Genomic DNA, 53,304 nt, shown 5'->3' with positions numbered 1-53,304 from the left:
ATTGTAAGTTCGATTTTTACTTTTGTGCCTTCTACACTTATTAACTTTGCCGACATTTTCTTTCTTGATCTCCTTCGTTATTCTTTCATTGTTCTACAATCTTCGTATTATGTCAAGGTCGCACCCTCGCAATTTGACGTTTGATGTCTTTTGCCTGTTGTCGCGCTAATGTTGCGGTTGTGGTACGAGGACCGACTTCAAGTAAAACCCTTGCAGGCTGCTCCCATAGCTTTTTAGCACCCTCTGCAAACCGAACGGTAGCGCGTAAATGGCTAGCCCAATACATGGGGTCAGTAGCTTGAGCATCGGTGATCCATTCTGTTGTTACCGTTGACACAAAAGGAATTTTGGGTGGCGATAACTGAACAGTTTTGACCATTTCAGCAAATGGCTCAATAATTGGGTCCATCATTGGCGAGTGGAAAGCGTGGGAGGTATGTAATGTGCGACAAACAATCTCCTCGGCTTCCAGTTGTTGCTGCAAGTTATTAACTACCTCAGTTGGTCCCGCCACAACACAAAGCGAAGCCCCATTTACCGCCGCGATCGCTAGGTCATCACTCAGACGCTTTTGCAACACCTCTGCGGGTAAGCGCACTGAGAGCATGGAGCCACTGGGCAATGCGCCCATCATCCTTGCGCGAGTCGCAACGAGTTTTAGCCCATCCTCTAGAGAAAACACACCCGATAAACAGGCGGCAACAAATTCGCCAATGCTATGTCCAATCATCGCTGCGGGGCGAACACCCCAACTTTGCCAGAGAATCGCCAAAGCATATTCAATCGTGAATAATGCTGGTTGAGTGTATTGAGTCTGCCGCAATAAAGCTGTGGCGGCTTCATCATTACCATCGTTGCTTTGGGGTGGATAGATGACTTGCTGGAGATCTCGATCTAGCAAAGGACGGAGAATCTCCGCACAGCGATTAACAGCATCCCGAAATACGATTTCATGCTCATAGAAATACTTGCCCATGTTGAGGTACTGTGAACCCTGTCCAGGAAACATAAACACCACATCTGGGTTACGAATTTCACTTAGTCTTGTGGCACTGCGATTCACATCAAGAGATTCTAATATCGCGATCGCATCTAAGCGATCGCGACAAACGACGAAGCGACGATGATTGTAAGCTTTTCTGCCATGATCTAGGGTATAAGCTACATCGGCTAAGTTCGCTTCAAGATTGTGAGTGAAGTATTCCTTGAGGTTTGTCGTGGTCTGCTCCAGAGCAGTACTAGTTTTTGCCGACAACCGCAATAATTGAAAGGGACGAGAAGGACTAGAGACTTCCACTGATGGGGCTTCTTCTAACACGACATGGGCATTTGTGCCGCCCACGCCAAAGGAACTTACACCAGCCCTGCGAGGTGTCTCACCAGCCGCCCAATCAACGAGTTTGTTATTGACATAGAAAGGACTATTCGCGAAGTCAATTTCTGGATTAGGGGATTCAAAGTTGAGGCTAGGTGGAATTTTTTTGTAATAGAGAGCTAGGGCAGTTTTGATCAGTCCTGTCACTCCCGCCGCAGCAACTAAATGCCCAAAGTTACTTTTAACTGAACCGATCGCACAGAATTGGGTCGCATCGGTCTGAGTACGAAAAGCCTGAGTTAGAGCTTCAACTTCGATGGGATCACCCAATGGAGTTGCCGTCCCATGAGTCTCGATATAAGAGATGGTTTCAGGGTGGATACCAGCCGAAGCTTGCGCCATAGTAATTGCTCCCGCCTGTCCGTTGACACTTGGTGCAGTGAAGCTCACCTTATCCGTACCATCATTGTTCATACCTACGCCTTTAATTACAGCGTAGATGCGATCGCCATCATCTAAGGCTTCTTCCAATCTCTTCAGTATGACAATACCCGCACCACTGTTAAACATGGTTCCTTGAGCATTGGCATCAAAGGGACGGCAACGCCCATCAGGGGAGAGCATACTACCTTCTTGGTAGAGATAGCCTCGATTTTGGGGTGTGGTAATGGAAATACCCCCCGCTAGGGCAATATCACATTGATTACTCATTAATCCCTGAAATGCTTGGATTATCGCAACTAGAGAGGTTGAGCAGGCGGTATTAATACTAAGACTAGGACCAGTTAGCCCCAATTTGTAGGAGGTACGCGTAGTTACAAAGTCCTTCTCGTTCGCTAGCATCGTCTGAAACTCACCCAGTCGGTTGATTATTTCAGGACGACCGCAGATGTGATGCTCAAAGTATGTATTTTGACCAGAACCAGCATATAACCCGATCGCACCATCGTAGGATTCAGGCATATAGCCCGCATTTTCCAAAGCTGTATAAGCTAACTCTAGAAATACTCTTGCCTGTGGGTCAAGAACTTCGGCTTCTCTGGGACTAATTCCAAAGAAACTTGCTTCAAAGGTTTCGGCTCCATCAATGATGCCTCTTACACGAACATAGTTAGGGTCAGTACGTAATTCGACATCAACACTTGGATCGATTTCTGCATCAGTAAAAGTAGTGCAGGACTCTATCCCATTACAGAGATTTTGCCACAGGGCTTCGACAGTATCCGCGCCTGGGAAACGCCCAACCATACCAATAATTGCGATGCCATCAGAGTTAATCTTTGGTGCTTTTTGGAGAAGGCGATCGCGTTGTTTATTTTTTTGTTGTGGTTGCTCTAACTGTTTGTGTTCTTCGCGATCGAGGTACTGGGCAAATGTGCGAATGGTGGGATATTGATAAAGCTTAACAGCACGGAATTCAGAACCTAGCTGTTTTTGGACTCTAGTAACCATCTGTAAGCCCAGCAGCGAAGTGCCGCCGATGTCAAAGAAATTGTCTTCAATCCCAACCTGTTCTAATCCCAGAACACCACACCAGATTTCGGCAAGTATCCGTTCTTTAGGGCTATTGGGTGCAATAAAGTTATCCCCAACTCCTATAGAGACAGGTGCTGGTAAAGCACGACGATCCGCTTTCCCATTAGGCGTAAGTGGGATTTTGTCTAAGACGATAATCGCCGCAGGAATCATGTAATCAGCTAATTGATCTTGCAAATAAGACTTAATTAGATTGATGTTGGGTGATTGCTCAGATTTTGGTGTTATGTAAGCAACCAGCCGCTTACTGCCCACAATGTCCTCACGCACAATCACTACAGCATCCCGCACGCTTTCATGATGGCTTAAAGCTGCCTCAATTTCACCTAATTCAATACGGAACCCACGAATTTTTACTTGATTATCAAGCCTTTCAACAAACTCAATCGTGCCATCTGGCAGCCATCGTACTCGATCGCCTGTTTTATAGAGCCGTTTTGGAGAATCAGCACTAAATGGATCGGGAATAAATTTCTCAGCAGTTAGATCGGGACGATTGATATACTCACGCGCTAGTCCCGCCCCACCAACATGAAGTTCTCCCAATACACCAATGGGAACAGGCTCACCATGAGTATCGAGAATATAAACCTGAGTATTAGCGATCGGTCTACCAATGGGAACTGATGTCACTTGATCGCCCAATGGTCGAGGAATGCGGTAGCAGCAAGTGAAGGTCGTATTTTCCGTAGGACCATATCCATTAATTAGTTGTGTCTCAGGAAGATGTTTTTGCGCCAGCCGAATAAAGCTCGGAGAGAGCGCCTCACCACCCGTGAGTAGTTCTTTCACTCCTAAAAGAGATTCAGGAGATTCCGCAATGATCGTGTTAAATAATGCGGCAGTCAGCCACATGGTGGTAACCCCGTAAGTTTGAATAACTGTTTTCAAGTCTTGGGGATCGGGAATGCCATCACTGGGGAATAAAACACAGCAACCACCATGCAGCAACGCTCCCCAAATCTCTAAAGTAGCAGCATCAAAGGAAATAGGTGCTAGTTGTAATAAAGTTTGATTGCCATCTAGCTCTGTAAAACTAGTACCAAATACTAGTCTGGAAACAGCTCGGTGCGGAATGGCAACTCCCTTGGGACGACCTGTAGAGCCAGAGGTATAGTTAATATATGCCAAGCTATCAGCATTGACCTTTGTTGCTTCTGGAATACTTTCGGTGATTTCCTTACCCCAATCTGTTTCTAGACAGATAATATGTGATTGAGTAGGAGGTAGGCGATCGCGTAGATGTGACTGCGTAATTAGTACTGGTGCTTGAGTATCCTCAAGCATAAAAGCAAGTCGCTCTTGCGGATAAGCTGGATCAAGAGGAACGTAAACTCCACCTGCTTTGAGAATTCCGATAATAGCGACAATCGTCTCAATCGATCTTTCTATACACATCGCCACAAATGTCTCTGAGCCTACTCCAAGACGCTGTAGCTCACAGGCAAGAATATTCGCACGCCTGTCTAATTCTTTATAAGTTAGTCTTATTGGATCTTCTGCATTGAGAGATGGCAGGATTAAGGCAATCTTGTCAGGAGATTTTGCTACCTGCTCCGCAAAGATTTGATGAATTGTTTGGTCTGAAGGATAGGTTACTTGAGTATTGTTCCATTCAATCAAAATCTGATGACGCTCGGCAGTGGTTAACATTGGCAAACTTGCAAGTTTCTGCTCAGGATTCGTGACCAGACTTTCTATCAAGGTTTGCAAATGCCCCAAAAGACGATTAATTGCAGCTTCTTGAAAACGGTTGCGATCGTATCTAATTAGCAATGTCAATTGCGGCTCTATTTTTATCCCAATAGTAATCGGCAAATCAGATAGTGCAATCGCTTGCTCAAGATTCCCAAATATAATTCCAGTCTCAAACATTGATATATCAGAAGGAATATCACTCCATGCTTGAATTTGATTTAGCGATACTTGAGAATATGTTTGGGTGATTTTCCAATATTCTTGAACCTGAAGTAACCAAGGTACAACTAATTTATCAGGCTCAATTTTGATGCGAATAGGTATGAGTTGACTTTTACTCTCTTTATCACTTGCTATTAGAGAAGTTTGGGCAGTCTGAAAGCCAAAAATAATATCATCTTCACCACTGTAATGATGCAGGAGCAATGCCCATCCCCCTTGCAATACTGAAGAGACTTCTAGATTTTGCTCTTGAATAAACCGATTAAAAATTGAAGTTGAAGATTCATTAAGACAAGTACTAACCTCCTGATAGTCAAATACTGAAAGATAATCCTTAGACTTTATAGAATCACCGAATAAAAATGTGCTTGCATTGAATCCTTTTAGAAACTGCTTCCAGAAATGCTCTTGGCTAGTAAAAGGAGATTTCAGTATAGATTCTGTATATTCGACATCCATTTCCATCAGAAGTCACAATGAATAGCATGTAAGATTAAATGTAATTGAGTATGCTTAATAAATTTAGAATACTCTCAAGTTAAAATTAAAACTTAGCATTTTACATGACATTTGTAAATCCATATTTATTTAGAAATCAGGAGAAAGACGGGATAATAAAGTTATAGAAGTTATAGGAAAGTTATAGATAGGTTATTTAGTTATTTTTGAGTTACCTCTATACTTACTACATAGCTATAGCAATCCTAAATATGTTGTGAGAGTAAGCCCCTTTGGGGCTTACTCTCACAACACTAAAAATCATACAACTCATTTAGGATCTCTAGATAGTCTAGATGACAAGATATCTATATCAATGAAAGAGATAGCTAGGACAAATTAAAACCCAAACAAATAAAGTTGGCGCAAAGCGCCAACTTTATTTGTTTGGGTTTTATATCCTAAGCAAAATTTTCATTGCTATATCATGATTTCAAATGATGATTAACTCATACTAAAAAACTAATTTTTTATAAAGAAACCTTGCAATAATTTAATAATTATTGCAAATTATAGCTATTTAGAATAGCTGTGTTTGAGGTTTTTTATAAAATGAATTGATGAGTCTCTAATGGCTGTTTTCTCCTCATCAGGTTTGTTCTCATAAGCATGAATCATTAGTGACACCCTGCCATTTTCAATAAAGCTATGACGATGCTGATCGACAAAATTCCAATATAGATAATTAAAGGGACAGGCAGAACTACCTGTTTTTTGCTTCACATCATAGGTACATTGGGAGCAGCAATTGCTCATTTTGTTAATGTAATTCCCCCCTGATACATAGGGCTTGGAGGCAAGTACACCACCATCAGCGAACGTAGACATACCCAGAACATTAGGAAGCTCAACCCATTCATAGGCATCGACATAGGCAAGCCAAAACCAGTAATTTAGCTGATGCGGATCTGTATTTGTGAGATTGCTAAAGTTACTTAAGACCATCAGTCTCTGAATATGATGTGAATAGCCATAATTTAGAACATTAGTAACAGCATCTTTTAGACAGAGTAAATCGGTATTTGCATCCCAATAAAGTTGCGGTAAGTTATTAAAAAATTGAAAATAATTACTCTCTCGCACTTGGGGCATTTGCGCTTCGTAATAAACGCGAATATATTCGCGCCATCCTAAAATTTGACGGATAAAACCCTCCACAGAGTTGAGAGGTGCAATGTTTTGTTCATAGGCGGCGATCGCCATTTCGCAGAGTTCCTGTGGTAACAGCAAGCCATTGTTAAGATAAATCGACAACACAGAATGAAATAAAAAGGGTGCGCCGACTTTGATAGCATCTTCGTAAGCTCCAAAATTCGCTAAGCGGGTTTCGATGAATAATTGAGCTAGTTCTAGGGCGCGATCGCGAGTTACGGCATAACCAAATTGGTCTAGTCTTCCAAAAGCATCAGGTAAATAGTTTTTGACTAACTCGATTACTTCCTGAGTAATTGCATCAGGTGGGACTTCAGGAATCGTAGGAATCACAACATTTTTGGGCAAAGATTTACGATTCTCTTTGTCATAGTTCCAATTACCGCCGACGGGTTTACCATCTGCCATCAAGTAACCAGTTTGCTTACGAAGTTCTCGATAGAAAGTCTCTAAGCGATATCCTTTTTTGATTTTCGGCTTAAATTTTTCAGCATCCGCAATAAAAAAGCGATTGGGAAGTATTTCGAGGCGATCGCTAAATTGATCATTTAAAGCCAACATTTGCGATCGCGTATCCCACTCTGATGGCTGCATATAGGTAAGCTTAAGCTGAGGACATTGCGCCAAAAAATTCGCGATCGCCTCGGCATGAAATCCTTCGGTAAATAAATTTAGTACGGGAAATCCCTGTTGATGACAGGCGATCGCCAAGTGCCTCTGAGAACTGAGGATATAAACTAGTTTTTGCTTATGGTGAGGAATAAATGTGGCATATTTCAGGGATTCCACAAAGATTAACAATGGCTTTTGTGCGAGTAATTCTTTGGGAAATACATCCAGATTTAGTTGATCATGAAGGATAAACAGAGCGCGATCGCTATTTCTTAATTGCTGTTCTATCTTTTCTGAAATCGGATAATTTTCTATTTGCGAGAGAAATTCACAGGCAGTTTCTAGCATAAATATCAATTTACCTACAATAAAGGCGTTGCAATGCAACGCCTTTATTATAGATTAGACCTTCGCTAAACCGCTATGGCGGAGTAATGGCGCAGTGCTGGGTTCACGTCCTCGGAAGGTTTTGAATACTTCCATCGGATGCTTGCTGCCACCGAGAGCCAAAACTGTATCGCGGTAGAGCCTACCCGTTGAAGCGATCGCCTCTTCATTTTCCAATCCTGCTTCCTCAAAAGCTGCAAAGGCATCGGCGCTGAGGACTTCCGCCCACTTGTAGCTGTAATAACCTGCGGCATAGCCTCCTGCGAAGATATGACCAAAGGAACAGAGAAAATTATCTTCTGGCAAGGGTGGAATTACCATTGTGGTTTCCGAGAGGCGCGATCGCAATTGCATTGGAGTTTCCGAGCCGCCGACTTCATAGCGATGGTGTAACTCGATATCGACAAGGCTGAAATGCAACTGACGGAGCATTCCTGAACCACTCATGTAGTTTTTGGAGTCAATCAACTTTTGGAAGTAGCTTTCAGGAAGGATTTCGCCTGTTTCATAGTGTTTCGCCATGCCAAACAAAGTAGCGCGATCGTAGCACCAGTTTTCCATGAATTGACTAGGAAGTTCAACAGCATCCCATTCGACGTTATTAATGCCTGATGCTCCTGAATAGTCAACCTTAGTCAACATATGTTGCAATCCATGACCAAACTCATGGAAGAGAGTTTCCACTTCGCCAAAGGTCATGAGGCTGGGCTTGCCATCAACGGGAGGCGATTGATTACAAATCAAATAGGCTATAGGTAAACGGGTAATAGTCTTACCCTCTTCGGTCACCTTAGCGCGTCCGATGCAATCATTCATCCATGCACCGCCACGCTTTTCCGCAGGACGACTATAGGGATCGAGATAAAAATAAGCGATCGCCTCATTACTCTCGTTCTGAATTTCAAAGAAGCGGACACTTTCATGCCAGATCGGGGCTTTGCCATCCGCAGGTACTACGGTAACTCCGAACAAACGCTTAACTAGTGCAAATAAACCTTCGAGAACTTGAGGTAATGGGAAGTAAGGGCGCAATTCTTCTACAGTGAAATTAAACTTAGTTTCGCGCTGACGTTCAGCCCAATAGGAAGTATCCCAATGTTTGAGTTCAATGGTTTCGCCTTGAGACTTAGCAAATTCTTTTAGTTCTGCAAACTCCTCAGTAGCTGCATTGTAGCTGGATTGACGCAATTCTTCGAGTAGTTTCTCAACTGCTTCAACATTAGGAGCCATCTTCCGAGCAAGGCTCAATTCTGCATAGGTAGAATAGCCGAGTAAATTTGCCTTTTGTTTACGCAATTCGAGAATGCGATCGATTAATGGAGAATTGTCAAATTCACCACTTGCGGCACGACTAACAAAGGCGCGATAGAGCTTCTCTCGCAAATCACGACGACGGCTATGCTGCATAAATGGTACATAGCTGGGGTAGTCGAGGGTGATACACCAAGGACCATCTTCAGGAGTGGCTTTATCATCACCATCTAGACGAGATGCTTGAGCAGCTTGAGCTAACAGACTCGGAGGCAAACCTTCAATCTCTTCGGGTTTGTTCAGCGTCATACTAAATTCTTTGGTAGCATCAAGCACATGATTAGAGAAGTTAGTGGAGAGTTCAGCAAGTTCCATTTGGATCGCATTAAACTTCTCTTTGGCTTCACCTTCCAAACCAACGCCTGATAGCTCTGCATCACGGATGGCAGCTTCAACGATACGTTTTTGAGCAGGTTCGAGACTGTCCCACTCTGATGATCCGTAAATTGCCTTATAAGCCTTATAGACTGGTTGGCTCTGACTAAATCGGTTAAAAAATTCGATGACCTTGGGTTGCACGACTTTGTGAGCTTCCCGCAAAGCTGCACTATTTTTTACACTTAATAAATGCTCGATCGCACCCCATCCCCAACCAATGCGCTCAGTCAAATGCTCTAGCGGCTCGACTAGCCCTGACCATGTAGGTTGCAGGTTTGCTTCAAGTTCAGTCAATCCCGCGCTAGTTTCTTCAAGCAATTGGGTGATGGCAGGAATCACATGTTCTGGTTTGATGTCTGGAAATGGTGGTAAGCCTTTGCCAATCAAGAGCGGATTAGTAACTTCACTCATAAATAATTTCTGGTTAATCTTTAAGATTTGTAAATTAGCTATCTTTGATTATATCGCGATCGCTAACCGCATGAGAGGAAAACTGATTAGGCGACTAGGTTAAAGGTTATCGACACGAGTGTAGGTCTAGTTTATTTTTGTACAAAGTACGGTAGTTGTGTACATATACTTAACGTCAGTTCGATGAAAGCGAAAAATGGTAAGAATCGCTTAGCGATTCTTACCATTTTTCGCCATTTGCGGCGTGCTTCGCACGCCGCAAATGGCTATATCGAACTCACGTTATACTTAGGGTTAGTTACAGACTTACAGTACTTCGCGCTTAAACACAAACCAAAAGTTTTTTGGTTTGTGTTTAAGCGCGAAGCACTTTCAAAAAATCTCTCGGTTCGGGTTTGAGCGCAAAGCGCTGTAATAAACAATGGAACTACTTAAGGCTGTAATGGAAGATCCCAAAAGCAACAACAATCGGATGTGGAAACACATCAATAATGCCCAAATCGTTCGTTACTTGTTAATGTTCGCTATTGCTTGGGCGATCGCACAGGTATTGGCATATTTTTCAACAGTTTTAATCATCTTTATTTTTGCCGCCATTCTCGCATTTTTATTGAATTATCCAGTTAAATTTATATCGAGGTTTATGTCGCGATCAATAGCGGTATTGGTTGTATTCTTAATTGCTTTGCTAGTCATCGGTGGCTTAACGGCTACATTAGGATTGGCAGTCATTGCTCAAGCACAGCAACTAATTGCACAGGCTCCCAAACTTTTGGAATCGATGATCGCCCAGTTGCAAATAATCCAATCCTTTATGGAGAATCAAAATATTAAAGTTGATTTCAGCACCTTTGAGGGACAACTTCGCGAACAAGCTATAGATGTTATTGGTAAAGGTTTGACTACCTTACAAGATGTGCTGTTTAACGTACTAGATATAATTTTGATTGGGGTGATTAGCTTTTTTATGTTGTCGGATGGCAAAAGATTATGGCGTCTAATTATGAAAATATTTCCAGCGCATGTCCGCCATGATGTAACCAAAGCGATTCAAATGAATTTTCTGGGTTTCTTTTGGGGAAGACTGCTGTTGTCGGGTTTCTTTGGGATCTCTACATTTGTGGTATTGATTGTACTAAACACTCCCTATCCACTAGTTTTAGCATCTGTTGCTGGTGCATTTGACCTAATTCCTGGGATTGGTGCAACGATAGGAATTAGTTTGATTTGTTTAATTATTTTGCCTCAAGGAATTTTCCTTAGTTTGAAGATTTTAGTGGGTTGCATTATCTTGCAGCAAATAGAAGAGAACTTACTCATGCCGCGAATTATGAAAGGTTCCATTAACATTAATCCCGTGATTATGTTCTTCGCGCTCTTAGTGGGGGCGCGAGTGGCTGGATTGATTGGGGTTTTTCTATCCATCCCCATCACAGGTGTGATCATTAGCATCCTTGATGTTGATGAAATGCGTGGAGAAATAACTAAAAAAAATCCTAGTTAAATGTTGAGCTTTTAAGACAAATTAGCAACCCCTATGATTAGTCCACGACAAACTTGAGTGAGAAATTCTAAATCGAGAGTTTCTAGCCGATCGCTACTTTTGTGATAATGCGGATTTCGCATATTCGCGGTATCGGTAACCATCAAAGCTTTGTAGCCAGCATCCCAAAAAGGAGCATGATCGCTGCGGCGAGTATCGGGTATTGCTAAGCCGCGCCAACCTGCGGGAAGCCATTCACAGGAAACCACAGATTTCATGTGATGCTGTAAATGGATCAGATCGGGAATTGTGGGAATGCTACCAATAAGTCCAATGAAGTCGCCTGTATTGGGATAGAACTTGTCTAATCCTGCGGGATAGTGCTGTGAATTGGGAGTGCGATCGCAATAGCCCAACATCTCCAAGGAAATCATCAGGCGTATTTTTTGGTTTTCCTGCTTGAGCTTATCAGCATAAGCAACACTGCCCAACAATCCATATTCCTCCATGTCAAAGGCAATTAATTGAATGGGATATTTAATAGGATTTGCCGAAAAATATGCAGCGAGTTCGAGAAGTACGGCAACACCTGAGCCATTATCATCAGCACCCACACAGCCCGCTACCGTATCGTAATGTGCGCCAATAATCAAAGGCGATCGCTTTTTTGCAGAGTTAGACTCAATCTGCAAAATTAAGTTCTGATGAATATTGCCATTGACTTCAAAATCATGGGTGATAACTTCACCAAATTTTGCAAAATGCGATCGGATATATTCACGAGCAAATAAATGTCCAGCCGATGCATAGTAAGGATTACGTTCTATAACTAATCTTTCTAGATGTTGAGTTAATCGAAGTTGTAGGGTTTCCATCATTTATCACGAATAACTTACAGCTCTTTGTGCTGACTTAGAATTTAGAAATATTTTTGAAAGTGGCGCAAAGCGCCGCTTTCAAAAATATTTCTGTATTACTTAAAACATCAGTAAACTGTACAGCGCTTTGCACTTTTGCAAACCTAAGAAATTTTTAAAAATGTTTCAAAGCAACATTTTTAAAAATTTCTTGTACTATAACTGTCGCTATTCTTTTGAGAACATAAAGCCCAAATAGTATGAGGCGGCGCAAAGCGCCGCCTCATACTATTTGGGTTTTGATTTGTCCTGATATAAGTGGGTATAGCTATGCATCAAGTCTAAACAGGATGTCTCGTCAATGGATATCTAAAGCAGTTTCAGTGCCTGAGCTTATAAGAAAGATTGTCACAAAAGTTGTTAGTACAAAATTATTGGAGAAACATTTTTCTAAGGATTTAGAAAATCATAATTGGGTAACATTTTTACATTTACAAAAACAACCCCAGAAGTTGATAATTATTGTATTAGTCATTGTGGTCATGATATGGGAATAATGAAGGCTAAGGTTGCAACTAAACTGAAAATACGTCCAGTAGACTCGTCACAACTCACAAAACCCAACGAAACTATTGATGTACCCGTTGGTAAAACCTATGGATTTGATAAATTTGAGCCTGCTGACAATGGACACCTAAAAGTTATATTGGCGGCTAGCAGTGGAACTTTCTTTGTGTTTCCGCCACATTGGGACGGTTTAGAGCCTGATGTTCCCCAAATTGTCAGTAAAAAGCAAGCGGATGCCTTCTTTGGTAGACAAATTACTGATGTCCAACTGCAAGATTTAAATTCTTCTCTTGTTCGGTACAAGATTACTACTGCACCTAGATTACGACATTTTCTTAGTCAAATTGCCCATGAGTCTGGTGGTTTGCGATATACACAGGAAATTGCTAGCGGTGCAGACTATGAAGGTCGTGCGGATTTGGGCAACGTGAAGCCAGGAGATGGACCTAAGTATAAAGGGGCCGGGGTGATTCAGCTTACGGGACGCGCTAATTACCAAGCGTTTAGTAAGGCGATCGGCGATCCTAAAGTGATGGATGGAGTTGTCTATGTTGCGTCGAAGTATCCATTTACTAGTGCTGGTTTTTGGTGGGACAACAATAAGATGAATGCTTTGTGCGATCGCGGGGCAACGGTCAAAGAGGTAACTTTGCGGGTGAATGGTGGCTATAACGGACTAGAGGATCGCCAACAATATTACGACAAAGCTTGTGGCATCTTTGCCTAATTCATGCCTAAATTTTGAATAAAAAAGCACTGCAATGCAGTGCTTTTTTATTCAAAGTTAAGCTGGGGACGAGACTCGAACTCGTGACCTACTGATTACAAATCAGTTGCTCTACCAACTGAGCTACACCAGCAAATTTAATCCTTTGATACAATAGCAGACTTGCGATCGCTTTAGCAACATTTATTTTATAGCTGTCGCCATTCTTGTTAGGATATAAAACCCAAATAGTGTGAGGCGGCGCGAAGCGCCGCCTCACACTATTTGGGTTTTGATTTGTCATGATACAGGTGGCTATAGCTATAAAAGTAGAAGCCGTAATTAGTGATGACTCTACTTTTACCTGTCAAGTGGTTGACGTTCACAGAATATCCCTACAAAATGCTTAGTAGGAAAAGTTTTGCTCTGCTTAGAAATAATATTTCGACAACATCGAAATCCTCAAAAATTCGGCATGAAAAACAAAAAAATATCACCGCAAACGTAGATTAATCACAAGGACATGGCTAGGACAAGCGATCGCACTCAACAAGTAAATCATTATAAAACCCTGAGAATTAGCTACAGCGCGGCTCCTGCCGAGGTCAAAACCGCTTACCGTGGTCTAGTCAAAGAATTTCACCCCGATTGCAATCATCATCTCGATAATCATGATGATATAGCCTCGATCAATCTGGCTTACGAAGTCCTTAGCAATCCCCAATCTCGCGCCCATTACGATCGCAGTCTTGGCATTAAACACTCCCCCAATGGTGTATCTCAACAGGGAGTAAAGCGATCGCCATCCAAGCGTGACACCCATCTCAACGAAGATCAGAAGCTTGATCGCTGGTTTAAGCAAGTTTACGAGCCGATTACCGAAATGCTCGAAGTAATTTTAGATAGTCTAGACGAGCAGATCGACGATCTCGCGGCTGATCCTTACGATGATGGACTGATGGAAGATTTTGAGGACTATATTGATGAATGTCGTGGCTCCTATGCCAAGGCGCAGATTTTCTTCCGTGCCTTTCCCAATCCTGCTTCCGCCGCAGGGATTGCCAGCTATCTGTATCACTGTCTCAATGCGATCAGCGATGGCATTGAAGAATTAAATTACTTCACTCTAAATTTTGACGATCATCATCTGCACACAGGTCAAGAACTTTGGCGCAGGGCTGATGAAATGCGTTATTGCGCCCAAATGGCAATGGAAAACTTGCAAACGGTTTAAAAAACCATTTAAGAGTTGTCTAGATCCCCCCAGCCCCCCTTAAAAAGGGGGGAGAATTAAATTCTTCTCCCTTTTTAACGTCAGTTCGACGAAAGCGAAAAATGGTAAGAATCGCTAAGCGATTCTTACCATTTTTCGCCATTTGCGGCGTGCGAAGCACGCCGCAAATGGCTATATCGAACTCACGTCTTTTTAAGGGGGATTGAGGGGGATCTCTTAGAGCTTTTAACCGCAGAAAGTAATTCTTAAATGGGTTCTAAAGTGTGCGTTGCAACAGAATATTCTCTTTAACTACTTGGCAATGCGAATTGAGCCATACAAGAGATATTTGGGTGATCTTGCCAGATTCTAAGGTGACGATGGAAAAGTTACGGTACTCTTCGTTATTGCTTTGGACAATTCTTGGTGTACAGGCTGCGTTAAGAAAAACTGTTCCCTTTTCGTTAGTCACAAGCACTTCACGAGTCCGTTTAGAATTAAGGCGTAAATGGTGATGCATATGCCCAAAGGTAACTAGAGGAACTGTTTTGAGCATTTGATAGGATTTAGAAATCGCTTCGGCAAAGTCTGGATCGCCATAGTCCCCACCACCAGCTTTCCAATCTTTACCACAAATAGAATGTTCTTCGCTTCCCAATCCGAAAGGTCCATTATGCCCTAAAAAAATTATATTGTCATGGGCAGTGTTGGCTACAGATTCAACAATCCGTTGCGTCGATTCGGCAAAACTTTTAACATTAAAGCGATCGCTATAAAATGTTGCTTTCTTCCATCTAGAACTGCCCCAACTAAAGGGACGCGCACCAACTACGGAAAGATTTAATTCAGGAAAGTCTATCCAACTATAACCAACATGGAGCTTACCTAAAATATCTAATTGCTGCTGCACGCGATCTTCTTTAGTGTGATCGTAAGGACATTTCTTTTTATTGAGCTTTTTCTGATTGTCAGAGGCAGTGTACCAAGCATCATGATTACCCAAAATCACGGCTTTCGGCATATCAAGATTCGCGATCGCCCTTACAACTTCCACTGATTCATTGCCAATATCACCGACAAATAGAACTAGATCAACTCCTAGAGACTGAAGAGCTAAGCGGTCTTCAACGGGTTGCCATAAATCATGAACATCTCCAACTACAGCTATTTTGACCGATGGCTTGGACATAATCTAAGGGCTAAAAATGAACAATACTTAACTATCATATAGCGCTCCTAAATGAGTTGTATGATTTTGAGGGTTGAGAGAGTGCGCCCCTTCGGGGCGCACTCTCTCAACCTATTTAGGATTGCTATACATACAACGCTTTGTACTCAAACCAAACCCAGCAATTTCTGAAAGGGTTGCAAAGCAGTATTTTCAAAATTGCCTTATAGTTCTTTTAGCCACGATTAATCACCACCACCACAGCCACCGCAACCTCCGCAGCCACTGCAACCACTACCACTATCGCTATCACTACTAATGTAGCTATCACTACTAGGAATTGGAATAAATATCTTTTTCAGGTCATCAAACATATCATTTGGTAAAGCAAGCGTTCCCCAAAGAGCAAATGCCATTGGTAGAGAATCAGTTTGACTATCCAATTTTTTGATAGATTCTTTATTATGTAGGTGTTTTAAAATCTTATCTCCATAGCGACTACGATGGATAGAACTCTTGTAAAGATGAATCTGGACGCAGACTAAAACTATACACATAAAAAGCAAAATCCCAATTGGTCTTCCACGCGATATTCCTAGTAATATCCTTGCAATACCCAATCCTAGTAATGGAAACGTCAAGAAGACGGGGTAAGTACGCACCTTAGAAGCTTGGACTTCACTTACTAGAAGTTCAAATTGAAGCAGTTGGGTTTGAATTGTATCGATTGTACTTATTGCGGACTTACGGACAACATCAAGGTATCCATCTAAGGCGATCGCCATAGCAACTTCCTTTTCTATAGGGTCAGACAAATTTTCTAGCAAGTCTTCATTCTCTAACGTAAGTTTGCGTAAAGATACATCCACCCTGAGATATCCTTGATGGGCGAGACTTGCGATCGCTGTATCGATAACATGATCTTTACCCCTATTCAGATAAGCCAATTGATAAGGGTTTAGAGGGATAGATTTCTGGCTTGGATTTCCATTGGGTAAGCATAGATAGGCTCTGAGTCGATATGCAAAAAATAGAACGACAACTAATAAAACAACGTACAAATCCAAAAATTCTTGACCTGACATGCTTGCTAATTGTGAAACGCTACAGCCAGTAGTAGCAAATGTGACTACAAGTATAAGTAGAAAGCTAACAATTCGTCGATAGGGAAGACGGGACGGACTCAACCAAGGTTGTTTAGGAATTAGCCAATTTTGCTGGGTGTTGATTCTCACGAAATGGCGATCGCGACTAAAACGCTCTTGGGAATCTGGCCAAATGTCGCTCGCTGGATTACTGCCAAAAAACTGCTTATAACTTTCTAGAGTCCTACTATACCAGTCGTCAAACTTTATCTGCTCAGACTCGCCTCCGCGTGTGGGATTGTGATGCAATGGGGTTTGCAAAACATTTGGACAAAACTCTTGCCAATAGGATTGTGTGTAGGTGAGATGAAGATGCCAAGCTTGGTCAATTTGATCTGATGGGGTAACAGGATGTCCTGCGACAACAGCCAAGAATGTGAACTTTTTGTATTCCGCAATTACGCGCTGAGCGTAATTTATGCTCCAGCCATTATCTCTAGCTAGACGCTTACTAAAAGATAATTGACTATGGGGTTGATCTAGAGAAAAGGATTGAATTCGTTTGTATAGTTCTAGCTGTTGAGCATTCATTTTTCCAAGTTTCTGATTCATAACCCCTACGCCTAAAAAAACTATCTACTGGTCAGTATATCTGCTTCATAATTTCATCAAGTGTAATATTTACATCGCTTTACGCTCGAATCCCAACCCCAAAATTTTGAAGGCTTTACGAAATACCACTTTCAAAATTTCTCTTATAGTTAATTTGCTCGAAATTTAATGAGTGAGTACAAACTAAAACCCAAGAAACGATTGGCGGCGCGGAGCGCCGCCAATCGTTTCTTGGGTTTTATGTCCTAAGCAAAACTTGCTTTGCTATATAGAAAAGCAATGTAAGCTAACATACAAGACCTTGGGCTAGTAAACTTTTTTAAAACTGATGTTACGTGGAATGAGGATTGCCCTCACCCCCCAGCCTCCTCTCCCAGAGAGGAGAGGGGGAGCAAAACCCAGAAAATTCTTGTTCCCCTCGCCCTTTGGGAGAGGGGCTAGGGGTGAGGGTCTTAGAAACTTCCACGTAAAATCAGTTAAAAGTTAAAAAGTTTATGCGTTGATTTGGCTGTAAATTGCTGTAAATCTCTAGATTAAAAGTTTATTTAGGAGCGCTCCGAGCAATGACGGTAAGCAATAAGAAGATCGCAACGAGTTGGCAAACTAGTTTCAAAAGGAATTTCTGGAATTGGCGGACGATCGCTCAGTTGATTTTTTTAGCGATCATAATTACTTGTAGTATTTTGGCATGGAATACCCTAGCTAGAAATATGCGAAATTCAGGGCTAGCAATTAGTTTTGACTTTCTCAGCGATCCCGCTTCCTTTGATATTGCCGACTCCCCTTTTCCCTATAAAGCTTCGGATAGCTATACCAAAGCCCTACAGGTTGGGTTACTTAACTCTCTAAAAGCGATCGCCGTTAGCATCATCTCGGCAACTGTCGTTGGTGTCACTGTGGGGGTATCACGTTTATCAAATAACTGGTTACTCAAACAATTAGCCCGTGTTTATGTAGAAGTCCTCCGCAATACGCCCCTACTGTTACAGTTATTTTTCTGGTATTCGGCAATCTTTTTAACACTTCCACCCGCTAGCGATCGCATCTCTCTAGGATTTGCCACGCTTGCCAAAGATGGAATCACGATCGCCGCTTTAAAAATGACCCTGAGTTCTGAATTTTGCGCTCTAGTCTTAGGATTGACTATGTTTTCCAGTGCCTTCATCGCTGAAATTGTTCGTGGGGGTATTCTCTCAGTTCCCAAAGGACAAACGGAAGCCGCTAAAGCGCTGGGATTAACGAATTTCCAAACGATGCGAAAAATCGTATTACCCCAAGCATTACGGGTCATCATTCCGTCACTGACTAGTCAGTATGTGAATATCGCTAAAAATTCTAGCCTAGCGATCGCGATCGGCTATACCGATATTTATCGCATCGCTTCGACCACAATTAATCAGACGGGAAGACCTGTCAATGTAATTTTGATTATCATGGGCGTATATCTAGCCATGAGTCTGACTATTTCCGCAAGTATGAACTTACTAAATCGCCAGTTCCAAATTGTTGAACGCTAGAACTGATAGAGGGGGCGCTTTGCGCCCCTTCTATCAGTTCGCGATTATAGTAGTAGTATGAACAGTCAAAATATTTTAGTTTGGTTCCGCAATGACTTGCGATCGCATGATTGTGAAACTCTATATCGAGCGTCTCAAGATGCTCAAATGACAGGCGCACAGATATTTCCTGTCTATTGCTTTGATTATGCTCACTTTGATAAAACTTACTTTGGCTTTGAGAAAACTGGTGAATTTCGCGCCAAATTTCTGATCGAGAGTGTGGCAAATTTACGAGAAAATTTGCGATCGCTTAATTCTAATCTCATTGTCCGCATCGGTAATCCCGATCAAATTTTGCCTGAACTAGCGCAGCAATTGGGAATTAACTCAATCTACTACCATGCAGAAGTCACTACCGAAGAGAAAACTCTAGAAAGGAAATTACGTTCTACTCTCAAAAAACAGAATGTTAACTTTAAAAGCTTCTGGGGAAGTACGTTATTACATCCAAATGATTTACCCTTTGAAATTGCTAATCTTCCTGAACTCTTTACCAACTTCCGCAAACAGGTTGAAGCTAATCTCACAATTCGGGAAGCTTTTCCCATGCCCAAAAATCTTCCCACCTTACCCGAAAGTGTTGATATTGGCGAAATTCCTACTTTAGAAAATCTAGGACTGAAAGAAACGATACCTTGCGATCTCGCAGTATTGCAATTCAAAGGCGGTGAAACTGAAGCGGTGAAACGTCTAGAGCATTATTTTTGGAATAGCGATCGCATCCAAGTTTATAAGCAAACTCGCAATGGAATGCTCCATGCTGATGACTCTTCCAAATTCTCACCTTGGCTTGCCTTGGGTTGTCTCAGTCCTCGATATATCTACGAACAGGTTAAGAAATATGAAAGCGATCGCCTTGCTAATGACTCGACTTATTGGTTAATCTTTGAGTTGTTATGGCGCGATTATTTCCGCTTCGTTGCTGTAAAACATGGTAACAAGTTATTCCATCGCTCAGGGTTACGCGATATGGACTTACCTTGGAAGCAAGACTGGAAGCGCTTTGAACTGTGGCAAACAGGAAATACAGGTTTCCCTTTAGTCGATGCAAATATGCGCGAACTCGCAGCTACGGGCTTTATGTCCAATCGTGGTCGTCAAAATGTCGCAAGTTTTCTCACTAAAAACCTTGGTATTGATTGGCGAATGGGAGCGGAATGGTTTGAATCTCGACTGATCGATTACGATCCTTGCAGTAATTGGGGGAATTGGAACTATACAGCAGGAATTGGGAATGATGCTAGAGGATTCCGATTCTTTAATATCAATAAGCAAGCGCAGGATTACGATCCGCTAGGGGAATACGTTAAGCATTGGCTACCAGAGCTAGCAGATCTTCCGACTAGTAAAGTGCATCAACCTTGGAAGCTTTTACCAATTGAGCAGAAGCGTTTTAACGTTCGTCTAGGTGTTGACTATCCCCATCCTGTTGTCGATTTGTTTGTTTCCGCAAAAGTAAACGAAGAAATTTATAAGAATGCATTCTAGGTTCGCTTAGCTAAGTAGCTAGGTATAAATAAACTAAAAATCTAGAAAGCTGTCCCGCCCGTTACGCGGGCGGGACAGCTTTCTAGGTTTTTAGCTTTAACGTGAGTTCGATATAGCCATTTGCGTCGAACTGACGTGGTTTTAATTATGGTGAGCTACTTAGTTTTTAAATAGCAAAAGGATACGTAGTAAGATAAACAATCGATTTTTGGTGACACGACAAAGCCACACCACTAAAAATCGGTTCTATGCTCAATTAGCGATCGCTAATTGCAGATTTTATACTGAATCACAAAATGGCTACGCCATTGTGATTCTAAAACCCTTACTGGGTTTGGCTTTTAATTCACAAAAGTGTTACTACACTTTCGTGAATTGGTATTACTAGAACAATTGAGTCTTGCTCAACTGTTCTAGTACAAAGCGCTGTAAGATATTCTTAATTATTTAATTATCATTCTCAAAATATTTGTGAAAGCTTGGCAACTTATTGCTCCTGACTTAGTTTTGTCAGCACCAATTTACGCGATTACGCCGCAACTCATGGAAACCCATAGGTTACGTGGTTTAATCTTGGATGTGGATAACACATTGATCGGTGATGATGAAGCCGATGCATCAGAAGAAATTCATCTTTGGGTAGAGTCAATGCGTTCACAATATCCCATCTGGTTAGCGAGTAATAATTTTAGTGATCGTCGCATTCAGAGAGTTGCTGAGAGCTTGAACCTTCCCTACCGCAGTCGAGCGGGAAAACCATCGCGTCGTGTGGTGCGTCAAGTTCTCGAAGCAATGGAGTTACCAGCTTCGCAAGTGGCGATGGTGGGCGATCGCTTATTTACGGATACCATTGTCGGCAATCGTTTAGGTTTATTTACGATTTTGGTACAGCCACCCTGTGAAGAGCTTGTATTCAAGCCGTCGATCGCCACCATTTTTAAGGCTCGATCAAGTTTTCTCCGCAATTGGGAAATCTGGATTGCCCGTAAATCTGGCGTGAAAATCTAAAAAAGTAGAGGTATAGCTATAGCCACCTGTATCAGGACAAATCAAAACCCAAATAGTGTGAAGTGGCGCAAAGCGCCACTTCACACTATTTGGGTTTTATGTCCTAACAAGACTGACTACAGGTATAGCTATGCAACTTCTGCTTTTTTTAATGTGAGTTCGATATAGCCATTTGCGGCGTGCTTCGCACGCCGCAAATGGCGAAAAATGGTAAGAATCGCTAAGCGATTCTTACCATTTTTCGCTTTCGTCGAACTGACGTTTTTTTAGTGAGTTCTAGCGATTTGCACCGTGCTTTGCACGGTGCAAATCTTCTTAAGGTGGTGTAGCTGGGGTTTCGACTGGGCGAATGATTGGTGGTGTGATCTCTTCCTCTGGCTTAAAAATAGCAGCGATCGCCTGCTGTAAAGTTTGCGCCATCACGATCCGATTTTCGTAGGCGACAATTACGCGCACGAGAGTCGGTAATCTGTTTTGAGTTGATTCTAAATAGATAGGCTCCACATACAAAAGAGATTGTTCAATGGGAATGATCAGTAGATTACCTTGAATTACTCGTGAACCTTGACGATTCCAGAGCGAAATTTGTTGAGAAATTACGGGATCTTGATTAATTCTGGCTTCAATTTGTTCGGGTCCATAGACAAGGATTTGCTTGGGAAATGTATATAGCAGAAGCTTGCCATAGTTTACTCCATCTGACCGCGCCGCCAACCATGCCACCAGATTTGTCCGTTCCTTAGGGGTAAAAGGTAATAATAGAATAAATTCCTCAAAGGGAACTTCAGGTAAACTTGTAATCAAGTAATAGGGTTCTACTAGACGTGGTTTATCACCATAGACCTCATTGGGAATTTGCCATTGATCTTCACGGTTATAGAACACTTGAGCATCGGTCATGTGATAAGTCATCAAGCGTTCTGACTGAATTGAGAATAAATCGACGGGATAGCGCAAATGCTGACTCAGGGTTTCAGGCATTGCACTTAGGGGCTTAAACAAATCAGGAAAAATCCTTGCCCATGTGCGGATAATCGGATCACTAGGATCAGCAATATAGAAATCCACATGACCATGATAGGCATCAATCACAACTTTAATCGAGTTGCGAATGTAATTGATTCCTTCATTGCCAGTATCAGAATAGGGATAGCGATCGCTGGTGGTATAAGCATCGACAATCCAATAGAGAGAGCTAGGATCTTCTGCCTGAGCACTTGCTTTGGCTGCTACTAGATAGGGATCGCTGTCATAACGTAAAAAAGGAGCGATCGCTTTAACTCTTTGCATGATATTCCGTCGAAACAGTAGCTTAGTTTCGGGCAGGAATTCGGGAGTTACTGCCATCCGCCAATCATTCAAATACTTGGCAAACAACATCCGTCGCCAAAATGAATCAACGGGAATTCCACCCCTGCCATCATAAATGTTGTAAACATTATCATTGTCGCTAGGATAATCGAGTTCCTTAACCTTGGTTCCAGTCATCACATAGGTATCAGTATTCTCTCCGAAGTAAATGCGTGGCGCACCAATCGGAATGCTTTCCCGTACAGCTTCGCTAGAGGTGGTGAGAGGACTGCCTTCGGTGACACCAATATCTTTGATAAAATATTCAGGTAATCCCCCTGCACCGACGCGATTGACTGGACTGAGAGTAAAGCCATAGCCATGGGTATAAATCAAATGCTGGTTTACCCAAGTTTGCGCTTCTTCAGGAACTGCCGTATAGTCCAACTCTCTCGCGGCGATGAGTACCTGTTGCTGACTAGCCGCAGTTTTGGATAGCTTCTCTTCATTAATCGTATAACGATCAATATCCGCATCAGGAAAACTATAGTAAAGACGGATTTGTTGAAGTTGACGATTGGTGGCAAGTAGTGGTTGTTTATCCCAAAGCCGAATATTGCGAACCGTCAAGTCATTATTTTGAATGGATTTTTCAGTTAACTTGCCCTGTGGATTAAAAACTTGAGAATTAATACTTTCGAGTCCGAATGCTTCACGAGTGAATGAGATTGTACGTTTGATATAGGGCTGTTCTCGCGCCAGCTCATTGGGTTGCACAATCAAAGATTGTACGGCGATCGGCAAGCCGACACCTAGCCCGATCGCCATTACCAGATATACAACTAAGGCGGATACTATGGGCTTACGGCTTACAGGTTGGCGATGAAATCTGATCCACCGCAAAATTAAGTAAATGGCGATCGCAAAGGCAAGCATACTTAGCCCTGTATAGACAGGCAATTGCACCACCGTATCCGTATAGCTAGCGCCATAGGAAACCCCACGCGGTGAATATAAAAGCTCGTAACGATTGAGCCAATAACTAAATCCAATCACCACCATCAACACACCGCCGAGTCCGTAAAGGTGGCGCTGTTGATCATGGGAAATGCCGATAAACTTACCTTCGCTCAGGCTATTTCCTGATAGCAAGTAGGTGAGGAGAACTGCGATAAAACCATATAGACAAATGCCGACTAGTCCAAATTCCACAACTTCCAAGGTTGGCAAATTGAATATATAAAAGCTCAGATCTTGATTAAAAAGGGGTTCAGTTCGCTCAAAACTAGTGGGTTGAAAATAAGGAATAATCCGCATCCATTGTCGTGAAGTCACCCATGCGGTAAACACACTAATGACAACAGCGATCGCCTTTAGCAAGAACTTGGGATAAATTAGCAAAGAAATTGCCGCCCCAATAGTCACAACTGCCGAGAGTCTCGCCGTAAATATCTGAATTACCAATTGACCAAGTAGTTCGGGTCTAAATAGTAATGGTGCGATCGGGGCAATACTTGGTTGGAGCGCTGATGGTTTCCATTGGAGGAGTGATACTTGTCCATAATGAATTAGGAGTGAGCAAATTAGGAGACTTAAGCCCAAAACTAGAGGCAGAAGCCAACGTAATCGAAAAGATGTGGGTATGTATTTGGATGAAATTGGTGGTTTATTATTTAGTTGTTTTGGGAGAGTTGATCGTTTGCGTAGTTTTGATTGTCTCCGTTCAGCCTCGTTAGGGAGATCGTCATATTTCAATGCTTCGGCAATCTGCAAATTTCTGAAGAGATAGCCTAAGGCGATCGCGAAGATCACAACTCCTAATCCAATCTGTGCTCCGAGCCGTAATAAATACATGGGCAAATAGCCCATCTCTTGAAACCATAGAATCTCGCCGCCTAGTCGAGCTACAATCTCACTTCCAAAAACTAACCCCGCAATTCCCCCTAATAGCCAAAGGTAATAATGCTTAGAAAATTTGAATGTATTTAGTTTTAAGGAGGTTAACTTCATAGATCCACCTAGAGACTAGGTTTAATTGCATTGTCTAAAACCGCTGATATCACTTAGCAGATGCGCTAAACCCATCGCTTTTTCAGGAAAACACTGCTTTGCATTACTTTCCCAGAAAAGCCATTTTCGATCAGGGTAAAGCATTGTAAGTTGATGATACAGTCATTACAAGATCTTTTCTAACTAACAACAATGGGAAACCTTCAGGGACGCGATCTTCTTAGTTTGGCAGATTTGCAACCAAGCGAAATTCAGGAATTGCTGACACTTGCAAAACAACTCAAAGCAGGAGAAGTCCAGTTTGACTTTCAGCGTAAGACTCTTGGATTGCTGTTTCGCAAAGCCTCAACAAGAACGCGAGTTAGCTTTACCGTCGCCATGCATCAACTGGGGGGACATGTGATTGACCTCGATCCAAATGTGACTCAAGTTAGTCGTGGCGAACCCATAGAAGATACCGCCAGAGTTCTCGATCGCTATTTAGATGTTTTGGCGATTCGTACCTTTGAGCAAGCAGAATTAGAAACCTTTGCCAAATTCTCGAAGATGCCGATTATCAATGCCCTCAGTGATTTAGAGCATCCATGCCAAGTGCTTGCGGATTTGCTAACTGTGATGGAAAACTTCGGCTCTTTGAAAGGGTTAACCCTCACCTATCTCGGTGATGGTAATAATATGGCGCATTCCCTGATGATTGGCTGCGCTCTTGTGGGGATGAATGTGCGGATTGCCTCACCCAAAAACTTTATGCCCGATCCCACCATTGTCGCTCAAGCCAAAGCTTTAGCTGAAAATTCGGAAGTTATTGTCACCGAAGATCCCAAATTAGCATCACGGGCTGCTCATGTCCTTTATACAGATGTATGGGCAAGTATGGGGCAAGAGTCGGAAGCAGAAGATCGGATTCCCATTTTCCAGCCCTATCAGTTAAATGCAGAACTAATGGCATTAGCCGATCGACAAGCGATCGCTCTGCACTGTTTACCTGCCCATCGTGGTGAAGAGATTACTGATGAAGTAATGGAAGGCTCACAGTCACGCATTTGGGATGAAGCCGAAAACCGTCTTCATGCTCAAAAGGCTTTGCTAGCTAGCGTTCTCTAGATTACTGCAATTGCCGATCAAACGAGCCACAAGAAAAAAAATGAAAGCGTTGCTTTGCAACGCTTTCATTTTTTTCTTGATTTGGGTTTGAACACAAAGCGCTGTAAAACAACGTCAGTTCGACGAAAGCGAAAAATGGTAAGAATCGCTAAGCGATTCTTACCATTTTTCGCCATTTGCGGCTTACGAAGCAAGCCGCAAATGGCTATATCGAACTCACGTTAAAACAACGTAACGACACTTTTTTATACTTTGAAAGCAAATCCAGCAATGGTTTTAGAAACCCAAAACGGCTATGCAGTTTTGGGTTTTGGTATTAGCTGTCAAATGCCGAAATAACCACACGAAAGCCGATGTCATTATAGCGATCGCCTTGCCAATGCCATTCACGACTTGCTGAACGACATAGACGCGCTTCATTGCTCCATGAGCCACCTTTACGCACGCGCCGACCACTATAGCCATTATTCACCCAAGCCGATCCATCGGCGGGTGCGCCATTAAAACTATCGTGCCATACATCCTCACACCATTCCCAAACACCGCCATGCATTTCGTATAGACCCCAAGGATTTGGGACTTTCTGACCGATAGGATGCGATCGCTTGTTGGCATTGTCCATAAACCATGCGTAATCACCTAGTTGCGCGGGATTATCGCCAAAATGGTAAGCCGTATTAGTGCCAGCACGACAGGCATATTCCCATTCTGATTCGCTTGGTAAGCGATAGAGATGTGGTGAACGCTCTGCTAATTTACGACAGAAATCTTGAGATTCTAACCAAGAGATATTTTCCACAGGCAATTGCAGATTTTCCCGAAATAAGGCGGGATTAATTCCCATAATTTCCACCCATAGCTCTTGGGTAACCGCAAATTTTGCCATATAAAAAGCGGGTACATTTACTTCAGATAGGGGAGATTCATGATCTCGTCTACCCATCTCATTGGGCGGCGAACCCAGAGTAAATCTTCCTGAAGGTATCCGCACCATTTCCAGATAGATACCATTGCCCAAGTCATCACGAAAGGCTTTCTCACCTCTTTTGACTGGATCTTTTGGTGGCTCAGGAGGCAATGGTCGCGGTTCAGCAATGATGATCGGGGCTGGTTGAGGTTTAAGCTTTTCCAGCAATATCGCTAAGGTGAAACCAGCGATCGCCGAGCTAGCAATGATCATTAGCTGACGACGATTAATCGTCATTGGTATTTTGGCAAGTGACTTTGCCCATGACTGCGCGATCGGTAAGGCTTTAACGGTAGATGCTTCTGAAGTTTTTGGCTTGTAGGGATTGGATTTGATCAAATCATTAACTATTCGGCTAAATTCTTCTAGATATTCATATCCTTCCTGATATTCACGCACTAGATAGTAGTTGTTTTCTTCTGTAAGAAAGGCTTGCACCCTAGGGGATAGCGTATAGTTTTGACCAATTTCATAAAGCTTAGTAGCGATCGCTTCATAATTTAGCAAATCTTCTCCTGAAACTTGCCAGAAATAAATCACACACAAAGGCTTAGGTGTAATTGGTAATTCTAAGTTTTCTGCTAGATAGATGGACAAGGCGATCGCGCCAACTTGCTTAATGCCAATGGTTTGACCTATGCGATAGCGCTTGCTGAGAATGATGTCTACATCCATTTATGTCTTGCAGCCTGTCGGGGAAACCCAAAATCTTTATTGTAGTAGATGCGTTAGCGCAGCGTAACGCACTGTCAAAGTATAGATAGTGATGCGTTACGCTATGGCTAACGCATCCTACAGTAAATCTTATAAAGTAAAAGGCGGCGCAAAGCGCCGCCTTTTAATGTAGATAGAAAGAGAGTTGCGGCGAATCACCGCAACTCTCTTTTGGGTTTTAGTAGAAAATTTTAAAAAGGGCTTGTGTAAATGCACAAATCAATAGTATTATCAATAACGGTTAAATGGCGAGTGTAGCCAAGTGGTTAAGGCAGTGGTTTGTGGTACCACCATTCGTGGGTTCAATTCCCATCATTCGCCCTCAATTTAAAAATCACAAAAGAAAAGAGGTCACTTTGTGACCTCTTTTCTTTTTGGGTGTTTTGACGGTAGCTCAAAGCCATAAGATTGCGAGACAGTTTAATTTATGCCTTAGCAATTTTCAGATAGGACGGCTGTAATTTCATGGGTAAGAAAGTTGTAAGGTTCTGGGCGATCGCTCTGACCACAATCTTGATCGTGGTGTCATTCGGTGGACTACATCCGCCTATCAAAAAGCTTACAACAAGACTCCTTCCTATTTAGGAGCGAAGTTTTATGAGACCGCGATCGCCACAGTGAATGCAATTCGTAAAGCTAATCCTAAATTAACCGCCACCAGTTTAGAAAGCGCCTTAGCGGGGCTGAATAATCGCAAGGTGGGACTGAGAGGTTTAACGGGGTTACTCTATTTTAACGTCAGTTCGACGAAAGCAGAAAATGGTAAGAATCGCTAAGCGATTCTTACCATTTTCTGCCATTTGCGGCGTGCGAAGCACGCCGCAAATGGCTATATCGAACTCACGTTATTTTAATAGCGATCGCAATAGCGATCAGCCTGTGCGCCTTGCTCAATTTCAAAACTATAAACTGATCTCCGCATCTCAATAATTTACCCCAATCCCTAATCCCGAACGTCTAAATTTGCCGAAAGAGATCCAATCGGGAAGCATCGTCCAGTCGGGCGATCAATACTTTTGGCGGCAGCGCGTAGTTTATGCAGGGATGGATATCAATAAGCTGAATCGGATTGATAAAACTTCTTTTACTACCGATTTTTATGTGTGGTTCCGCTGTTGATGGGTTAAATTATCGCCTCTATCGTGTGCGCGGAGAATTTTGCAACGCCTTCGATTTTCGTGATTATCCTTTTGATTCGCAACGTTTAAAACAGTTGCGATGGAATATGTGTTTTATGTTTATTTTTGTCTGTGCTTGTTTCCTATTCTCATCACTGTGATCGGCACTAAGCTAGACAAGGAAGGATATAAAAAAGCTTTTCAATATTTCAATACAAAACAAGAACAGTGCTTTGCACTGCTCTTGTTTTTAGAAAACGCTTAACACTATACGGATACAGTTTGCCATTCTAATTTATCTAATGTGTGTGAACGCTCTAGCGCACGCTCGAAACTGTCAAGTTTTGGCTCAATCAAGAAAGGCTCGCCAACATATCCTTGGATTGCTTCTTGAGTTTTCAAACCATTGCCTGTGATATAGACAACTGTTGTTTCTTCAGGGTCGATTTTGCCAGCTTCCACTAATTTCTTGAGAACCGCGATCGTCGTACCGCCAGCAGTCTCGGTGAAGATACCTTCAGTTTCCGCAAGCAACTTCATGGCTTGGATGATTTCATCATCGTTGACTGACTCGATATTGCCATTGGTCTTGTGAGCAATGTCGATCGCATAGATACCATCCGCAGGATTGCCGATCGCTAAGCTCTTGGCGATAGTTTTAGGCTTAACAGGGGTGATAAAGTCGCGACCTTCTTTGTAAGCAGCAGCGATCGGTGAACAACCTTCAGCCTGTGCGCCACTGAATCGCACGGATTTATCATCCACTAAGCCCACCTTCACAAATTCATTGAAGCCTTTGTAAATCTTGGTGAATAGAGAGCCAGAAGCCAGAGGCGCAACGATGTGATCGGGCAACTTCCATCCAAGTTGCTCCACAACCTCATAGGCTAGGGTCTTGGAACCTTCAGAATAATATGGACGAAGGTTGATATTGACAAAGCCCCAACCGTGAGTATTGGCTACTTCTGAACAGAGACGATTTACTTGGTCGTAATTACCATGTACCGAGAAAACTTTGGGATTGTAAATGGTTGTACCAAGAACTTTACCTGCTTCGAGGTCGGAGGGAATGAACACACAACACTCTAAGCCCGCATGGGCAGCGATCGCTGCCGTCGAATTTGCCAAATTACCAGTACTAGCACAAGCAACGGTGGTAAAACCAAGTTCACGGGCACGGCTGAGGGCTACAGAAACTACGCGATCCTTGAAGCTCAAGGTGGGCATGTTGACAGCATCATTTTTGATGTAGAGATTTTTGATGCCGAGACGCTTTGCAAGGCGATTTGCTTTGATCAAAGGAGTCATCCCAGTGGACACATCGATATAGTCGTCAGTCTTGACTGGTAAGAAATCGCGATAGCGCCAGATTGAGAGGGGGCCAGCTTGAATTGTTTCACGGCTGACTCTAGCGGCGATCGCATCATAGTTATAGGCAACTTCTAGGGGACCAAAGCACAATTCGCAAACATGCATTGCTTTGGCTTCATATTCTGCACCGCACTCTTTGCACTTGAGATTACTAAATGTATCAACGCGATCACTGGTGTAAGGAGAAACAATCGTTGCAGTCATGTTCTTGGTTGCCCTTTGAATCAATAAAGGTATTTGTTTTTGATTTTGCTTATTGAAATGAACACTAACACAGGCATTAATTGCCGTCAAATATACCCGACTATTTTAATCGGGTATTACTCTAGGATTTTTTCAAGAAGTTTTTTAACCTATCTAAATAACCTCAGTTCGGGTTAATTTCCAACTAACTCCTAGAGAGGGTTCGCGCTGCGAACCCTCTCTAGGAGCCAAAACAGTAAAAGCCTCGCTTTGCGAGGCTTTTACTGTTTTGGCTCCTAAAATTTTGTAGCTTATCCCGAACTCACGTTAATTAAAACCTAAAGCCAGAAGCTATCCCGCCCGCTACGCGGGCGGGATAGCTTCTGGCTTTTCAAGAACTTTAGCTCTTGTTTCTTTGGTTGCTGGTGCAAGATCTGAAATTAATGCCAAAATTTTCTTGATTTGATCATAAACCTCCATATTGTAGTCGAAGATACGGAATTTACAAGAGGTTGTATAGTATTAAATTGTATAGATCGTTCTATTTACCTAAGTAATCAAAAGACATAAAGCATTTAAAACTATGACTACAACTGCATCCGTAATCACTCCTTTACGTCCTGTCAGCAAAGATGGGCTAGTGGCACTAGCGGCTAAAGCACAAGCTAACCCCAATGTCATCGGTACATTGAAAGTAAAGACTGTCTGTGAAGGGCAATTTCGCAACCTGAACTATGTTCGTAATTTGCCTGAGCATGTCATTGATGAGCCGCCAACTCTACTCGGAGAAGATACTGCTCCTAACCCCTCCGAAGCTTTGCTTGCTTGTCTGGGTTCTTGTTTGTCCGTAGGCATTCATGCTAATGCGATCATGCGTGGAATTACGCTTTCCAAATTAGAATTACATCTCGAAGGCGATATTAATATCACAGGTGTTTGGGGTATTGGAGATCTATCTAAGAAGCGTTTAGGTATTAGTGCTGTGAGGGTGAAAGTGGATATCGAGTCCGATGCAACTAAGGAAGAACTTGCTGAACTTCTAGAACATGCAAATTACTGGTCCCCAGTCGCAAATACTTTCCGTAATCCTGTGGATATGGAAGTTTCTCTAGCATAAAATGAAAGATATGCTGCGCCTAGCGCAGCATATCTTTGTTCAATCAAAAAACACACAAAGTTTAAGAAAAGGGAAGAAGCAATGCAGGTTAGTGACACCATAATCAATCAACCTCAAGAAAAACTGCTCACTGACGCAGCATTAATGCAGAGTTTAAAAGACGCGATCGCTCAAAAATTAGCACCTGATGTTACTAACATTGATCTAAAAGGGATTTATCCAGAAGAATTTTTGCGTGATATTGGTAGTCTGGGCGCTTATGGTCAGGGCGTTAGTACGGAATATGGTGGCACGGGACGGGGTGTATTACCTGCATTAAAGGCGATCGAAATGGTTTCGGAAACTTGCCTTAGTACAGGATTTATGGCTTGGTGTCACAATGCTTGCTCTTGGTATCTGCAAAATACTGACAATTCTTTTCTAAGAGAACAAATCCTACCGCAAGTTGCAACGGGCAAACTTTTGTCAGGAACGGGTTTGTCTAATCCAATGAAACATTTTGCGGGTATTGAGAAGATCAAAATCATTGCTAAGCCTTGTGAAGGTGGTTATATTCTCAATGGCACATTACCTTGGGTTTCTAATATTGGTGACAAGCATTTATTTGGGATATCTGCTCAAATAGAAGGAACTGATGACTATCTGATGGCGATCGCACAGGGTGGAATGCAAGGACTAGAATTAAAGCAAGACGTTCATTTTATTGCTCTTGAAGGAACAAATACCTTTAGATGTCTGTTTCGCAATGCTTTTATCAGTCATGATTGGGTGTTAGCGGCTCCATGCGATCGCTATGTGGAATATATCAAAGCAGGATTTATCTTAATGCAGGTGGGGATGGGCTTAGGCTTAACTCAAAATTGTATTGATTTAATGCGAAGGATTGATAAAACTAAGCAACATGTTAATCAATACCTCGATGATCGACCCGATGAAATGGAAGATGAACTCGAAACTTTGCGCTTGAAATCCTATCGTTTAGCCGAAGCGATCGGGCATGGTCGAGAAATCGTTAGCAAGGAAATTTTGCGGGAAGTAATTGAATCGAGAGCAACTGCTTCAGAGTTATCACTTAGAGCTTCGCAATCATTAATGCTCCATGCAGGTGCGATCGGTTATGTGCATGGGAGTGTGTATGATCGCCGTTTACGCGAATCATATTTCGTTGCCATGGTAACACCTGCGCTCAAACATTTACGCAAAGTATTAGCAAGTATGTCTTAATTAGAAATAGCTAGTTTTTACAAGATTAATATAGCTAAAATTTAAAAGGCTAAATCATGCTCTAAGAAACTAACAAAATTTGATTTTAAAAATCAAATTTTGTTAGTTTCTTCTGAGAAAAAATTATAAATCAGTTGGTATAAATTAAAAAGCCATGAAGCAATCTATGAGTATAAAGGCTTAATTATTTGTAGTTTGTAGGATATGTTAGCGATAGCGTAACGCATCATTTCCAAACAATTGATGCGTTACGCTATCGCTAACATATCCTACTTTTTATCCCAACTACTTATCAATACTATAGTAATTGTCGATTATACAAAGCAGAATTTTTTTGATATGAGAGGCAAGGGGCTTAAGCCCCTTGTTTTTTTTTGCTTTTAGGTTATCACGATTTATTTGGAATTTATATGTAATTTATGTATTTGTAGATTTTATTGATTTTCTAGTATTAAAAATCTAATTTTAAATAGTCAGCGTAAAAAATAATCTCCAAATCACCCTCATACAAATAATGTAATACTTTTCGTATATATCTATACCGATTTAATTACAAACAAGTTGTTAAATTACTAATAATTAAATTTATCTTTAGCTATTCATGGCTAATAGAATTGCGTTCATTTGATTAAGAATTATTCCCGAAAATACAAACAGTAACCAATCATGACATCTCACCTGATAGAACAGATGGTCGCTTCAGCGATAGGAAATAACTCAATCTCTGCTCAAACTTCTAGTTACTCTGCCGCTCAAATAAATAATAATTTATGGTCTACCTGCCCATGTGGTGGTGATCATAATATTGATCAGCATCAGTCTGTGATGGAAGGAATGCCGACAGATCCTGTGGAATTAGTGAATGACCTGATGCGGATGGGTCACTACTCCGATCGCGCCCAGTTGATGGCGCAGTCATGGGAAACTAACGCGATGAAAGCAGACCTGTGGCAACTATTGGAACAGGGTTCATTATCCCATGCTTCTGAGAGTCAAAAGCGGATTTGCTATGACCTGATCAAGATGGCTGGCGGTGTGGAGGAAGCCTTTAGTGCAGCCTTTGGTCCTCAAGCACAGGAGTTCTTTACCGATACATTGCAATCTAGCACCTTCCGTCGGCGCGAATTTCTCATTAAAGTAGCCGCTGCCGCCGCCGTGGTAACGCTTACAGGATGTCCTTCTTCTCCTCCTCCTGAGACTCCATCTAGAGCCACTACCAATACCCCAAATACCCCACCTGCGGGAGTGGAGAAACCTAATTTAAAAGTTGGTTTCTTACCGATTACCTGCGCCACTCCGATTATCATGTCGGAACCATTGGGATTTTATACTAAGTATGGTCTGAAGGTTGAACTAGTGAAGATGCCTAGCTGGGCTGCCATTCGTGATTCCGCGATCGCAGGTGAGTTAGATGCCTATCACATGCTTTCACCTATGCCGATTTCCATGTCTTTAGGACTTGGTTCCACAGCCTTTCCCGTAAAGCTTGCCAGTATTGAGAATGTAAATGGTCAAGCGATCTCAGTTGCCAATCAGCACTTGGGCAAAGTCAAAGAAGCCAAAGACTTTAAAGGATTTAGTATTGGTGTTCCCTTTGCCTTCTCAATGCACAACTTGTTGTTGCGCTATTACTTAGCGGCTGGTGGACTCGATCCTGATAAAGATGTGCAGATTCAAGTAATTCCACCACCTGATGCGATCGCGAAGATGACGGCGGGACAGCTTGATGCATTCTTATTACCTGATAACGTCGTCCAACGTTCTGTCTTTAACAAGATTGGCTTTATCCATTTACTCACCAAAGATATTTGGGCTGGACATCCCTGCTGTGCTTTTGCGGCTAGCCAAAAATGGATTGATACCAATCCGAATACCTACCGCGCAATTAATAAAGCGATTATTGATGGTGCTGGCTATGCCAATGATCCTAAACATCGTGAAGAAATTGCTAAGGCGATCGCAGGAAAGAACTATCTCAATCAACCTGAGCCAGTCTTAAAAGCAGTGTTAACTGGCAAGTTTGAGGATGGTCAGGGCAATACTTTAGATGTTCCCGATCGCATTGGTTTCGATCCCTATCCTTGGAAGAGCTTCGCCAAGTGGATTTCTTCGCAGTTTGTGCGTTGGGACTTAATGCCCAAAGATAAGGCTGATTACAACACTATCGCTGAGCAAATCTATCAGACCGATCTGGCGCGTGAGTTAGCAAAAGAGTTGGGTCAAACTCCGCCTACGGAAACAGAGCGAACTGAAAAGTTGAAGTATGACTCCTTCGATCCTGCTAAGCCTGAAGCCTATATCGAAGAACAGATTAAGCAGTTCAAGATCTAGAACCTATTTTAAGAATTGCCAAAAGATCCCCCCCAGCCCCCCTTATAAAGGGGGGAGAATTTAAATTCTTCCCCCTTTATAAGGGGGATTGAGGGGGATCTCTTGGCAATGTTGAACGCAGAAGATAATTCTTAGATGGTTTCTTAGATTTCTTAGCTAGCACTACCGAAACATCAAGTACTAATCTAAATGAGAGAAAACTATGGACTATTCCCCTTCGATGCCCAAATCTCGACCACGCTCAAATCCGATCATGGCAATAATTCAGAGCGTATTGCCTAATCAAGATCTGCAAGCATTTGTTTTATTCCTATTGATCCTTAGCTCGATATTGATCTTTTGGGAAGTCGGTTCAGTTAACGGTTGGTTTTCTCCTCTGATGCCATCTGCATCACAAACCTTAAGTGACTTCTGGGGATGGATTTCTGATCCTTTCTATGTAAAGGGAACGAACGATCGCGGCATTGGTTGGCACTTGATTACCAGCTTACGTCGGGTTGCGATTGGTTTTACTGTGGGTGCAGCGATCGCGATTCCTTCAGGAGTTCTGATTGGACTATTTCCCGTGGTTTCCAAGGCTGTCGATCCATTTATTCAAATCCTCAAACCAGTTTCACCTCTAGCTTGGTTGCCCATTGGTTTGGGACTAATTAAGGATTCCGAAAGTACTGCCATTTTTGTAATCGCGATTACCAGTCTCTGGCCGACTCTGATTAATACCAAATTCGGTGTAAGTAATGTTGACCCGACCTATATCGATGTGACCCGTACCCTTGGAGCTTCACCTTGGCGCACAATTACGAAGGTGATTTTACCTGCTGCGGCTCCTAGTATTGTGTCAGGAATGCGAATTAGCGCAGGGATTGCGTGGCTAGTAATCGTGGCTGCGGAAATTCTGATTGGTGGTACGGGCGTGGGTTACTTCGTTTGGAATGAATGGAATAACTTGAGTATTACTAGCATCATTACGGCGATTTTGATGATTGGCGCGATCGGTTTAATCATCGATCGCCTATTTGGACTGCTACAACATTGGGTTTCATTTGGGAGAGAAGTATGATTGGTTCTTCTATGGAAAAAATAACTACAAATGTAGCAACTCAGCAGACACAGATTTCTGTCTGTGATGTTTCAATGGTTTATCGAGGTCGAAGTGGCTTGATCAATAAGCTCACTCACCGTACTTCTAAGGATTATGTAGCTTTAGCAAATATTAATTTTGACATTGCGCCCAATACCTTTGTCTCGATTATTGGCCCCTCTGGCTGTGGTAAATCCACACTTCTCAATCTGATTGCAGGTTTAACTAGTCCCTCTAGTGGTGCGATTTTAATCGATGGTGAAGAAGTTCATGCCCCCGGTCCTGATCGCGGTGTCGTATTTCAGAACTATGCACTGATGCCTTGGTTGACGGTTGCGGAGAACTTACACTTTGCGATCGAGACTGTCTATCCTACAATGTCTCTCGCCGATCGCAAAAGTCGTGTCTATGAATATATCGAACTAGTTGGCTTAAGAGGAGCCGAAAAAAAGCATCCCCATGAGCTATCTGGTGGAATGAAACAAAGGGTGGGCATTGCTCGCGCCCTTGCGATCGATCCTCAAATTTTATTGATGGATGAACCCTTTGGAGCACTTGATGCGCTCACTCGTGGCTTCCTCCAAGATGAAGTAGCCCGTATTTGGGAACAGAAACGTAAAACTGTGGTGATGATTACCCATAGTATTGAGGAAGCTTTGCTACTCTCTGATAAAATCGTGATGATGAAGCGAGGACCCGCCGCAGGGATTGATGAAATCCTTGATGTGCCTTTCCCTCGTCCGCGATCGCGTGAAAATCTCGACCAACAATCGGGATATCATGATCTCAAAGCGGAAATGGAAGAGCATCTCATGCGTGAAACCCGTGCTGTTGAAGCCGCAAGAATATAGGAAAATGTAAAAAATTTTGCAGTGCAAAATTTTTTACATTCCCAATACAAAATATCTAGAAATACCAAAAACATTATGACAGTTGAATTTCCATCTTTTACTCAAACTCTATTAGCCGCCAAAAAAGCCAAAGGCTTGAGCTTTGTTGACCTCGAAAAGCTATTAGGTCAAGATGAAGTTTGGATTGCTTCGCTTTTTTATGGTCAAAATAGCGCCAGTGTGGAACAAGCCACAAAAATTGCTGAAGCATTAGGACTAGGGGAAGATATTATTACGGCTCTAAGTTCCTACCCTAGCAAAGGGTTAGGACCAGTAGTACCCACCGATCCATTGATTTATCGCTTCTATGAAATCATGCAGGTCTATGGCTATCCCATGAAGGAAATCATCCATGAGAAATTTGGTGATGGCATCATGAGTGCGATCGATTTCACCCTCGATATCGACAAAGTGGAAGATCCAAAAGGCGATCGCGTCAAAGTCACGATGAACGGCAAGTTCCTACCCTATAAAAAGTGGTAACATAACCTTCTCTCAACAAATATAGCGATTTTCATTTTTGCCTAGGGCAAAAATGAAAACCGCTACCCCTCAAAAGTTTCAACGCTATGCCTAATATGAAAATCAGTTAGTTTATGGCAAATCTCAAACGTACACGCGAAGATATTCTCACCTCAGCGATCGATCTTGTGCATCGTCAGGGTTTGCAATCGACTGGATTAAAAGAGTTATTTGCCGCTACTCAAGCTTCATCGGGCAGTTTCTATAACTACTTTCAATCAAAGGATGAATTTGCCCATGCGCTGATTGATTTCCAGTGGCACAAAATCAGAGAAAATGCCTTTCTATCAGCTTCTCAAGTTACCGATGATCCGATTCAACGACTCATACTGACAATTGATAAAATTGAAGCAAAACATATCTCTGAAATTAACTGTGCAGGATGTTTGTTAGGGAACTTAATTGTTGATTTAGCCGAATATAACGAGACATTTCGGAAGCATCTCCAACAGGTTTTTGATGAATGGCAAGCCTTGTTTGCTCAAATGTTACGGGATGGGAAAGAGCAATTAAGCGATCGCATTGATCCAGATTTACTAGCTGAGCAAATTCTGACCATGCTAGAAGGGGTGCTATTAATTGCCAGACTTTACGATCAGCCCGAGCGTCTCAAACGAGGATTTGCAAGCATTCGGCAACTGATTAAGGATGCGCTAATTTGAGGATTTCCTGTATAAGTAGCTAGACGTAAATCCAAAAAACAGTGACGCACACGCAGCGTGCGTCACATGTCTTACTCTCAAATCGTTTGAGATATCTCAACATTACTTTGATGGAATAGTCTCGATTACAGGTGTATTTGCCTCAACAGGTGGGATAGATGGAGTTCTAGGAATTACTGACGGGGTTTCAACTGGTGCTGGGGAAACTGGTGGATTAACTATGGGGGCATTCTGTAAAGATTCTTGAGGAACAGTATTGGGAGAGTTATTTGGAATAGTCACAGGTTTAATCAGTTCAGGCGAAGCGATCGGATCTCCGACAAATTCAGGGTTAGGAGCTTTTGGCGGCTGAGATGTCTCAGTGGCTGCATCTTGTACAGAGTCTACAGGATTATTGATTGGAGCAGTATTACTGGAATTATTGGGCTTATTTTCCTGCTGTTCAGATCGTCTCTGCTCGGCTTGCTCTTGTTCCACCCTTCTTTGCTCCTGATTTCTCCTTGCATAATCTGAGTTTTCAATTTGAAAATTGATTTTGGCAGGGATTGAGGCTTTGCCACTTTGGGAAGGATCAAATTTCCAGTTCCTAGCAGCTTGTTTTGCGGCTTCATCTAGTTCAGGATGACCACTAGAGTTAACTATACGAACATTAATAACATTGCCATTGGCATCAACATCAACAGCAACCTTGGCTTCACCTTCTAGACCACGCTCTTTGGCATTAACTGGATATTCGGGCTTTGCACAGCTTTGACAACGAATTCTTTGCTTGCCAGATGAGTTATGAGTGGGGTTTGCAGGGTTAGGAGCAGCATTAGTTGTGTTAGTCGTATTAGTTGTGTTAGTGGAGTTGGGATTTCCTGTTGGTAAACCAAAGGGAGTGCCGATTTTGCCTAAAGTATTTCTAGAAGCACTTCCATCAGTGCGATCGCCTGTTTTACCTAGCCCTGTTCCTGTGTTTTTTTTGCTATTGCCATTGGGAGTCAAGCTGCCCAAACCTTTGCCTGTAAATAAATTTTGCATATTAGGTGCAACTTTGATCGGACTAGAATTAGCGCTAGACAAGACCTTGCTCGGATCGGTGACAATATCTTTTGCTGCTTCAGCAAGATTTTTGCTGTCTAACGATTGATCGATATCTGTAGATGCAAGATTACCTACATTTTGCGAAGATTGACTAGGATGATCAAGATTAGCAACAGGTGCATAGGCGATCGCTTCCTGCAAGCTATCAGCAAACTCTGGCGATATCTCCTGCTCAGGTTGCTGTTCAGGCTCTACTGTTTCCTTAATTTCTTCAATAATTTGCAACTCTAATAATTCTTCTGTTTGATCAATGGATGAATTGCCAACTAGTCCGCCAAACTGTGTGAGTGCGGATAATGTGGCGACGTGAAAAGCAACGGAACAAGGGATACTTACTGCTAAGAAGATCTTAAGTGCTTTCCATTCGCGATCGCGCTGTTGATTTGCAAAATTATTGGCAGAATTATTGTCAGAGCAGTTAGACATTTCTGGCTTTTCTTTGTTGACATTCATAATGAAAAACTAGTGATGCTTGTAATGTAGGGTTTTGCTTAGAGACCGTCAAGTTTGACAGACTGTCAAACTTTCTTTGCGTCAAAAAAAGCGATATGGTGATTAATGCCCAAAAAAGTCATCACACTTTTGGGAGTTGGTATAGCTTCAATGCTTTACATTGCAATAAAACCCAAGGTTTACAACTGAGCGCACTTTTATTAGTCTTAACGTATGGATATTGGAAAAATTTTTGTTGCGGGGGGGATTGTCATGTATCCTCTAAGCGCCTTTTCGATTGTAGCAGCAGCACTTGCATCTGAACGCATCAAATTTTGGTGGTCGATTAAACATAAGCAAAAACGTTTGGTGAGAGATGTTCTGAATATTTATATAAGCGATCGTCAAACGGCTCTAGTCAGACTAAGAAATAATTTGCACTTTCCGATCGCTCGTATTTTTTTAGCAGCAATGGAACTAGAGTATCCCAATCCCGAAGAGTTTCGGCTGGCTCTAGAAAGTGAAGCGCAGGCAGAAGTACCAATTCTCAAACGCTTTAATACTGCCTTTGAAACAATTATTAGTCTTGCACCCCTGCTAGGATTACTAGGTACAGTGCTGGGATTAATTACTTCCTTTGCTTCACTGTCTTTGGGGGACGTTGGCGGTAGTCGTACCACCAACGTTACAGCAGGAATTAGTGAAGCTTTAGTTTCCACCGCAGCAGGACTAGTAGTTGCAATTTTTACATTGTTTTTTGCTAACACATTTCGCGGATTTTATCAGCAGGAAATTGCACTCATTCAAGAATATGGTGGTCAGTTGGAACTACTCTATCGCCGTTATTATTACGAGCCAGAACATCGTTTACAAAAAGAAGATTATGCGACTCCCTGAAGAACCTGAAGTTCCTTTTCAAATTAATATTATTCCGATGATCGATGTGGTGTTTGCAATTTTGACTTTTTTCATTACCGCAACCCTCGTTCTCAATCGCACTGAAGGCTTACCTGTCAGCCTACCTCAAGCTTCAACTACCAAAACTCAAACTCAGAATAAGGTAGTTGTAACCTTAGACGCTCAAGGTAACCTCTTTCTAAATCGTCAACCGATCGCTTTGGAGCAATTAGAAGTGCAGGTGCGATCGCTAATGAGTAAAGAGAAACAAAACATCGTGGTGATTAATGCCGATGAAAATGTTTCTCACGGCAAAGCGATCGCCGTCATGGATCGCATTCGGAATATTGAGGGCGTAAAAATGGCGATCGCTGCTAAGAAATAGCTGTATTGAGTCAATATGTAGCAAACGCTATGCAAAATACACTTGTTTGACAATCTGTCTTTTGACATTTCTATTGCCAATATCAAACAATAGGATTTTTAATTTGCTGCTCTCTAGGATTTTTGAGCCTAGTAGCTAAACTTGTGAGGAATTGAGATCGCTATGAAATCTATAAAGTTGCTATTTTTAGCACCCAGCTTTGCTATGTCTGTTTTTAGTCTTGCAGAACTGGCAAAAGCAGACCAAACCTTAGAGACAGAGAACCATAATATTTTGACCGTTGGCGAATTGCGATCGCAGGCTTCCCAACAAAGTGCTAGTTTATTGCAACCAAACTTAAACTCTAGTGCTATTACAAAACCCGAAACTGTTGCTCAAAATGAACCTGATAGTGATGAAATTGAAATTGAAGTAACAGGTAAGAAATCACCTTTTATCCCCACCTCCGCCCCCGCCTATATCATTCCTAAAGAAGAGATTCAAAAGCAAAATCCTAGCACTGCGGCGGAACTATTGCGAAGCTTACCAGGGTTTGCGATCAATGACTATGGCTTTGGTGCAGATATTCATACAGGGACTTTTTTGCGTGGTTTTTCCATTAACCAATCCACATTTCAAATCAATGGGCGTTCCTTTGGCAGTAATGTCAGCACCTATCACGGCGGAACCGATCTCAATAGTATTCCCGTTGATGCGATCGAGCGCGTGGAATTAACGGGCGGCACTAGCGCCACCCTCTACGGTTCCGAAGCCTTTGGCGGTGTCATTAATCTGGTCACCCAAAAAGCACCACAACCACTCAAAGCAACAGCCAACATCGAACTAGGCTCCTACGGCTATCAACGCTATCGGATTGGTTATGGGGGAACCTTAGATGGGGTCAACTTCCGATTCGGTTATGAGCGCTTCTCAACGGACAATAATTATCCTGTACCGATTGGGGCAGCTAATCGCAATCCTGCTGATGGCAGACTCTTCAACGGCGACTCACGCATTGATAACTTTTATGGCAGTGTCGAAGCTCCCATTGATGCCCGTAATTCCTTTAGTATCGATGCTTATAAGTCTGCAAGTCGGCGCGGATTGCTTTACTTTGGGTTCCCACTCCAACGCGATCGCCTCGATCATGATTTGTTAAATATTGGCGCAACTTTAACTAGTAAATTGGGCGAAGGTGATGATTCCATCTTAAAAACCACGATCGCCTTCAATCAAGACTTTTTCAATACCTACGGTCCAGCAGGTGCAACAGCTTTTTTTCGTAGCGGCGCTTTGGACTCAAGGGCTTTAAGTGGTCGTGTCGAGCATCAATGGCAACTTACCGCAAATAACAAACTCACATGGGGATTTGACGTTAAAACTGACTCCATCCGTGGCGATGTACTTAGCTCCCTGCCTGCTCTTGTGGGATTTAATGGCACTGTCAATCGCGATCGCTCCCTTGTCGCCCTCTTTGCTCTAAACGCATGGAAAATTACCGATGATTTCCAATTGGAACTAGGATTACGCCAGAATTTCACCAGTGACTATGGCAGCTATCTCAATCCCACGTTCGGCACAAGATGGAACATCACGCCCGAACTCGCTTTCCGCAATAGCTTTGCCGTACTTCAGCGCAATCCAGGGTTAGATCAGCTTTTTGTGTTCGATACAGTCCACAACTGGCAGGCAAATCCCAATCTCATACCTGAGCGCGGCGTTGCCTATACTGCTGGCTTTGATTTGAGTGTAACGGATGCAGTGGTGGCTCAGTTAACCTATTTTGGGAGCAGTTTAAGCGATCGCATTGGCATCATCGCAGGACGATGGGAGAATGTAGGACAGGTAAACACCAACGGAGTTGAGGCTGGAATTAAATGGAAAATTTCTCCAGAGTTCTCATCATTTGTCAACTACACCTACACCGATGCCAAGATTACTAGCAGTAGAACCACCTCTGAGGTGGGATTACAACTAGCGACAGTGCCCTACTCTGTTGGGAAGCTAGGAGTTAGCTATGACTCTAATGGTTGGCAGGCAAATCTATTTTTCAACTATTACAGTGGCTCTAGACGGGCTATTTTTGCTCAAGGCACAGCAGGACAGAGAGCTACTGACTTTTCGCCAGCCTATCTGAGCCTAGATTTTAGTGCTAAGGTTCCATTGTATAAAAATGTAGCCTTGACTGTGAATCTAGAAAATCTGACTGACAATAGCTATGAAAAGACTAACCGCATTTATCAACCAGGCTTAACCTATAGGATTGGTTTGCAAGCTAGTTTCTAATAGAACGCTAGCACTATAGCAATGTAAGTTTTAGGATCTAGATGAGTGGCGGCGCTTCGTGCCGCCACTCATCTTTTTGGGTTTAGCTCCTAGGCAAAACTTACGTTGCTATTGCAATTTGTTGATGGAGTTAAGCAAAAGTATTTACTGGCATGGGTTAATTACCTCATCAATTTTTAGAAACAAGCAAAGCAAAATCTTGCTAATCGATGCGCTGAAGCAATCGAGCGCTATGCGCTCGATTGCTTAAATTCTAGGAGCTATGTCCAAACCGAATTGCGTATACGTCTTGTTCTTTGTCAGTGTAAATTTCGACATCGGACTTGGGGTGTGATACGCATAGAAGAATATAGCCCTTAGCGTCTAGCTCTTCACCCATACCACCGATACCCATGCCTTGGCTTTGATCGACTTGTCCCTTCACAATTTGAGCAGCACAGGTGGTGCAGACACCCGCATAGCAAGAGCATGGTAAATCCACACCCGCAGCGATCGCGGCATCAAGAATGGCTTGGTCTTCGGGGACAGATACAGTAAAGGTTTGTCCGTGATGATGAAGTGTGGCTGTAAAAGTCTGAGTCATTTTTTATAGGTTTTAGTGCGTAAAGAGAATGATACGATGTTCAATTGGCTTAATTTTATCTCCTCCTATGCAACCCCGCCACATCGCCCGCGAACTCGCACTGTTTAGTATCAATCAATTACCTAGCCAACCCCAAAAGCTAGAAACAAAAACCTTAGATGACATTGTGACAGCAGTTGTGCGATCGCTGCACGATGAAACCAAAGAATTATTACAAACCGCCAGCGCTGAGTTACAACGAGGTCAAGAGCGTGTATCCGCTAGCGAAACCCGTACTGGCGATATTCGACAAGATATCCAAGCCGTTGAAGGCATGGTACGTGAAGCGATCGAGCTAACTAAAAACGCAATTAACAATATTGGCGCAGCTTTAGAATTTCCTGTAACCCTAGTATTGTCACAACGCTCCGAAGTGCGTAACTATACGATTGATATTCTGAAAACTGTAAATAGTAAGCGATCTCAAATTGATGAAACTATCAGTAGCGCTTTAGTTAACTGGCAAATTGATCGCCTTGCTCAGGTAGACAAAGACATTTTGCGGATTGCGACTGCGGAAATGATGTTTATGAGCGTGGCTAGTAAAGTGGCGATCGATGAGGCGATCGAACTTGCTAAGCGCTACAGTAGTGAGGATGGTTATCGGTTTATTAATGGTGTTTTGCGTCGCATTGACGATCAACTGAAAGCATCTCGTAAAAGTTCGTAAGAAGCTTGATCGCAATCCCAAAACATGGTGGCAGCACTTAGCGCTGTTACTCTATGTATACCAAAACAGAAAATGGCGTAGCCATTTTCTGTTTTGAAAATCCTTGCTGGGGTTGGCTTTTAATTCACAAAAGTGTTGGCACACTTTTGTGAATTAGTATTACAGCAATTGCTGAGTAAACGAGCCATAAAAACCTTGAAAGCTTGATTTATAGCAATCCTAAATGATTTGTAAGATTTAGAGGGTTGTGAGAGTGCGCCCCAAAGGGGCGCACTCTCACAACCCATTTAGGATTGCTATAGGATAGATCAAAACCCAAAACCCAAGTAGCGGCGCAAAGCGCCGCTACTTGGGTTTTGGGTTTTATGTCCAAAGTAAACCTTTGATTGCTGTAGCAAGTATTTCAAGGTCTTTTATGGATTGGGGTTAAGCGCAAATCACTTTAATTGGTCAGTTGCCTAGAGGCAGCTAACTCTCGTTCTAGAAGATTCACTCGCTCTAGCAATTGCTGATTAGAGGCTAGTAACTCTTGAGTTCTTGAAGACAAATAGGGGTCAGACTCCCACCAGTTAATACCTATTTCCTTCGCTTTATCAACAGAAGCAACTAGCAAACGAATTCTGATACTCAGTAACTCAACACTGCCCACGGACACCGTAATATCACCAGCAATGACAATCCCCTTATCTAATACTCTTTCCAGAATATCCGCAAGGGAAGAGCCAGTTGTGCTAGTTTTGATTGCTTGAGGTTTCAGCGCTTGAGACATTAAGGTATTTGATCCAATAATTTAGCGAGTCCGAGTTCTGATGCAGGCTTACCATCACCATAGCGAGAAATTAGGACATCAAAGCAAAGATCTCGAAAGTCCTCATCTTTGCCAGATACAGGAATCTCATGCTCATGACATATTTTACCAATCAGTAAACAAGCTCGTAAGCTTGAAGCTTTACTACATTCCACCTGACGACGAAAGCCACGAATTAAGTTAATTAATTTCAGAGCTTGAGTGCGATCTAGTCCTACTCGATTTACCAAAATTTGCTTTTCGGTTTCCACATCGGCTTCGCCAATGTTAATCGTGATCATCCGATCAAGTAGCGCATCCTGAGTGGGATGTACTCCAGCATATTCTTCAGGATTTGAGGTGAAGATGGCGCGAAACATTGGGTGTACGCGTACATATTCTGATTGAGAACTATCTGGTGGTAAAACAATCAGCTTTTCTTCAAGCGCACTTAGCAGGACATTATTTACTTCTGGGCGCGATCGGTTGAACTCATCGTAAATTAACGTAAAGCCTTCTTTAGCCGCCAAGGTGAGACGTGAATCTGTCCAACTTTGGCGCAGGTCATCTTCAACTTTTAAAACTGAGTGGATATAGTTATCGACAACTTTTTTGCGGGTATAGCCTGAGTTAGAGCCAATCAGTTGTGACGATCGCAGATCCTCATCACCATAGATCAGCACCATCGGTCTACCAACTAAACCCGCAAGATGCATTGCCAATGTCGTTTTACCAGTACCAGCAGGGCCACGCAAATGGATTGCAAAGCCAGATTGTAAATAGCGCAGCGCCCTACGGACTATTTGCTTGGTGAAGTCAGTACTAATAAACTGACGGGCATTAGCATGGAGAACAGTGGTCATGTTGAGGAACCTTCTGCCATTTGCAGCAGGGTATTAAGAATATCCGAAGGATCAACTTTCAGAGTGTTAGCTCCTTGAGCTAGTAAGTCTCTGACCGTATCACGGTCATTGACAACTTCCAGCAAACTAGAGCTTGTCGATAGTTGGGCAACGTAGTCAACTACAAATTGCTCGATCTTACCAGCAGGTTTAGGGGTTTCTTTGACTTCAATGGGTTTGGCGATCGCAGGTTCAGGCGCTGAAGCAACGACACTTTCAGATATAGGATTTTTCTTTTTGGGTTTGGAACTAGAACTTTCTAAGGCATCAGGAGACCTTGTGGTGTCTTCCTGACTAGGATTGGCAACAGGTGGGTTCACGACAGTAGCGCGATCGCCTGACCAAACTGAATTGGTGAGATTAGAACGAAAAGCCTTTAATTTTAGAGATTGGGCTTCGGCTTCAGCAAGGCGACTAGACTCAATTTGCGCTAATGACACTTTGACATTAGTTGCGCGATCGCTAAATTCTTGCGCTCTTTGCTGTGCATCGACAGTTGCATTATCAAGACGGGTTTTAGTCAGATCTTCTAGTTGCATTTTCGTTAAAGCAGCGCGATCTTGAACTAGTTGTTGGCGTTGCGCTAGGCTAGCTTGACCATCACGAATCCGTGCTTTACGAATATGTTTTAGTTGCGATTTTGTTTTAAAAGTACGAGTTCTGACCTCTTGAGCGCGTTGCTCATTATCTTCTACGGCTTGCTCAGTACGAGTAGTATTGAGAGTCTCCAAGTATTCCGATACTTGAGCCGCCCGATCTTGAATCTCTTCCCTACGAGATTCTAAGGCATTTTCAGCGATCGCCTGTCTACCTTGTTCCCACGCAAGGCGAGTTTGCTCAGCATGAGCTAAATACTTTTCAGTCGCTTCGGCTTGGGCTTGCAAATCCCTTTCTCTCTGTTCCCTTGCTAGTTGCTGTTCAGCCAAAAAATCTGCTCTATCTTGTAACCGTCTCTGTCTTGCTTCTGCAAATTCTTGCATCAAAGAAGCCATAACGTTAACCTCAAATTCATTCTTTCAAATCAAAATAAATCAAACTTTTCAAAACGCCCCAAGTTTCATTGAATGAGTCCCCCTTCCCACCGTATAACTACCCTGCCAAAAATCTATTGCTTTGTCAGCAAGAAACTGACAAGATAGTTTTTAGTGTGAAGGGGGTAGGTAAAGAAGTCGGTAGGCTAATAATCTATTGTTTAGTGACTTACTGCTAGCTTTTGGCTAGAGTAGGCTTTACTAAGCAGCAGGTACTGCCGCCGATGCTGTCAAACCAACAGCTTCAGCATACTTGAGGTATGTTTCTACTGAGGCAATAACAACACGAGCTTCAATTGATAACAGTTCGATTCCCACCAAAGAGACTCTCACCCATGCATCAATGACGATGCCCTTATCCAAAATACGATCGATAACTTCCGCTAGACTAGAGGAAGAGTTGACTTTCTCGACTGCCATAGTAATGTTCTCCTTGAGTTAACTATGTTAGGCATATAAATTCTGCCTTTGCAAACTGTACTATACAACAGCAAAATTACTTATACTTATTTTGTATTAATTATTTTGCATATGCTTATCTTTTGTCTATAAAGATAACATCTCTAATTCTATAAGGTATTGTGAATATTGATGATAAACTTTCTTTAAGAGGATGCAGCCAAAACAGAAATATTTTTCTGACGATTACCAACGCTGAGCGATCGCTAAAAGCTAGGGCTAACTAAAAATAATTAATACATTTAGTTAATGCATTGAACTAATTTGTGTGCAAGAAATTCTAACTATTTAAAACTGGTCATATTTTAAAAATTACTTTAAACTTAAGAGTGAAAACCCACTAATTATCGATTAACCCATGAATAGCGATTCCAATACTTCATCTAATTCCAGCTCAAGCACTACTAATAGAAGTGAAGCACTCAATCAAGTCTCTACTGTCAACAATCAAAAAGAGCAAGATAGTTTTGTGAAGCTTGCAATGAAGAATATGGTCAAGAAAGGTAGTACATCTCTATTTCATTTTTCGCTGACAGTCTTTGGGGTGATTGGAGCTTTACTAGGATTGGCAATCATTTTTCACTAGAAATTTTTGATGTTGTCTGCTTAATCAAACTAGTCGATGAAAGTCCTACTTTAGAAAAGTAAGTAGCAAGACATTAAGAATATCGAAACTAGAAAATTGTAAAAGCAAATAAATTCTTTTGCATTCTTGTCTTTGATAGTTTTTAGTTAAAGATGTCTATTCATAAACCAATTTGTTTCTTTGATTATGTTTACTCTAAACAACAAAAAGTTAATTGATTTTAATTTATGTATTTCGTTGACTAGCCGCAATTTTACACAGGGTCTACCTTATTATCGAAAGCAAATTAAATTTACTCTTTAGTACAAAAGATGAAAGTTACTATGCATGATGACTAACTTTTGCGGATAAATTTAATTAGTACTTAAATTGAGAATGTCATAAGTTGCTGATTTTTGTAGTTTTTTGTAGTTTAGCTGATGGGACTGTAGAGCTTTGAGTATTGATTTGTATTGTGAAATCTATCCTGAAGTTGCCGATCGCCATCCGATCACCGTAGAGCAATGGCAGGAATGGTTTGCCACATGGGAAACCTATCTTATTTCTGAACAGGCGATCGCGGCTGGAGAGTATGAGCTATCACTTGCGATTACCGATGATATGACAATTCAAAAGTTAAATTTGCAATATCGTCAACAGGATCGTCCAACCGATGTTTTGTCTTTTGCATCTTTAGAATCCGATATCCCAGAGATTCCCAATGATGACTCTGGTTATATTGAACCAACTTATTTGGGAGATATAATTATTTCTCAACCTACAGCAATTTTTCAGGCGGAGGAACGTGGTCATTCGCTAACCTATGAACTCGCATGGTTAGCAGCCCATGGTTTATTACATTTACTAGGCTGGGATCACCCTGATGATGACAGTTTAGAGGTAATGCTAAAGCAACAAGCCCTGATGTTGCAGCTAATTTCACTCCATGAAATTTAAGTGATCACTTGGGCTAAGGTCGGTGCTCTGCGTTGTCTATATCCTATTGATCCTTAGACAATGTAAAAATTAGTAAACAATTACTTCAGTATTTTTGCCCGTAATTTGATTAAACTAATTTTCTAGCGTTAAAATCTTTGAAGTTTTTGGCAATTGCTGGCAAAGTCTCTTGGGAATAATCTCTATGAACAATGATTTACCGCTATCAAGACTATTTTTGTTTAAATCGCCTTCTTTAACCGAGCAAATGACAAAGACTGATGAACTGGATACATCTGAGCAAAGTGCTGCTCAACGTAGTGATTCTTTTCAAATTGCCACGAATTTACTGCTTAGTTTTCAATATGCTGGTCAGGGTGTGGGATACGCCTTCCGTACTCAGAGAAATTTTCGGATTCATTTGATGATTGGCGCGATCGCCTTATCTCTGAGTCTTTATTTTCGCCTATCCGCCATAGCCTGTTCGATTATTAGTTTGACGATTTCCTTAGTTTTAGTACTGGAGTTGCTAAATACAGCTTTGGAGGCTGTAGTCGATTTGACGGTGGGGCGTGAATTTCATCAGTTAGCCAAAATTGCTAAGGATTGTGCGGCTGGTGCGGTGCTAATTGCGGCGATCGCTGCTTTAATTATTGCTAGTGTATTATTATTGCCAAATATTTTTATCGCAATTTCCCCAACCTGAAACAACATTTTTCTTCTCTTTATAGTTTCTGGCAGTCAGTGGCAAGGCTTGTTCGCTTAATTTCATGATCCTTAAATTTGCCAATGCTGCTATCAATCTCTAGCTTTTTTATTCGGCGACCTGTATTTGCCACAGTTTGCTCTGTTGTGATTACACTCTTGGGCGCAGCTTGCATATTTATTTTACCTGTAGCCCAATATCCCGAAATTACACCGCCCAAGGTGACCGTTACCGCTAACTATATCGGTGCGAATGCAGAAGTTGTCGAGTCTACAGTTACGAATATTCTTGAAAGAGAATTAAACGGAATCGAAGGAGTCCGCTATATTACTTCCACTAGTTCCAATAATGGGACTAGTTCTGTTGATTTGGTCTTCGATCTTGGAAAAGATAAAGATATTGCTGCTGTTGATGTACAGAATCGTGTCTCTACGGTGGAGTCTCAGTTACCAGGACCAGTACAGCAAACTGGCGTAAGAGTTAGTAAAGAATCTTCGGGATTTCTATTTGCGATCGGTGTGTATGCTGAGAAAGGAGAATACGACGATCTCTATTTGAGTAACTATGCCGATCTTTATATTGTTGATGCAATTAAAAAGGTCAAAGGTGTTGGCAACGTTATCATCTTTGGTGAACGTAAATATGCCATGCGTGTTTGGCTAGATCCCAATCGCCTGTCGGCAAGGGGACTAACTGCCCAAGATGTGGTATCGGCAATTCAGCAGCAAAACTTACAGGTGGGAGTTGGGCAAATTGGACAGCAGCCCAATTTACCTGATCAGCAGTATCAACTTTCGATTTCGGCAAATGGAAGATTAGAAAATACGGAAGAGTTTGCGGAAATTGTAATTAGAACTGCTAGTGATGGCTCACCAATTAAGCTGCGAGATGTCGGACGAGTGGAATTGGGAGCAGAAAACTATGGCTCTTCACTACGATTTAATGGAACTAGAGGTATTGGCTTAGGCGTATCGCAGTTGCCTGATGCTAATGCCTTAGATGTAGCAAAAGCAGTCAAGAAAGTTTTACAAGAATTGAAGCCTAGCTTTCCCCCGGGGCTAAATTATGAGATTGCTTTTGATACAACTACATTCATTGAGGCGGGGACAGAAGAAGTAATTATTTCACTTCTGATTGCGATCGCCTTAGTGATCCTAATTATCTTTTTGTTTCTGCAAAATTGGCGTTCAACATTAATTCCTGCTGTTGCTATTCCTGTTTCTTTAATCGGTACATTTATATTCATCAAACTCCTCAATTTTAATATCAATACCCTGACTCTTTTTGGTTTAACCCTTGCCACAGGGTTGGTAGTTGATGACGCGATCGTCGTGGTTGAAGATATTACGCGACGCATTCAAGAAAAAGGAGAGAATCCCGTCCAAGCGGCGATCGAATCAATGCATGAATTGCAAGGCGCAATTATTGCTAGTTCCTTAGTACTAATTGCTGTATTTGTACCCGTTGCTTTTTTTCCAGGAACGACTGGGCAATTGTATAAACAATTTGCGCTGACGATCGCCTTTTCGATTACAGTTTCCACTTTTAATGCACTGACGCTTTCTCCGACTTTGGCGGCTTTGTTGTTGAGGGAAGGACAAGAGCATAGTAATTGGTTTTTTGATCGGGTGAATTGGGTGATTGATGGAACTCGCGATCGCTACAAATGGTCTATAGCCAAATTAGCTAATATCAAAGGAATCGTGATGATTCTGTTCGCGATCTCCCTTTTTATGACCTATTGGGTCTATACAAACGTTCCTAGAGGTTTTTTGCCACAGGAAGATCAGGGCTATTTTATTACCATCGTTCAGGCTCCTGAAGGCGTATCCCTCAATTACACCGAAAAAGTACTAGAGAATATTGAAGGAATCATGCGCCGTAAAGATGAAAAGGGAGAATCTGCTTATCCTGAGATTGAAAACATCTTTGCCGTGGGAGGATTTAGCTTTAGCGGTAATACACCCAATAATGGGATTGTATTTGCCACGCTAAAGCCTTGGAAAGAGCGATCGCGATCGGCTGACAGTATCATTGGGGGTATGGTTCCCCAACCCTTTGGACTACTGCCCGAATTACTTTCCATTCAAGAAGCTTTTGTAATTCCCTTTCCGCCACCAGCAATTCAAGGTTTAAGCAACTATGGTGGTTTCGAGTTTCAGTTGCAAGATAAGGCAAACCAAGGATTCCCAGAAATTGAGCAAACGATGGGTGCTTTATTGGGTAGTGCGAGTATCTATCCAAATAAGTTTACAGATCCCCCAAATAGCCCAAAACTTCCGCCCATGTTGGCAGGATTACGTCCCAATTTCAATGGCAATACGCCTCAATTAACCGTAGATGTCGATCGCATTAAGGCAAATGCTTTACAAGTCTCTTTACAAGATATCTACAGCACTCTACAAACTTTACTTGGTTCGCAATATGTCAATGACTTTAATACCTTTGGTCGAACCTATCGCGTCTATGTCCAAGCTGATGCTAAGTTCCGTTCTAATCCTGACGATATCAATAAACTCTATGTGCGATCGCAAACAGGACAGATTATTCCCCTTAGTAATTTGGTAACAGTCACCCAAACTGTTGGACCTTCGATCATCAATCACTATAATCTGTTTCGCTCCGTCCAAATTACTGGCAATACCGCCCCTGGGGTCAGTTCTGGACAAGCGATCGATATTATGGGTAAGATTGCTAATGAAGTTCTACCTAAGAGTTTTGGCTATGAATGGTCAGGATTATCCCTTGAAGAAATTGGTTCTGGTAGTAGCGCCTTCTTTATTTTTGGCTTAGGGGTTGTATTTGTATTCCTAGTTCTTGCAGCTCAATACGAAAATTACATCGATCCGACCATCATTATGCTCACTGTACCGCTTGCGGTTTTAGGAGCGCTCTTAGCAGTGATGTTTCGCGGACTATTCAATCCTAATTTTGCCAATGATGTGTATACCCAAATCGGTTTGGTGATGCTGATTGGTATGGCAAGTAAAAACGCGATTTTGATCGTGGAATTTGCTAATCAATTACAAGAGCAGGGATTGAGTATTACCAAAGCTGCGATCGAAGCTTCGCAGCAACGGTTGCGCCCAATTCTGATGACTGCTTTCTCCACAATTATCGGTATATTCCCGCTTGTAATTGCTACAGGAGCAGGGGCTGCTGCACGGCAATCAATCGGTACTGCGGTTATGGGTGGTATGTGCGTGGCAACCTTGTTAAGTTTGTTTATCGTTCCCATCCTTTATATCGTGGTCAAGAAAATTGAGGAGCGGATGAAGATAGGCTTGCATCGCCCTAAGCATGGTGAACTAGCGATCGCCGCAGAATTTTATGAAGGTGGTTTGCATGGCGACCCTTTAAACGGTAATCATTCGGCTGAAGACTACCAAGAAGATAATAGTCCGAAGCCTTAGTGATCACTGATGTTACGTGAATAGAATTCCTACGATCATCTAAGTCTAGGGCTGGCACAGGGGCACAGCCCCTTGTATCTAGGAAGAAAAGTAAAGGATAAAATCTTTACTAAGATCCAACAAGCAAAGGCAGAGATAAACTCGAGCAGCCCCTAGGGACAGCAAGCCCGAAATGTAGATAGAGTCGTCTCTGCTTCAACAGTGGCAACAGTAAAGACTGGACAGTATCAGAGGTCGCCTAATGGGTAAACCTGCATTCACAAGGATAGTTTAATACCACTGATTGCTTGATGGATAA

At 42.2% G+C, this 53,304-nt stretch carries 40 protein-coding genes and 2 tRNA genes; 25 read left to right on the top strand and 17 right to left on the bottom strand.

Annotated elements, in window-relative coordinates; genetic code table 11:
- Positions 1-112: 112 nt before the first annotated feature.
- The 3 genes from VB775_RS14075 to VB775_RS14065 form a co-directional block, all read right to left on the bottom strand.
- Entirely contained in the window at positions 113-5,236 is a 5,124-nt protein-coding gene (locus tag VB775_RS14075) for a polyketide synthase (protein WP_323216828.1), read from the bottom strand.
- Between the two features lie 549 nt (positions 5,237-5,785).
- Positions 5,786-7,381, bottom strand: coding sequence for a cryptochrome/photolyase family protein (locus tag VB775_RS14070; RefSeq protein ID WP_281008622.1), 1,596 nt, complete (start codon positions 7,379-7,381; stop codon positions 5,786-5,788).
- 54 nt (positions 7,382-7,435) lie between these two features.
- Positions 7,436-9,520 (bottom strand): M3 family metallopeptidase, encoded by a 2,085-nt coding sequence (locus tag VB775_RS14065; protein ID WP_281008623.1) that lies wholly within the window; start codon positions 9,518-9,520, stop codon positions 7,436-7,438.
- A 442-nt stretch (positions 9,521-9,962) separates the two neighbouring features.
- On the opposite strand from VB775_RS14065, the gene VB775_RS14060 reads away from it, so the two are divergent.
- Positions 9,963-11,024, top strand: a complete 1,062-nt coding sequence (locus VB775_RS14060) for an AI-2E family transporter (protein WP_407072973.1) — start codon at positions 9,963-9,965, stop codon at positions 11,022-11,024.
- Between the two features lie 11 nt (positions 11,025-11,035).
- Here VB775_RS14060 and VB775_RS14055 read toward each other — a convergent pair whose 3' ends face one another.
- Positions 11,036-11,881: a M28 family peptidase gene (locus VB775_RS14055; protein WP_323216827.1), complete on the bottom strand. Its 846-nt coding sequence runs from the start codon at positions 11,879-11,881 to the stop codon at positions 11,036-11,038.
- A gap of 329 nt (positions 11,882-12,210) precedes the next feature.
- Between VB775_RS14055 and VB775_RS14050 the strand changes: the two genes are divergently transcribed.
- Positions 12,211-12,417 (top strand): hypothetical protein, encoded by a 207-nt coding sequence (locus VB775_RS14050; RefSeq protein ID WP_281008625.1) that lies wholly within the window; start codon positions 12,211-12,213, stop codon positions 12,415-12,417.
- Positions 12,417-13,154, top strand: coding sequence for a glycoside hydrolase family 19 protein (locus VB775_RS14045; protein ID WP_281008626.1), 738 nt, complete (start codon positions 12,417-12,419; stop codon positions 13,152-13,154). The genes VB775_RS14050 and VB775_RS14045 overlap by 1 nt, the downstream gene beginning before the upstream one ends.
- A 60-nt stretch (positions 13,155-13,214) precedes the next feature.
- Here VB775_RS14045 and VB775_RS14040 read toward each other — a convergent pair.
- Positions 13,215-13,287, bottom strand: a tRNA-Thr gene (locus tag VB775_RS14040).
- A 369-nt stretch (positions 13,288-13,656) separates the two neighbouring features.
- On the opposite strand from VB775_RS14040, the gene VB775_RS14035 reads away from it, so the two are divergent.
- Positions 13,657-14,367 carry a J domain-containing protein gene (locus VB775_RS14035; RefSeq protein WP_281008627.1) on the top strand — a complete coding sequence of 237 codons (711 nt, stop codon included), beginning with the start codon at positions 13,657-13,659 and terminating at the stop codon, positions 14,365-14,367.
- A 256-nt stretch (positions 14,368-14,623) separates the two neighbouring features.
- Here the strand turns inward: VB775_RS14035 and VB775_RS14030 are convergent, their stop codons facing one another.
- Together VB775_RS14030 and VB775_RS14025 are read right to left on the bottom strand one after the other, a co-directional pair.
- Positions 14,624-15,535, bottom strand: a complete 912-nt coding sequence (locus VB775_RS14030; protein ID WP_281008628.1) for a TIGR04168 family protein — start codon at positions 15,533-15,535, stop codon at positions 14,624-14,626.
- A gap of 224 nt (positions 15,536-15,759) precedes the next feature.
- Positions 15,760-17,211: a TIGR04222 domain-containing membrane protein gene (locus VB775_RS14025; protein ID WP_281008629.1), complete on the bottom strand. Its 1,452-nt coding sequence runs from the start codon at positions 17,209-17,211 to the stop codon at positions 15,760-15,762.
- Between the two features lie 563 nt (positions 17,212-17,774).
- Between VB775_RS14025 and VB775_RS14020 the strand changes: the two genes are divergently transcribed.
- From VB775_RS14020 to VB775_RS14010, 3 genes are all read left to right on the top strand, one after another.
- On the top strand, positions 17,775-18,728 hold the full coding sequence (locus VB775_RS14020; RefSeq protein ID WP_281008630.1) for an ABC transporter permease subunit: 954 nt from the start codon (positions 17,775-17,777) through the stop codon (positions 18,726-18,728).
- Between the two features lie 57 nt (positions 18,729-18,785).
- Positions 18,786-20,258: a DASH family cryptochrome gene (locus VB775_RS14015; RefSeq protein ID WP_281008631.1), complete on the top strand. Its 1,473-nt coding sequence runs from the start codon at positions 18,786-18,788 to the stop codon at positions 20,256-20,258.
- 471 nt (positions 20,259-20,729) lie between these two features.
- Positions 20,730-21,266: a YqeG family HAD IIIA-type phosphatase gene (locus tag VB775_RS14010; protein ID WP_281008632.1), complete on the top strand. Its 537-nt coding sequence runs from the start codon at positions 20,730-20,732 to the stop codon at positions 21,264-21,266.
- A 315-nt stretch (positions 21,267-21,581) separates the two neighbouring features.
- Here the strand turns inward: VB775_RS14010 and VB775_RS14005 are convergent, their stop codons facing one another.
- Positions 21,582-24,566: a UPF0182 family protein gene (locus VB775_RS14005; RefSeq protein ID WP_281008633.1), complete on the bottom strand. Its 2,985-nt coding sequence runs from the start codon at positions 24,564-24,566 to the stop codon at positions 21,582-21,584.
- Between the two features lie 192 nt (positions 24,567-24,758).
- On the opposite strand from VB775_RS14005, the gene argF reads away from it, so the two are divergent.
- On the top strand, positions 24,759-25,670 hold the full coding sequence (gene argF, locus VB775_RS14000) for an ornithine carbamoyltransferase (protein WP_281008634.1): 912 nt from the start codon (positions 24,759-24,761) through the stop codon (positions 25,668-25,670).
- A gap of 316 nt (positions 25,671-25,986) precedes the next feature.
- Here the strand turns inward: argF and VB775_RS13995 are convergent, their stop codons facing one another.
- Positions 25,987-27,312 carry a formylglycine-generating enzyme family protein gene (locus VB775_RS13995; RefSeq protein WP_281008635.1) on the bottom strand — a complete coding sequence of 442 codons (1,326 nt, stop codon included), beginning with the start codon at positions 27,310-27,312 and terminating at the stop codon, positions 25,987-25,989.
- 287 nt (positions 27,313-27,599) lie between these two features.
- Here VB775_RS13995 and VB775_RS13990 point away from each other — a divergent pair.
- Positions 27,600-27,672: transfer RNA gene (locus VB775_RS13990), tRNA-His, on the top strand.
- A gap of 104 nt (positions 27,673-27,776) precedes the next feature.
- On the opposite strand, the gene VB775_RS13985 is transcribed toward VB775_RS13990, so the two are convergent.
- A complete protein-coding gene (locus VB775_RS13985) occupies positions 27,777-27,905 on the bottom strand; it encodes a hypothetical protein (RefSeq protein WP_281008636.1) in 129 nt (42 codons plus the stop codon).
- Between the two features lie 63 nt (positions 27,906-27,968).
- Between VB775_RS13985 and VB775_RS13980 the strand changes: the two genes are divergently transcribed.
- The gene (locus VB775_RS13980; protein ID WP_281008637.1) at positions 27,969-28,127 is read left to right on the top strand and encodes a hypothetical protein; all 159 of its coding nucleotides are present in this window, start codon (positions 27,969-27,971) and stop codon (positions 28,125-28,127) included.
- 609 nt (positions 28,128-28,736) lie between these two features.
- Here the strand turns inward: VB775_RS13980 and thrC are convergent.
- The gene (gene thrC, locus VB775_RS13975) at positions 28,737-30,044 is read right to left on the bottom strand and encodes a threonine synthase (RefSeq protein WP_281008638.1); all 1,308 of its coding nucleotides are present in this window, start codon (positions 30,042-30,044) and stop codon (positions 28,737-28,739) included.
- Between the two features lie 562 nt (positions 30,045-30,606).
- Here thrC and VB775_RS13970 point away from each other — a divergent pair.
- The 7 genes from VB775_RS13970 to VB775_RS13940 all read left to right on the top strand — a co-directional run bounded on the left by VB775_RS13970 (position 30,607) and on the right by VB775_RS13940 (position 37,850).
- A complete protein-coding gene (locus tag VB775_RS13970) occupies positions 30,607-31,140 on the top strand; it encodes an OsmC family protein (RefSeq protein ID WP_281008639.1) in 534 nt (177 codons plus the stop codon).
- An 81-nt stretch (positions 31,141-31,221) separates the two neighbouring features.
- Entirely contained in the window at positions 31,222-32,364 is a 1,143-nt protein-coding gene (locus VB775_RS13965; RefSeq protein ID WP_281008640.1) for an acyl-CoA dehydrogenase family protein, read from the top strand.
- Between the two features lie 666 nt (positions 32,365-33,030).
- Positions 33,031-34,695, top strand: a complete 1,665-nt coding sequence (locus VB775_RS13960; RefSeq protein WP_281008641.1) for a CmpA/NrtA family ABC transporter substrate-binding protein — start codon at positions 33,031-33,033, stop codon at positions 34,693-34,695.
- A 253-nt stretch (positions 34,696-34,948) separates the two neighbouring features.
- The gene (locus tag VB775_RS13955) at positions 34,949-35,755 is read left to right on the top strand and encodes an ABC transporter permease (RefSeq protein WP_407072974.1); all 807 of its coding nucleotides are present in this window, start codon (positions 34,949-34,951) and stop codon (positions 35,753-35,755) included.
- The gene (locus VB775_RS13950) at positions 35,752-36,627 is read left to right on the top strand and encodes an ABC transporter ATP-binding protein (RefSeq protein ID WP_281008643.1); all 876 of its coding nucleotides are present in this window, start codon (positions 35,752-35,754) and stop codon (positions 36,625-36,627) included. The genes VB775_RS13955 and VB775_RS13950 overlap by 4 nt, the downstream gene beginning before the upstream one ends.
- Before the next feature lie 75 nt (positions 36,628-36,702).
- Entirely contained in the window at positions 36,703-37,149 is a 447-nt protein-coding gene (gene cynS / locus VB775_RS13945) for a cyanase (RefSeq protein ID WP_281008644.1), read from the top strand.
- Between the two features lie 113 nt (positions 37,150-37,262).
- Entirely contained in the window at positions 37,263-37,850 is a 588-nt protein-coding gene (locus VB775_RS13940) for a TetR/AcrR family transcriptional regulator (RefSeq protein WP_281008645.1), read from the top strand.
- A 102-nt stretch (positions 37,851-37,952) separates the two neighbouring features.
- Here VB775_RS13940 and VB775_RS13935 read toward each other — a convergent pair whose 3' ends face one another.
- Positions 37,953-39,389, bottom strand: coding sequence for an energy transducer TonB (locus tag VB775_RS13935; RefSeq protein WP_281008646.1), 1,437 nt, complete (start codon positions 39,387-39,389; stop codon positions 37,953-37,955).
- A gap of 213 nt (positions 39,390-39,602) precedes the next feature.
- Here VB775_RS13935 and VB775_RS13930 point away from each other — a divergent pair, with 213 nt between their 5' ends.
- From VB775_RS13930 to VB775_RS13920, 3 genes are all read left to right on the top strand, one after another.
- Positions 39,603-40,265 carry a MotA/TolQ/ExbB proton channel family protein gene (locus VB775_RS13930; protein ID WP_281008647.1) on the top strand — a complete coding sequence of 221 codons (663 nt, stop codon included), beginning with the start codon at positions 39,603-39,605 and terminating at the stop codon, positions 40,263-40,265.
- Entirely contained in the window at positions 40,252-40,650 is a 399-nt protein-coding gene (locus tag VB775_RS13925; protein WP_281008648.1) for an ExbD/TolR family protein, read from the top strand. Before VB775_RS13930 ends, VB775_RS13925 begins: the two co-directional genes overlap by 14 nt.
- A gap of 162 nt (positions 40,651-40,812) precedes the next feature.
- Complete coding sequence (locus VB775_RS13920; RefSeq protein WP_281008649.1) at positions 40,813-42,915, top strand: TonB-dependent receptor plug domain-containing protein; 2,103 nt, start codon at positions 40,813-40,815, stop codon at positions 42,913-42,915.
- A gap of 253 nt (positions 42,916-43,168) precedes the next feature.
- Here the strand turns inward: VB775_RS13920 and VB775_RS13915 are convergent, their stop codons facing one another.
- The gene (locus VB775_RS13915) at positions 43,169-43,498 is read right to left on the bottom strand and encodes a 2Fe-2S iron-sulfur cluster-binding protein (RefSeq protein ID WP_281008650.1); all 330 of its coding nucleotides are present in this window, start codon (positions 43,496-43,498) and stop codon (positions 43,169-43,171) included.
- A gap of 67 nt (positions 43,499-43,565) precedes the next feature.
- On the opposite strand from VB775_RS13915, the gene nusB reads away from it, so the two are divergent.
- Complete coding sequence (nusB, locus tag VB775_RS13910; RefSeq protein WP_281008651.1) at positions 43,566-44,207, top strand: transcription antitermination factor NusB; 642 nt, start codon at positions 43,566-43,568, stop codon at positions 44,205-44,207.
- A 442-nt stretch (positions 44,208-44,649) separates the two neighbouring features.
- On the opposite strand, the gene VB775_RS13905 is transcribed toward nusB, so the two are convergent.
- The 4 genes from VB775_RS13905 to gvpA all read right to left on the bottom strand — a co-directional run bounded on the left by VB775_RS13905 (position 44,650) and on the right by gvpA (position 47,347).
- Positions 44,650-44,976: a gas vesicle protein gene (locus VB775_RS13905; protein WP_281008652.1), complete on the bottom strand. Its 327-nt coding sequence runs from the start codon at positions 44,974-44,976 to the stop codon at positions 44,650-44,652.
- A complete protein-coding gene (gvpN, locus tag VB775_RS13900) occupies positions 44,976-45,857 on the bottom strand; it encodes a gas vesicle protein GvpN (protein ID WP_281008653.1) in 882 nt (293 codons plus the stop codon). Before gvpN ends, VB775_RS13905 begins: the two co-directional genes overlap by 1 nt.
- On the bottom strand, positions 45,854-46,888 hold the full coding sequence (locus VB775_RS13895; protein WP_281008654.1) for a hypothetical protein: 1,035 nt from the start codon (positions 46,886-46,888) through the stop codon (positions 45,854-45,856). The genes gvpN and VB775_RS13895 overlap by 4 nt, the downstream gene beginning before the upstream one ends.
- 240 nt (positions 46,889-47,128) lie before the next feature.
- Positions 47,129-47,347 carry a gas vesicle structural protein GvpA gene (gvpA, locus tag VB775_RS13890; protein WP_009626980.1) on the bottom strand — a complete coding sequence of 73 codons (219 nt, stop codon included), beginning with the start codon at positions 47,345-47,347 and terminating at the stop codon, positions 47,129-47,131.
- A 397-nt stretch (positions 47,348-47,744) separates the two neighbouring features.
- On the opposite strand from gvpA, the gene VB775_RS13885 reads away from it, so the two are divergent.
- The 4 genes from VB775_RS13885 (at position 47,745) to VB775_RS13870 (ending at position 53,006) form a co-directional block, all read left to right on the top strand.
- The gene (locus VB775_RS13885; protein ID WP_281008655.1) at positions 47,745-47,972 is read left to right on the top strand and encodes a DUF3285 domain-containing protein; all 228 of its coding nucleotides are present in this window, start codon (positions 47,745-47,747) and stop codon (positions 47,970-47,972) included.
- A gap of 435 nt (positions 47,973-48,407) precedes the next feature.
- Entirely contained in the window at positions 48,408-48,908 is a 501-nt protein-coding gene (gene ybeY, locus VB775_RS13880; protein WP_281008656.1) for an rRNA maturation RNase YbeY, read from the top strand.
- A 184-nt stretch (positions 48,909-49,092) separates the two neighbouring features.
- The gene (locus VB775_RS13875) at positions 49,093-49,593 is read left to right on the top strand and encodes a diacylglycerol kinase family protein (protein ID WP_281008657.1); all 501 of its coding nucleotides are present in this window, start codon (positions 49,093-49,095) and stop codon (positions 49,591-49,593) included.
- Positions 49,594-49,676: 83 nt separating this feature from the next.
- The gene (locus VB775_RS13870; protein ID WP_281008658.1) at positions 49,677-53,006 is read left to right on the top strand and encodes an efflux RND transporter permease subunit; all 3,330 of its coding nucleotides are present in this window, start codon (positions 49,677-49,679) and stop codon (positions 53,004-53,006) included.
- Positions 53,007-53,304 lie beyond the last annotated feature (298 nt).

The organism is Pseudanabaena sp. CCNP1317, assembly GCF_034931345.1.
GTDB lineage: Bacteria > Cyanobacteriota > Cyanobacteriia > Pseudanabaenales > Pseudanabaenaceae > Pseudanabaena > Pseudanabaena galeata.
Note: the sequence above shows the minus strand (reverse complement) of the source record. Positions and strands in the feature narration are given on the sequence as shown.

Bases quoted from the DNA above. Each gene is read 5' to 3' on its own strand.
- argF (WP_281008634.1), top strand. From the start codon at position 24,759: ATGGGAAACCTTCAGGGACGCGATCTTCTTAGTTTGGCAGATTTGCAA.
- VB775_RS13955 (WP_407072974.1), top strand. From the start codon at position 34,949: ATGGCAATAATTCAGAGCGTATTGCCTAATCAAGATCTGCAAGCATTT.
- VB775_RS13960 (WP_281008641.1), top strand. From the start codon at position 33,031: ATGACATCTCACCTGATAGAACAGATGGTCGCTTCAGCGATAGGAAAT.
- VB775_RS13885 (WP_281008655.1), top strand. From the start codon at position 47,745: ATGAATAGCGATTCCAATACTTCATCTAATTCCAGCTCAAGCACTACT.
- VB775_RS13970 (WP_281008639.1), top strand. From the start codon at position 30,607: ATGACTACAACTGCATCCGTAATCACTCCTTTACGTCCTGTCAGCAAA.
- cynS (WP_281008644.1), top strand. From the start codon at position 36,703: ATGACAGTTGAATTTCCATCTTTTACTCAAACTCTATTAGCCGCCAAA.
- VB775_RS14050 (WP_281008625.1), top strand. From the start codon at position 12,211: ATGTCTCGTCAATGGATATCTAAAGCAGTTTCAGTGCCTGAGCTTATA.
- VB775_RS14005 (WP_281008633.1), bottom strand. From the start codon at position 24,566: ATGAAGTTAACCTCCTTAAAACTAAATACATTCAAATTTTCTAAGCAT.
- VB775_RS13895 (WP_281008654.1), bottom strand. From the start codon at position 46,888: ATGGCTTCTTTGATGCAAGAATTTGCAGAAGCAAGACAGAGACGGTTA.
- VB775_RS13920 (WP_281008649.1), top strand. From the start codon at position 40,813: ATGAAATCTATAAAGTTGCTATTTTTAGCACCCAGCTTTGCTATGTCT.
- VB775_RS13875 (WP_281008657.1), top strand. From the start codon at position 49,093: ATGAACAATGATTTACCGCTATCAAGACTATTTTTGTTTAAATCGCCT.
- VB775_RS14060 (WP_407072973.1), top strand. From the start codon at position 9,963: ATGGAAGATCCCAAAAGCAACAACAATCGGATGTGGAAACACATCAAT.
- VB775_RS14015 (WP_281008631.1), top strand. From the start codon at position 18,786: ATGAACAGTCAAAATATTTTAGTTTGGTTCCGCAATGACTTGCGATCG.
- VB775_RS13870 (WP_281008658.1), top strand. From the start codon at position 49,677: ATGCTGCTATCAATCTCTAGCTTTTTTATTCGGCGACCTGTATTTGCC.
- gvpN (WP_281008653.1), bottom strand. From the start codon at position 45,857: ATGACCACTGTTCTCCATGCTAATGCCCGTCAGTTTATTAGTACTGAC.
- VB775_RS14065 (WP_281008623.1), bottom strand. From the start codon at position 9,520: ATGAGTGAAGTTACTAATCCGCTCTTGATTGGCAAAGGCTTACCACCA.
- VB775_RS13930 (WP_281008647.1), top strand. From the start codon at position 39,603: ATGGATATTGGAAAAATTTTTGTTGCGGGGGGGATTGTCATGTATCCT.
- VB775_RS14035 (WP_281008627.1), top strand. From the start codon at position 13,657: ATGGCTAGGACAAGCGATCGCACTCAACAAGTAAATCATTATAAAACC.
- nusB (WP_281008651.1), top strand. From the start codon at position 43,566: ATGCAACCCCGCCACATCGCCCGCGAACTCGCACTGTTTAGTATCAAT.
- VB775_RS13915 (WP_281008650.1), bottom strand. From the start codon at position 43,498: ATGACTCAGACTTTTACAGCCACACTTCATCATCACGGACAAACCTTT.
- VB775_RS13905 (WP_281008652.1), bottom strand. From the start codon at position 44,976: ATGTCTCAAGCGCTGAAACCTCAAGCAATCAAAACTAGCACAACTGGC.
- VB775_RS14025 (WP_281008629.1), bottom strand. From the start codon at position 17,211: ATGAATCAGAAACTTGGAAAAATGAATGCTCAACAGCTAGAACTATAC.
- VB775_RS14045 (WP_281008626.1), top strand. From the start codon at position 12,417: ATGAAGGCTAAGGTTGCAACTAAACTGAAAATACGTCCAGTAGACTCG.
- VB775_RS13940 (WP_281008645.1), top strand. From the start codon at position 37,263: ATGGCAAATCTCAAACGTACACGCGAAGATATTCTCACCTCAGCGATC.
- VB775_RS13925 (WP_281008648.1), top strand. From the start codon at position 40,252: ATGCGACTCCCTGAAGAACCTGAAGTTCCTTTTCAAATTAATATTATT.
- VB775_RS14070 (WP_281008622.1), bottom strand. From the start codon at position 7,381: ATGCTAGAAACTGCCTGTGAATTTCTCTCGCAAATAGAAAATTATCCG.
- gvpA (WP_009626980.1), bottom strand. From the start codon at position 47,347: ATGGCAGTCGAGAAAGTCAACTCTTCCTCTAGTCTAGCGGAAGTTATC.
- thrC (WP_281008638.1), bottom strand. From the start codon at position 30,044: ATGACTGCAACGATTGTTTCTCCTTACACCAGTGATCGCGTTGATACA.
- VB775_RS14030 (WP_281008628.1), bottom strand. From the start codon at position 15,535: ATGTCCAAGCCATCGGTCAAAATAGCTGTAGTTGGAGATGTTCATGAT.
- VB775_RS14055 (WP_323216827.1), bottom strand. From the start codon at position 11,881: ATGATGGAAACCCTACAACTTCGATTAACTCAACATCTAGAAAGATTA.
- VB775_RS13965 (WP_281008640.1), top strand. From the start codon at position 31,222: ATGCAGGTTAGTGACACCATAATCAATCAACCTCAAGAAAAACTGCTC.
- VB775_RS13950 (WP_281008643.1), top strand. From the start codon at position 35,752: ATGATTGGTTCTTCTATGGAAAAAATAACTACAAATGTAGCAACTCAG.
- VB775_RS13995 (WP_281008635.1), bottom strand. From the start codon at position 27,312: ATGGATGTAGACATCATTCTCAGCAAGCGCTATCGCATAGGTCAAACC.
- VB775_RS14020 (WP_281008630.1), top strand. From the start codon at position 17,775: ATGACGGTAAGCAATAAGAAGATCGCAACGAGTTGGCAAACTAGTTTC.
- VB775_RS13935 (WP_281008646.1), bottom strand. From the start codon at position 39,389: ATGAATGTCAACAAAGAAAAGCCAGAAATGTCTAACTGCTCTGACAAT.
- VB775_RS14075 (WP_323216828.1), bottom strand. From the start codon at position 5,236: ATGGAAATGGATGTCGAATATACAGAATCTATACTGAAATCTCCTTTT.